Source organism: Ideonella sp. FW305-24, from assembly GCF_058788035.1.
Map to the genome: position 1 here is coordinate 1 of NZ_JBYTAI010000009.1, position 56313 is coordinate 56313.

The following is a 56313-nucleotide window of genomic DNA, read 5'->3' on the forward strand; positions in this document are numbered from 1 at the left end:
TGATCTGGGCCGAGTTCACGCGGCTGCGCTCGCCGGTTTCCTTGTCGGTGACGTCGAACGAGCGGCGATAGCCGGTGATCTGGACCTTGGCCCGCACGATCTCGCCGGCCGCGCCGGCCAGCTTGTTCTCGCTGCGGAGTTCGATCACGCCGCCTGGCGTGAACTCGTCCACCTGCGGCAGTGCGACCACTGTCAGCCAGCGCCGGCCCTGCTGGGTGCTGATGCTTCGTTGGGAAACTGCCTTGCCGGCTATCAAGGCCTGGCCTGTGGAAAGGCCGCCTGGTGCGGCTTGTTGCGTCACGCTCATAATTCGGTTCACCTCATTTGAGAACGTTCACAAGAGTTATGAACAGACCGAATTGGATGAAGAAAGGCGCATCCCATGCAGGACTGGAAAGACCTTATAGACAGAGCGTCTGATTTATGCGGGGGTCAAAACAAACTCGCCGCGAGGCTGGGCACTTCGCCAGGCGCGTTATCGAGTTGCAAGTCCGGAAAACGCTCGATGCCGGAAGATCAAATCGAGATCCTCGCGAGCCTCTTGGAGGCAAATCCGGCAGAGCTTTGGATGTCACAGATGCAGCGCCGAAACCCGTTTCTAAACCAGGCGGCGGCCACCCTAGGCACCCTCTTCCTGGGGGCGTTTTTATCCGCCTCGCTTCCCAGCGATGCGCACGCTTCTGCTGCGAAGCAGGGGGCTTCAGCGTGTAACAGTCTGTATATTATGTCAAATTATGCAGAACCTGCAATCCATCGGATGTCGCGCGGCCCATGAGGAAAATTTCCACCCGCGGAAGGCATCTGACCTTGCGACCTGCTCAGCGCACCACGCCAAAGTACTGAATCAACGCACGCGCTTGATCGGCCTCTGTGGCCAGGCGCTGGGTGCGGCGCCGTGAGCCTTCGGTGGTGATCAGGATGTGGTCGCTCAGGCTGATGCGCCCACCAGGAATGGCCTTGGAGCAGATGATCTTGCGGCTGAAGTGCGACGCGGGCGAGCTCTGGTGGAAGCGGCACATGGCTTCGAAGGCCGCCAGTGGCTGCGGCTGCAAAGACAGCAGGAACACCGGCCTGGGCTTGGGCGCTGCGACTTCGCTCGAATCGGTGGCGCGCATCAGCAGCAGGTTTTCGCCCTCCGGCTGTAGGTGGTAGACGTCCTTGCCCTGCCGGTGCGTGTCGGTGCTGCCAATGCGCAGCGGCTGCATGTACGAGTCGCCAAAGCCGACATCAACCAGGTAGCGCGAACCGTCCAGCGTCACCTGCAGCGCCATGTGGTCGAAAGCCGGCCCGGGTTTGCCGTCTGCGCCATGCACCTGGGCAGACAGGAACACCACCTCGAAGCCCAGTGCCTGCAGCAGCCAGCCGAACAAGCCGTTCAGCTCGTAGCAGATGCCGCCGCGCCGGCGCTCGACAATCTTGTTGTACTGGCCTTCCGGGTCCAGGTGCAGCGGCGGTCCGCCGTGGATGTCCAGGTTCTCGAAAGGCACGGCCAACAGATGGGCGAGCTGCAGGCCGGCAAGCGTGTCCAGGTTCAACTCAAGCGGACCGGTGTAACCGAACCGCGCCAAGTACTTCTCTTTGTTCATTCACCCTGTTTCCTTGAGCAGGCCGGCAAGCGCCAGCCTCGGAAAAAATCATAAGGCGCGGCCTGCCGCGCCAGGGTGAATGCCTGCCGGTTTGCAGACTAGCCGCAACAGTCGTTCTAGGGTGTTGAAAACCGTAGAGCGCTCAAAGCTGGCTCATGCCGCCGTCCACGATGATTTCGGTGCCGACGATGAAGGCCGATTCCTTGGCCGCCAGGTGCAGCACGGTCGAGGCAATCTCGGCTGGCAGGCCGAAGCGGCCCAGCGGCACCTGGCCCTGGATTTGCGCGGCAACGGTGTCCAGCGTGGCGGCGTCCATGCCCAGCTTGCCGTACAGCGGCGTGCTCACCGGGCCAGGGCTGACCACGTTGACCCGCACGCCAAGCGGCAGCAGTTCGGCTGACAGCGTCTTGGCCAATGAGATCAGCGCGGCCTTGCTGGCGGCATAGATCGACGAGTTCGGCATGCCGATGTGGGCGTTGATCGAACCGTTCAGCACGATGGACGCGCCCGGGTTCAGCAGCGGCACCAGGGCCTGGATCTGGAAGAAGGCGCCCTTCACGTTGGCGTTGAAGATGCGGTCCCAGAGGCCTTCGTCAGCGTCTGCCAGGCTGGCGAACTGGGCGGTGCCGGCATTGATGAAGATGGCATCCAGTCGAACATGTTGTTCGGCCAAGGTGCGCGCCAGCGCCTTCGCGTCCGCAAGGTCGGCAGCATCGCTGCGCAGGCCTTGGGCGGTCGCGCCGAGTTGCGCAAGGGCCTGGTCGATCAGCGCCTGGTCTCGGCCGGTGACGATGACGCGGGCGCCTTCGTTGGCAAATGCCTGGGCGGTGGCCAGGCCGATGCCGCTGGTGCCGCCGGTGACGAGGACGGTGCTGTTGGTGAAACGGGTCATGGTGAAGCTCCTGTTGGGGTTTGCGCGGCGGGATGCCGTGCCGTCATGGTCTGTTTTTCAGGGGCCGCTGCCGTACCATCGCTTCGACGCAAACGTTCGACGGAGTTGCACATGTTGTCGGAGGACGAACTGGCGCTGCTGGAAGCCATCAAGGCCACCGGCAGCCTGACGCGCGCCGCCGCCAAGCTGGGCAAGGCACCGTCGACCCTCTCGCACGCGGCCCGGCAGCTGGAAAACCGCTTCGACGCGCTGCTGTTCGACCGGCGCCGCTACCGGCTGCAGCTCACGCAGGCCGGCCAGCTGCTGGTCCAGGAGGCCGGGCGCATCCGAGAAGACGTTTCCAGGCTGACACGTCGCGTCAAGCAGGTGGCCGGCGGCTGGGAAGATCGGCTTTGGATCGTCACCGACGAGCTGCTGGAATTCGAAACGCTGCTTCCGGTCATCCGCGATTTCGACGCGCTGGCTTCGGGTGTGTCGCTGCGCATCACGCACGAGGTGCTGGGCGGCACCTGGGAGGCGCTGCGCGAGGGCCGGGCCGACCTGGTGATTGGCGCGACCAATGAGCCACCCGTCATTGCCGGCCTGCAATGGGCGGAGCTGGGCAGCATGGCCTGGGTGTTCGCAGTCTCGCCGCGCCATGCGCTGGCTCAGGCAGCAGAGCCGCTGGACCCGGCGGCGGTGGCGGCACACCGCTCAGTCGTCGTCGGCGACAGCTCGCGCCAGTCGGTCGGCCGCAGCTATGGCGTGCTGGGCGGCCAGCCAACGCTGGCGGTACCGTCGATGCGGGCCAAGATCCGCGCGCAGTGCGAAAGTCTGGGCGTGGGCTGGCTGCCTCGGCAACGCGTGGCTTCCTTGCTGGCGCGGGGCTTGCTCGTTGAGAAGCAGGTGGCGCAGCCGCGTGACCCGAACCTGCTGTACCTTGGCTGGCGCGGCGAGGCGCAGGGCCGGGCGCTGAACTGGTGGCTGGAAAAGCTGCGCGAACCGCGGCTGGCGCAGCGCCTGGTCGATGGCCTTGATGCCGCTGCGGCTTGAGGCTTGCTGTTCCAATCGAGGCTGTCGCTTCCCTTCCCCGCTGTTCCTGTGTGAGTCCCCCCGTGAAAGACCTGATCGCCCTGCTGTTGCAACACGGCGTGTTGCTGGTGTTCCTGGTCACGCTGGCCGCGCGTGCCGGTGCGCCTTTTCCGGCGGCGCCTCTGCTGGTGGTGGCGGGCGGCCTGTCGGCGGGCGGGCTCCTCTCCAGCAGCGGCACGGTGATGGCCTCGCTGCTGGCCAACCTGGCGGGCGACGCGCTGTGGTTCTGGGGCGGCCAGCGTTTTGGCCACCGCGTGATGCGGCTGCTGTGCCGCATTTCGCTGTCGCCTGACTCCTGCGTGCGCCAGAGCGAATCGCTGATCACGCGTTGGGGCGGCGCTTCGCTGGTGGCCGCCAAATTCGTGCCGGGCATCTCGGTGGTGGCCGCACCCATGGCTGGCGCGCTGCACATGTCCTGGCGCCGCTTCCTGGCTTACGACGCGCTGGCCGGGCTGTTGTGGACGGGGCTGTTCTTCGGCATTGGTCGGGTCTTCAGCAGCCAGATCGAGCAGATCCTCGGTGTGCTGGCCAACACCGGCATGTACGCGCTGGGCTTGCTGGCTGTGCTGCTGGCCGCCGCGGTGGCGCTGCGCTACTGGCGCCGCCGCCGCTTCCTGCTGAACCTGGACATGCCGCGCATCAGCGTCGAAGAGTTGCTGGAACTGATGGCGCAGGAGCAGCCACCGCTGATCGTGGACGTGCGCTCGGCCGGCAGCCAGGCGGCAGACCGCCGACGCATCCCGGGTGCCATGCGCATTGCGCTGCCGGACCTGGCCGAACACGCACCGCGCCTGCCGCGCGACCGCGACATCGTGCTGTATTGCAACTGCCCGAACGACGTGTCCGCCGCGCTCGGCGCACGCACGCTGAGCAGCCATGGCCACACCCGCGCCCGGCCGCTGATCGGCGGCATCAACGCCTGGGAAGCCGCCGGTGCAGACCTGGCCGCACATGACGATGGGGATCAGGCCATGGTGATGGCACCGTCCTGAAGACAACCAGGCTCAGGTGAACGCCGACGAGCCCGCGCGCGTTAGCATCGTTTGTTCCGCACCAAGGTCCGCCATGCAGTCGATGCTTCCCCTCTCGTCGCCCTGCTCCCGCCGCAGTCTCCTCGCCGGTTTCGCCGCCTCGGCACTGGCCGCGGCAACACTGCTGAGCGGCTGCGCCGGCATGGGCAAGCTGGAGAAGATCAAGGTGACGGTGGCCAGCGTAGAGAGCCTGGGCGTGCATGGGTTGGAAGCGCGCTTCGTGGTGAAGCTGCGGGTGCAGAACCCGAACGACATCTCGCTGGACTACGACGGCCTGGCCGTGGACATGGAACTGAACGGCAAGCCGCTGGCCAGTGGCGTGAGCAACGACAAGGGTACGCTGCCGCGCTTTGGTGAAACCGTCGTCACACTGCCGCTCACAGTCTCCACCGTGGCGCTGCTGCGCCAGGCCAGCGAACTCGTCCGCGACAAGGGCGGCCAGAAGGAAGTGCCGTACCTGATCAAGGGCAAGATCGGCGGTGGTCTGTTCGGCACGGTGGAGTTCCACCAGGCGGGCGTGCTGGCCATTCCGCGGCTGTAGGCCCGCAAAGCTGTCCTGCCCCTTCCGGGAGATGGTGTTTCGGGCCGCGGCGCAGCAGAATCGCGCGATGCAAAGCCCTGCCTCGCCCCAAGACACCCCCCTGCTGCTCACCGGCCACACCAAGGACCTGGGTGGCGGTTTCACCGTCAGCCGCCTGCTGCCTTCGGCCAAGCGCCAAGCCGTCGGCCCGTTCCTGTTTTTTGACCACTTCGGTCCGGTGCAGGTGGTGCCCGAGAGCCGGCATGACGTGGGGCCGCATCCGCACATCGGCCTGGCCACGGTGACCTACCTGTTCGAGGGGGCGATGATGCATCGCGACAGCATTGGCTCGGTGCAGCGCATCGAGCCGGGCGCGATCAACTGGATGAGCGCCGGCCGCGGCATCGTGCATTCCGAGCGCCGACCCGAAGACCTGGCGCAGGCGACCTACATGAACCACGGCCTGCAGTTGTGGGCCGCGCTGCCGGCGGCGCATGAAGAAAGCGAGCCGGCGTTTTCGCACACCGCGGCTTCAGAACTGCCAGAGCACACGCTGCCCGGCGGGCACAAGCTGCGCGTGTTGATCGGTGAGGCGCTGGGCTTCAAGTCACCCGTGCAGACCTTCAGCGAAACGCTGTACCTGGACCTGCAACTTGTGCCGGGAGAGACCTTCACACTGCCTGCGCTGGCCGAGGAAATGGCCGTCTACCCGGTCTCCGAGCCGCTGTTGCTGGATGGCCAAGTCGTCGAACCGCGCACGCTGGCCGTTTTGCCCGCCAGCCAGACGGCGACGCTGGCCGGCACGACCGGCCAGGCGCAGCGCGTCATGGTGATTGGCGGCGCGCCGTTGGACGGCCACCGGCTGATCTGGTGGAACTTCGTGTCCACTCAGCGCGAGCGCATCGTCAAGGCGGGCGAGGTATGGGCCGCTGGCGGCATTGGCCATGTGCCGGGCGACGACGAAGGCCGCCTGGTGCTGCCGACGAACCGGCCGCTGCCAGCCTGAATGTGATGCAGGGACGACCGACGCCGATGAGGCGCCGGTCGTTTGGCCTCAGGCCTTGATGAGCTGGCGCAGCACGTAGGGCAGGATGCCGCCGTGGCGGTAGTAATCGACCTCGATCGGTGTGTCGATGCGCAGCGTCAGCAGCAGGTCCTCGACGCTGCCGTCGGCCTTGGTGATGCGCAGGATCACGTCGCGCTGCGGCGAGAGTTCACCGTCGATCACGATGTCAATGGTCTCGTCGCCGACCAGGCCCAGGTTGCCCCAGCTGTCGGTGCCCTTGAACTGCAGCGGCAGCACACCCATGCCGACCAGGTTGGAGCGGTGGATGCGCTCGAAGCTGCGCGCGATCACGGCCTTGATGCCCAGCAACTGCGTGCCCTTGGCCGCCCAGTCGCGGCTGGAGCCGGTGCCGTATTCCTCGCCAGCGAAGATCACTGTGGGCACCTTCGCGGCGATGTACTGCATCGCGGCATCGTAGATGAAGACCTTCGAGCCTTGCGCTGCGCCTGGTAGCTGCAGCAGCGTCCAGCCACCCTCTTCGCGACTGCCGTCCGGCTTGGCCGGGATCATCAGGTTCTTGATGCGCACGTTGGCGAAGGTGCCGCGCATCATCACTTCATGGTGGCCGCGGCGCGAGCCGTAGCTGTTGAAGTCCACCGGCTGGATGCCGCGGCCCTGCAGATACTGGCCCGCCGGTGACGAGGGCTTGATCGAGCCTGCCGGCGAGATGTGGTCGGTGGTGATCGAGTCGCCGAACAAGGCCATGATCTTCGCGCCTTGCACGCCGGCCGCGGTGAACGCCGGCTTGGGCTCGAAATGCTCGAAGAACGGCGGCTGCGCGATGTAGCTGCTCTCGGGCCACTGGTAGACCTGGCCCGAGACGCCCTGGATGCGCTCCCAAAGCTTGCCTGGCTTGTCGGCGATCTGCGCATAGTTGTCGCGGAAGGCCGAAGGGTCCATCGCGTAATTCATCAGCGCCTGCACTTCGCTGCTGCTGGGCCACACGTCGCCCAGGTACACCGGCCTGCCCTTCTTGCCCATGCCCAGCGGCTGGGTCATCAGGTCCACCGTGACGTTGCCGGCAATCGCGTAGGCGACGACCAGCGGCGGCGAGGCCAGGAAGTTGGCCTTGATGTTGGGGTGGATGCGGGCTTCGAAGTTGCGGTTGCCCGAGAGCACGGCCGCGCACACCAGCTCGTTGGTCATGATGACCTCGTTGAGCTGCGGCGTGAGGTCGCCGGCGTTGCCGATGCAGGTGGTGCAGCCGTAGGCAGCCAGGTTGAAGCCCAGCTTTTCCAGGTAGGGCAGCAGGCCGGCGCGGGTGAGGTATTCGGTGACGATGCGCGAGCCGGGTGCCAGCGAGGTCTTGATGTGCGGCGCCACCTTCAACCCGGCCTCCACCGCCTTCTTGGCCAGCAGGCCTGCCGCCAGCATCACGCTGGGGTTGGAGGTGTTGGTGCAGGAGGTGATGGCGGCGATCAGCACGTCGCCGTTGTGGATCTGCAGCTGTTCGTCCGAAGTGGTGAAGGCCTTGGCCAGCTTCTCCGCCGGCTGGTTGAAACCCACCGCAGGGTTCGGGTCGCTGAACAGCTCGGTGAACTTGCTCGAGAGGTTCGTGATCTCGATGCGGTCCTGTGGCCGCTTCGGGCCGGCCAGCGATGGCACGACGCTGCCGAGGTCGAGCTTCACGACGGCCGAGTAGTCGATGTCGCCTGCGCGCGAAACGCCGAACAGCTCCTGCGCCTTGAAGTAGGCCTCCAATGCCTCGATCTCGCTCTTCTTGCGGCCGGTACCGCGGAAGTAGTCCAGCGTGCGCTCGTCGACCGGGAAGAAGCCCATGGTGGCGCCGTATTCGGGCGCCATGTTGCCGATGGTGGCGCGGTCCGGCACGCTGAGGCTGGCCGTGCCTTCACCGAAAAACTCGACGAACTTGCCGACCACCTTCTGCTTGCGCAGGATCTCGGTGATGGTCAGTACCAGGTCGGTGGCCGTCACGCCTTCGCGCAACTCGCCGCTGAGCTCGAAGCCGACCACGTCCGGCGTCAGGAAATACACCGGCTGGCCCAGCATGCCGGCCTCGGCCTCGATGCCGCCCACGCCCCAGCCGACCACGCCGATGCCGTTGATCATCGTGGTGTGGCTGTCGGTACCGACCAGGGTGTCGGGGTAGTAGACCTGCGCGCCCTTCTTGCCGGTCTTGTGCACGCCGCGCGCCAGGTATTCCAGGTTCACCTGATGCACGATGCCAAAGCCAGGCGGCACGACGCCGAAGGTGTCGAAGGCCTGCATGCCCCACTTCATGAACTCGTAGCGTTCGCGGTTGCGCTGGAACTCCAGCTGCATGTTCAGGTCCAGCGATTTCTTGCTGCCGAAGTAGTCGATCATCACCGAGTGATCGACCACCAGGTCCACCGGCACCAGCGGCTCGATCAGCTTCGGGTCGCGGCCGAGCTTGGCCGCGGCGTTGCGCATCGCGCCCAGGTCGGCCAGCAGCGGCACGCCGGTGAAGTCCTGCAGCACCACGCGGGCGACGACAAACGGGATCTCTTCATTGCGCGGCGCATGCGGCTGCCAGGTGGCCAACTGCTTCACATGCTCAGGGGCGACACGCTTGTTGTCGCAGTGGCGCAGCACCGCTTCGAGCACGATGCGCAGCGACACCGGCAGGCGCTTCACGCCGGGAAACTTTTCGGTCAGTTTCGGCAGCGAATAGAACAGGCCTTTGCGGCCCGATGCGGTTTCAAACTCGTCCAGGGTCTCGGCAAACGGGTGCGCGGTCTCTACAGGCATGGGCTCTCTCCGGGCTGCGGACAGCGGCAGCCATCCGTTCAACGGCCTAGCTTACCGAGAAACTCGGCCTTGCGTCATGCCCGGCCTGGTACCACCCCGAAAGAGACAGGCCGGGCTGTGCCCATTGGCCTGTGACGCATGTGGCGCCACAAAAGCAAAGGGCCACCCAAAGGTGACCCCAGACTTCCGTTCACACCAATTTCGGTGGTGCAACGGGTACTTCGACGCCGGTAACGGGTTCCGGTCTCTGCCCAGTGCTGCAGTCGGTTTGTCGTCTCAGTGGTGCCCATTGTGCGGCGAAGTCGATGACCGGATCGTGACATGAAGCAAGGAAACACAAACCAGTTCCTGCTCATGCCGGCCGACAGCTGCCGACAAGGTTCTGGAGCGGTGATTGCCGAACCGCAGGAGACTGCCTCTGCGAGCTTGTTGGGGAGGTAGGCCGGCGTGCCGAGGTGGGTCAGGCGTTGAGGGCCTGCGCCCGCTCCTGGTGGCGAAGCAGCACCATGGTGCGGCCCTGCAGCGGGTAGCTGCCGCCGCCGTTGCGCGGCACCGCATCGGCGGGCAATCCATCTGCTTCGAAGGTGTCGATCAGCACCTCCCAGCCGGGCGGGTCGCATGGCGGCAGCTGAAAGTCGATGCGTTCGTGGTGGGCGTTGAACAGCAGCACCAGGTCGTCGTCGTTGATGGGCCGGCCCTTTTCGTCGGATTCTGCCAACCCGCGGCCGGAGAGGCGCACGCCCAGGCAACGTGCATGCGATTCGGCCCATTGTGCGTGGGTCATTTCCAGCCCGTCCGGCCGCAGCCACTGCATGTCCTTGGCCCCGTCTTCCTCCAGCTCGATGCCGCGGAAGAAAGTGCGTCGGCGAAACAACGGATGCGCGCTGCGCAATGCCGCCAGACGTTGGGTGAAGGCCAGCAGGGCCTCTCCTGGGCCGTCCAGTTCCCAGTCCAGCCAGGAGACTTCGTTGTCCTGGCAGTAGGCGTTGTTGTTGCCATGCTGGGTGCGGCCCATTTCGTCGCCTGCGCACAGCATGGGCACGCCTTGCGAAAAGAACAGCGTGGCCAGCAGGTTGCGCTTCTGCTGCTCGCGCAGCTGCAGCACGGCAGGGTCGTCGGTCGGGCCCTCGGCGCCGCAGTTCCAGCTGTGGTTGTTGGAGTCGCCGTCGCGGTTGTCCTCGCCGTTGGCCTCGTTGTGCTTGTCGTTGTAGCTGACCAGGTCGTGCAGTGTGAAGCCGTCGTGTGCGGTCACGAAGTTGACGCTGGCGCTGGGGCCACGGCCGCCGGCGGCATACAGGTCGCTGGAGCCGCTGAGCCGGTAGGCCAGCTCACCAATCACACCGCCCTCGCCTTTCCAGTATGCGCGGATCACGTCGCGGTACTTGCCGTTCCATTCGGTCCAGCCAGTGGGGAAACCGCCGACCTGGTAGCCCCCGTCGCCCACGTCCCAGGGCTCGGCAATGAGCTTCACGCCAGAGATCACCGGGTCCTGGCGGATGACGGCGAAGAAGCTGCTGCGGGTGTCGAAGCCATGCGGTTCACGACCCAGCGCGCTGGCCAGGTCGAAGCGGAAGCCGTCCACGTGCATCTCGGTGATCCAGTAGCGCAGGCTGTCCATGATGAGGCGCAGCGCGGCGGTGCTGCCACTGTCCAGCGTATTGCCGCAGCCAGTGGTGTCCATGTAGTGCCGCTCGTCGCCCTGCATCAGCCGGTAGTAGCTGGCGTTGTCGATGCCCTTGAAGCTGAACATCGGGCCCTGGTGGTTGCCTTCGGCGGTGTGGTTGAAGACCACGTCCAGGATGACCTCGATGCCTGCATCGTGCAGCGTGCGCACCATCGACTTGAACTCGCCGATTTCGCCGCTGGCGCTGTAGCGCGAGTCTGGCGCGAAGAAGCCGATCGAGTTGTAGCCCCAGTAGTTGCGCAAGCCCCGCTCGACCAGGTGCCTGTCGTCGACGAAGGTGTGCACCGGCATCAGCTCCAAACTGGTCACGCCCAGGGCCTTCAGGTGTTCGACCACCGCCGGGCAGGCCAGTCCGGCGTAGGTGCCGCGCAGCTGTTCCGGCACGCCAGGATGGCGCATGGTCAAGCCCTTCACATGGGCCTCGTAGATCACCGTGTCGCTCCACGGCACGCGTGGCGGTTTGTCATGGCCCCAGGTGAAGGCATCGTCGATGACCATGCTCTTGGGCATGCCGCCGGCGCTGTCGCGGGTGTCCATGGCCATGTCTTCGCGGCGGCTGCCCAGGCGGTAGCCGAACTGTGCGTCCGACCAGGCGAGTTCGCCGGCAATGCGCTTGGCATACGGGTCCAGCAGCAGCTTGTTCGGGTTGAAGCGGTGGCCCCTGGCCGGTGCATAGCTGCCGTGCACCCGGTAGCCGTAGAGCAGGCCTGGGCGCGCTGCCGGCAGGTAGCCATGCCAGACATGGTCGGTGCGTTCGGTGAGTTCCACCCTGCCAATCTCGCGCCGCCCCTTGGGATCGAACAGGCACAACTCGACCCGCGAGGCATGCTGTGAGTAGAGCGCGAAATTGACACCCGCGCCGTCCCAGCTTGCGCCCAGGGGCGATGGCCGGCCGCGCCAGACGGCCAGCGAGCCGCCCAGCAAACGTGGAGCCGCGCGTTGTTGCGCGCTGCGTGTTTCGAGACCCATGAACGCTCCTCCCTTTGAGCTGTGTCCGCAAATGCTGTGATGCAGCAAACACGCTAAGGGTGGCGGCGATCAATGGCCGCGGGGCAAACGCGCAAAGTGCTGTCGGTCTTCGCCTACTTGCAGCGCGCCAGGGTGCGGCTACGCTGAGGGCTGCCGCCATGCGCAGAGAGCGGCCCAAGCAGTCGGGGTCCGGCGTTTTCCGGCATGCCGATTGCCGTTTCTGCAATGCTTTGAAACTTTGCACGCCAGCAGTTTCGGCGCCACACAAGCCACCCTTTGTTGGGACAGGACAGGAGACTGCAATGCCCGTCGCCTTTTACGAGCAAGACCTGAAGAACCCGGTGCACCTGAGTGCGCACGATCCGGCCCAAGCCGACTACTGGGCGAGCCGTCTCGGCGTTTCGGTGCCTGAGCTGCGCCAGGCGGTCGATGCGGTCGGCACGGCACTGCACGCCGTGCAGCAATACCTGGGTTGTGCCGACAGCCCATCGCTGGGCTGGGCACCACCCGGCACCACGCTGACGCTGGGCCCGCCGATCAATCGGCGACGCTGAAGCGATGTGGGCCGCTCAGGCCAGCACTTTCAGCAGCCAGCGGTTCAGGTCTTCGATCTCCGGGCCGCAGACCGAGTGTTCCATCGGGTAGGTGTGCCACTCGACCGGGTAGCCCAGCGACTGCAGCGTGTCGTGCGCCGCCTGTCCGCGAGCGAGCGGCACGACCGGGTCGTACCGGCCGTGCGCAAGGAACAGCGGCACGTCCGCATTGGCGCTGCTTCGCTCGGCGGCGGTGGTTTCCGACAGTGGCAGGTAGCCCGACAGGCCGACGATGCCGGCCAGCCGCTGCGGCGCGCGCAGGCCGGTCAGCAGGCTCATCGCGCAACCTTGCGAAAAGCCCATCAGCACGATGCGGTTCGCAGGAATGCCGCGCTCGACTTCGCGGTCCACCAAGGCCTGGACCGACAGCAGGGAGCCGCGCAGCCCGGCCTCGTCTTCGCGCCGCACCAGGTCGCTGCCGCGTATGTCGTACCAGGCTCGCATGCGCATGCCGTTGTTCCAGGTGACAGGGATCACCGGCGCATGCGGGAACACGAAGCGGACCGGGCCGACCGCGGACAGGTCGAGTTCCTGCGCGATCGGGACGAAGTCGTTGCCATCGGCACCGAGGCCGTGCAGCACGATGATGCTGGCAACGGGGAAGTCGCCAGATTGCATTTCAAGGGTTTCAAGCGCCATGGCGCCAGCATAGCGCGCAGCGGCCTGAAACCCGGCGGAGCGTTGGGCTCAGGCCGCCAGTGCGGCGTCGATCGCGGCGATCAGCGCCGGATGGTCCGGCGCCACGTCCGGTGCAAAGCGGGCCAGGACCTGGCCGTCGCGGCCGATCAGGAACTTCTCGAAGTTCCACAGCACATCGGTCGGCGCCTTGGGCAGCATGTTGTACTTGGTCAGCGCGGTCGTCAGCTTGTCGTCGCCCGAGGGCTGGGCCGTTGGCTGTGCTTCGATGAGCGCGGCATACAGCGGGTGGCGCGGCGCGCTGTTGACCTGCAGCTTGCTGAACAGCGGAAAGCTCACGCCATAGTTCAGGTCGCAGAAGGCGGCGATCTCGGCTTCGGTGCCCGGCTCCTGGGCGCCGAAATCGTTGGACGGGAAACCCAGTACCTGCAGGCCCTGCGCCTTGTGCTGCTCGAACAGCGCTTCCAGCCCCTTGTACTGCGGCGTGAGGCCGCATTGGGAAGCCACGTTGACGATCAGCAGCACCTGGCCGGCATATTCGCCCAGCGTGGTGGGTGTGCCGTCGATGCGTTGCAGGGGAATGCTTTGAAGCTTGCTGCTCATGGGGCTTGTCCTGTCCTTGAAGTGGGGCGGCGCAGGTTAGCCTGAAGGCAGCGTGTGGTGTTGTCGGCGGACTGAACGTCCCTGCCGGCAGCCGGTGCAAACCGTGAGCGGTACTCGAAAAGGTACTTCAATGCGCCGGCCGAAGAAACTCGACGCGGAAATGAAAAACGGGTCCCGAAGGACCCGTTTTTACTCTCGTAGGTTGGCGGAGACGAAGGGATTCGAACCCTTGATGGAGTTTTAAGCCCCATACTCCCTTAGCAGGGGAGCACCTTCGGCCACTCGGTCACGTCTCCAACCTAAGCTCGCATTCTAGCCACAAAAACAGTGGTTTCTAAAGAAAACGCCGGGCCGCTCCCAAGTTTTCTTTACCCCCTCGGGGGGCCTGCCGCAGAGCGGCAGGTTCGGGGGCACCAGTTCAGCTCATGTTCTCGGCGACCGGAGAATTGTCTGCGTCGAGATCGAAGGCCTTGTGCAGCGCGCGCACCGCCAGCTCCATGTACTTCTCGTCGATCACGACGGAAGTCTTGATTTCGCTGGTCGTGATCATCTGGATGTTGATGCCCTCTTCGCTCAGCGTGCGGAACATCTTGCTGGCCACGCCCACGTGGCTGCGCATGCCGATGCCGACGATGGAGACCTTGCAGATCTTCGGGTCGCCCAGCACGGTGGCGGCACCGGTGGCCGGTGCGACCTTGTTCTTCAACAAGTCCATCGTGCGCTGGAAATCATTGCGGTGCACGGTGAACGAGAAGTCGGTCTTGCCGTCGTGCGAGACGTTCTGGATGATCACGTCCACATCGATGTTGGCCTCGGCGACGTCGCCGAGGATCTGGTACGCGATGCCAGGCTTGTCAGGCACGCCCATCACGGTGACCTTGGCTTCATCGCGGTTGAAGGCGATGCCCGAGACAACGGCTTGTTCCATCTTTTCGTCTTCCTCGAAAGTGATCAGGGTGCCCGACTTGGCTTCTTCGTCAATGTTGATGTCCCAGGGCGTGAAGCTGGACAGCACGCGCAGCGGCACGCGGTACTTGCCGGCGAATTCCACCGAGCGGATCTGCAGCACCTTGGAGCCCAGGCTCGCCATTTCCAGCATTTCCTCGAAGCTCACGGTGTGCAGCCGGCGCGCTTCGGGCACCACACGGGGGTCGGTGGTGTAGACACCATCGACGTCGGTGTAGATCAGGCATTCGGCCGCCTTCAGCGCGGCGGCGATGGCGACGGCGGAAGTGTCAGAGCCGCCGCGGCCCAGCGTCGTGACGTTCTGGTCTTCGTCGATGCCCTGGAAGCCAGTGATGACGACCACCTTGCCGGCGGCCAGGTCGGCACGCACGCGTGCATCGTCGATGCTCTGGATGCGGGCCTTGGTGTAGGACGAATCGGTCTTCACCGGCACCTGCCAGCCGTTGTAGCTGATCGCGTCCATGCCTTCGGCTTGCAGTGCCAGCGACAGCAGGCCCACCGAGACCTGTTCACCGGTGCAGGCAATCATGTCCAGCTCGCGCAGCATGGCGGGCGTTTGCTGGGCGGGCGACAACTCCTTGGCCAGTCCCAGCAGGCGGTTGGTTTCGCCGCTCATGGCCGAGGGCACGACCACCATCTGGTGCCCGGCGCGGGCCCATTTGGCAACGCGTTTGGCGACGTTGCGAATGCGCTCCGTCGAGCCCATTGATGTGCCACCGTACTTGTGAACGATCAAAGCCATGTGAGGATGCCAAAGTAGCTGAACAAGCCGCCGCGAAGGCTTGGCTGCGCATGCGGTGGGCGGTGACCGGCATGGCCACGCGAAACCCTACATTCTAGCGGTTGCCATCTGTCGAATTCCCGGGCAGAGGCTTGCTTGGCAAATGGCGAAGCCTTGCTTGCCGCGCCGTCGTTTACGCGGGCTCTGCCGGCTCAGCCAGCCATTCAGGCCGCAGCTGCGGCTCACCCGGCGCAGCCAACGCCCTGGCGTCCACACCCAATCCCGGCACGAACAAAAGCTGACCGCCCGCGCCGTACAGCAGCGGCGCCTGCCGCGCCCAGGCCGGCACCGCCGCAGCCTGGAACTGTTTTTTCAGTGCACGCAGCGTGCTGCGCGGTGCCCGCTGGAATTGCTCGCCGCCGGTTCGCGCCGCGAGGCATGCGCCGGCCAGCAAGGCGAGCGGAACGCCGCCTTCGCTGGCGGCGCTGAGCCTGAGGCGGCCTTGCCAAGCCGGGGCACGCCATTCGCCCGGCTCGACCACCTGGGGCAATCGCAGCGATGCGGCCTCGACGACCCTGTTGAGCGGCAAGCTGAGCGGCTGCAGCATGCCGCGGTAAAGCCTCAATTCCGAATCGGGTCCCAGCGGCCACCTGCCCTGCCTGGCGCGCGGCAGTTCCGCCAGCAGGCGCGCCACCAGGCTGTCCGGCACATCGGCCTGACGATGCTGCAACCAGGCCTGCAATGAAAATCGCCGGCGGGCCGGTGAGAGACACAGCCAAGCCTGCATCGGCAGCCCGGCCTGGCTCGCGCCCATTGCCGCCAGGTCTTGCGCAGCCACCTCGTGGATCAGCGCTGCGGCGGCCTGGGCTTGCTCGGCCAAGCGCTGCAGCTGCTGCTCGGCCTGCGGAAATGCCTGGTTCAGCGCCGGCAACACCTGATGCCGCAAGCGATTGCGGTCGAAGCGGGTGTCGTGGTTGCTGCTGTCCTCGATGTGCCGCAGCCGGTGGCGCCGCACATAGTCTTCGATGGCCTGCGCCGGCTGTTGCAGCCACGGGCGAGCCCAGACGATGCCTTCGCGCTCAATCAGGCCGGGCATGGCCGACAGGCCAGCAGGCCCCGCCCCGCGCATGGCTTGCAGCAACACGGTTTCTGCCTGGTCGCGCTGGTGATGGGCCAGCAGTACCAGGCCTGCGCCATGCGCCTTGGCCATGCGGGCCAGCGCCTCATAGCGCTCGCGCCGGGCCCAGGCTTCGATGCTTTGCCCGGGCGAAGGCGAGCCACTCAGCCGGGCGGCGTCAAAACGAAGATGGGGATGGCGGCTGCGCCAGCGCCGGCATTGCGCCGCGAGATGGGCGAGCCATGCGTCCGCCTGAGGCATCAGCCCATGATGCACATGCAGGGCCAGCACCTGCAGGCCGCTGCCGGCTGCCTGCCGCAAGGTCGCGTGCAGCAAGGCGGTAGAGTCGCGCCCGCCACTGGTGGCGACCGCCACCACGGGCAGCGTCGAAATTGAAGCCGGCCCCGGCGGCCGCGCCGCCATGCCGGCCAGCCTTTCCGTCAGCGCGCTCAGCGCGCGGTGGTATCGGTGAAGCGACCGTAGGACTTCAGGCGCTGGTAGCGGCGCTCCAGCAGTGCTTCGGTCGACAGGTCGGCCACCTGACGCAGCGAGTCGACCAGGCCGCGCTTGAGCTGCGAGGCCATTTGCTTGAGGTCGCGGTGGGCGCCGCCTACCGGCTCGCTGATGATCTTGTCGACCAGGCCCAGGGCCTTCAAGCGGTGTGCAGTGATGCCCAGCGCTTCGGCAGCGTCAGACGCGCGCTCGGAGGTCTTCCACAGGATGGACGCGCAGCCTTCCGGCGAGATCACCGAGTAGACCGAGAACTGCAGCATCATGACCTGGTCGCCCACGCTGATCGCCAGCGCGCCGCCGGAGCCGCCTTCGCCGATGATGGTGGTGATGATGGGCACTTCCAACTGCGCCATCTCGAAGATGTTGCGGCCGATGGCTTCGGACTGGCCACGCTCCTCGGCGCCAATGCCGGGATAGGCACCAGGGGTGTCGACAAAGGTGAACACCGGCAGCCCGAACTTCTCGGCCAGCTTCATCAGCCGCAGCGCCTTGCGGTAGCCCTCGGGGCGCGGCATGCCGAAGTTGCGCGCGGCGCGCTCCTTGGTGTCGCGGCCCTTCTGCTGGCCCACGACCATGCAAGCCTGGCCGTTGAAGCGGGCCAGGCCGCCGACGATGGACAGGTCGTCCGCGAATGCACGGTCGCCGTGCATTTCCTGGAAGTCGGTGAAGATTTCGTTGACGTAGTCCAGCGTGTAAGGGCGCTGGGGGTGACGCGCGATCTGCGTGACCTGCCAGGGCGACAGCTGGGTGTAGATGTCCTTGGTCAGCTGCAGGCTCTTCTTGTCCAGCCGATCGATCTCCTCGGAGATGTCCACCGCGGATTCGTTCTGAACGTAGCGCAGCTCTTCGATCTTGGCGTCGAGTTCGGCGATCGGTTGCTCGAACTCCAGAAAGTGTCGCTTGCTCATGCTCGGGTTCCTTCTTAGCGGGGAAAAAGAGATCGGGGGGAACGATGCGTGTCGGTGGCGGTCAGTAGTCGACCGGCAGCGGATCCAGGCTTCGCCACAGGTACCAGGTCGCCACCGACCGGTAGGGGGCCCAGCCCTCGCCCAGTTCGCGTGCTTCAGCTCGCGAAACCGGCTCACCGCTGAAATAGCAGGAACTGATGCCTTTCATCAGGCCCTCGTCGTCCAGCGGCAGCACATTGGGTCGCATCAGGTAAAAGATCAGGAACATTTCGGCCGTCCAGCGGCCAATGCCACGAATGGCGACCAATTCCTCGATGATGGCCTCGTCGTCCATCTGCCGCCAGAGCGGCACATGCACGCTGCCCTCTTCGAAATGGCGCGCCAAATCCCTCAGGTATTCTGCCTTGCGCGCCGACAGACCGACAGCCCGCAATTGCGGGACTTCCAGCGACAGCACATCCGCGGGAACCAAAGCATGAGACGGGCCACCCACGGCACCGGCGAACTTTTCCCACACCGACTGCGCGGCCTTGACCGAGATCTGCTGGCCAACGATGGAGCGCGCCAGCGTGGTGAAGGCATCTCCGCGGCTCTCAAGGCGGGCCTCGCCAAACTGCGGGATAAGCTTCTTCATCACGCGGTCACGCTTGGCCAGGTGGCGGCAGGCTTCGTCCCAGTACTCGGGCGTCACGCCCGGGTTCGATGCATGCGGCACGTCAGGCCTTCACCCAAGTGGTGCCTTGCGGCGAGTCCTTCAGCAGGATGCCGGCGGCCAGCAGTTCCTGGCGGATCTGGTCGGCACGGGCGAAGTCCTTGGCCTGCTTGGCGGTCTGGCGTTCTTCGATGCGCAACTGGATCGTCGCGTCGTCCAGCAGGCTGCCGGCTTGCAGGAAGGTGGCGGGCGATTGCTGCAGGATGCCCAGCGTGGCGGCGAGCGCCTTCAGCTGGCCGGCGACTTCGGTCGACTTGTTGCGGTTCAGCTCGGCCGCGAGCTCGAACAGCACCGCCAGCGCGCCCGGCGTGTTGAAGTCGTCGTCCATCGCCGCATGAAAGGCCTGCACGGATGGATTGGCCAGGTCCATCGCCACCTCAGGCACGTCGGCCACACTGGCCAGTGCTGTGTAGAGTCGGCGCAGCGCGCTGCGGGCGTCGTCCAGGTGGGCGTCGCTGTAGTTGAACGGGCTGCGGTAGTGGGTGCGCAGCATGAAGAAGCGCAGCGTCTCGCCGTCGTAGTGCTTCAGCACATCGCGGATGGTGAAGAAGTTGCCGAGCGACTTCGACATCTTGACGTTGTCGACGTTCAGGAAGCCGTTGTGCATCCAGACATTGACAAACGGATGGCCCAGCGCGCCTTCGCTCTGCGCGATCTCGTTTTCGTGGTGCGGGAACTGCAGGTCCATGCCGCCACCGTGAATGTCGAAGCGCTCACCAAGCAGCGCGCAGCTCATGGCGGAGCACTCGATGTGCCAGCCGGGCCGGCCGGGACCGAACGGCGAGTCGTACTTGGCATCGGCCGGCTCTTCCGGCTTGGCGGATTTCCACAGCACGAAGTCCAGCGGGTCCTGCTTGCCGTCGTCCACCGCCACGCGCTCGCCGGCACGCAGGTCGTCCAGCGACTTGCCGCTGAGCTTGCCGTAGCCGGGGAACTTGCGCACCGAGTAGTTCACGTCGCCGGTGCTGGCGCGGTAGGCCAGGCCCTTTTGCTCCAGCGTACCGATCATGTCGACCATGCCTCGCACATGATCGGTGGCGCGCGGCTCGTGCGTAGGCGAGGCGACGCCAATGGCACCGATGTCGGCCCGCATCGCGGCAATCATCTCGTCGGTCAGCTGGCGGATGCTGATGTCGCGCTCCACCGCCCGCTTGATGATCTTGTCTTCGATGTCGGTGATGTTGCGCACGTAGGTGACGCGGTAGCCGCGGGCAATCAGCCAGCGGTAGACCACGTCGAAAGCCATCATCATCCGCGCATGGCCAACATGGCACAGGTCGTAGATCGTCATGCCGCACACGTACATGCGCACATGGCCTGGCTCGATGGGGGAGAAGTCTTCGACCCGGCGGGTCAGGGTGTTATAGATGCGCAGCGTCATCGACGAAGAAAAAGGCAAGGCTTCGTGAGCAGGTTCGGCCGCGAGGCCCGGGCAAGGTCATCGCCGCGAGCGGACCACGCCGGCCGCGAGGACAAACGGCACTCCACGAACGGCGCTTCAAAAAGGGGGTCGGTACAATCGGGCGAGTATAGCGAAGGAGCTTTTACGTGACCTTAACAAGCACCCGGCCCGGCCTCGCAGCGCGCCGGCCAGCCGCCTGGACCCGCTCGCTGACGCTGGCCGCCGCGCTGGCCGTGGCAGGCATTGCGCCGGCCCTGGCAGAGACCGTCCGCCTCAGCACCAGTGCTGGCGACATCGTCGTCGAACTCGACAAGGAAAAGGCGCCCAAGAGCGTGGACAACTTCATCCAATACGTGAAGGCGGGCCACTACAACGGCACCATCTTTCACCGTGTGATCGAAAGCTTCATGATCCAGGGTGGCGGCATGACGCCGGACATGAAGGAAAAGCCGACGCGCGCGCCGATCAAGTTGGAAAGCCAGAATGGCCTGTCCAACCTGCGCGGCACGATTGCAATGGCGCGCACCAGTGCGCCGAACTCGGCCACCTCGCAATTTTTCATCAACGTTGTCGACAACCAGCGCCTGGACTACCAGCCCGGGCGTGACGGTTATGCGGTGTTCGGCAAGGTTGTCAGCGGCATGGACGTGGTCGACAAGATCAGGGCCGTGCCAGTCGGTGACAAGGGGGGACACGAGAACGTGCCGAACGAACCCATCCTGATCAAAAAAGCCACGTTGGAGAACTGAAACCATGACCAAGACTGTTGAACTCACCACCTCCGCCGGCGTGCTGCGCATCGAACTTGACGACGCCAAGGCGCCTGCCACCGTTGCCAATTTTCTGGCCTACGTGAACAAGGGCCACTACGACGGCACCGTGTTCCACCGCGTGATCAAGAGCTTCATGATCCAGGGCGGTGGCATGCTGGCCGACATGAGCCAGAAGCCCACCGATGCAACGATCCAGAACGAGGCCAACAACGGCCTGAAGAACCTGAAGTACACGCTGGCCATGGCGCGCACCAACGCGCCGCACTCGGCCTCGGCCCAGTTCTTCATCAACACCAAGGACAACGACTTCCTGAACTTCAGCAGCGAGTCGCCCAGCGGTTGGGGCTATGCGGTGTTCGGGAAGGTGGTTGCTGGCACCGAGGTGGTGGACGCGATCGAGAAAGTTCGCACAGGTCGCAAAGGCATGCACGACGACGTGCCGCTCGAGGCGGTGACGATCGAAAAGGCCGTCGAGATTGTCTGACGCAGCCTTGGCCCCCAGCGCCCTGGTGGCGCCGGGCGCCTTGCGCCAGCTGCCGCCCGCCTGCCAGCGGGCGGTTTTCATCTCGGACCTGCACCTGAGCGAGTCGCTGCCGCGCACCACCGGAGCCTTCCTGCGCCTGCTGGCGCAGCCGCAGGGGGACGCCTTGTTCATCCTCGGCGACCTGTTCGAAGCCTGGGTGGGCGACGACATGCTGGACCAGCCGTACGAGGCTGGTGTTGCTGCGGCCATCGCCGCCCTCGCCCGCCGGCAGCCGGTCCATGTGATGCGCGGCAACCGCGACTTCCTGCTGGGGGAGCGCTTCTTCCGCGACACCGGCTGCGTCGAACTGCCAGACCCGGTTGCTTTCCACGGCTTTGGCCAGACGGTGTTGCTGAGCCATGGCGACGCGCTGTGTCTGGACGACAAGGCCTACCAGCAATTCCGCGCCCAGGTGCGGCAGCCCGCGTGGCAAAGCGCCTTGCTCGCCCGACCGTTCGCCGAGCGCATGGCGATCGCGCAGCAGATGCGAGGCGCCAGTCGTGCGCAAGCGCGCGAGCCCGAAACCTACGCGGACATAGACCCGGCCATGGCGCAGGGCTGGCTGGCAGAGGCCGGCTCGCAGTTGCTGGTGCATGGCCACACGCACCGCCCTGGCAGCGACGCGTTCGTTGGCTGGCAGCGCCATGTGCTGTGCGACTGGGAGCTGGACCATGGCGACGCCGACCGCGGCGAGCTGATGCTGTGGGACGCGCAAGGCTGGCACCGCCGGCCCCTGCCCGCCTGAATCGCTTCGATCTGTCGATGGCCTTCCTGCAGAAGCTGCGCGACTGGCGCGAGCAGCGCGCCCTGCGGCGTTACGCGATTCCCGATGCCTTGTGGCAGGCGGTGCTGGCGCACTACCCGTTCCTGAGCCATCGCCCGGCGGACGACCTGATCGAACTGCGCCGGCTCGCCAGCCTGTTCCTGTCCCAAAAGGAATTCACCGGCGCCCAAGGGCTGGTGGTGGACGATGCGATGGCAGTTGCGATTGCCGCCCAGGCCTGCCTGCCGGTGCTGAAGCTGGGCCTGGCGATGTACGACGGTTTTGTCGGCATCGTCGTGCACCCGGATGAAGTGATGGCCCAGCGCGAGTTCATGGACGACGACGGCGTGGTGCATGAATACGAGGAATGGCTCAGCGGCGAAGCGATGGCGGGCGGGCCACTGATGCTGTCATGGCCGGACGTCGAAGCGGCCGGCGAGTCCGCCGAAGAGGCCTATAACGTCGTGATTCACGAGTTCGCCCACGTGCTGGACATGCGCGAGGGTAAGCCCGATGGCGTGCCTTTGCCACCAAGCGCCCAAGCCGCGCGCGAACGCTGGCTCGCAGTGTTCGATCCTGAGATGGCGAGCTTCGTCGAACGCGTTGACGCGGGCGAAACCACGCTGCTGGACCCTTATGGCGCGGAAGCGCCGGAAGAATTTTTCGCCGTGGCTGCCGAGGCTTTTTTCGTCTGCCCGCAAGCCTTCCGTGAGGAGCACCCGGCGCTGCACGAACTGTTCGTCGGGTACTTCAAGCAGGACCCGGCAGCCGCTGTGCGCTGAGCAGTGCCGCATCAACGACAAAGGCGCCCGAGGGCGCCTTTGATTTTGTGCCAGCCGGTCTCAACCGGCCGGTATGCGCGGCCGTCAGACCGCAGCAGCTTCCGCACGCGGCTTGTCGCCACTCTTGCCAAGTGGCTGGATGTCCAGCTGCACCTCGCCAGCCTCGTCCACGTCCACCGCCAGGCGACCACCATCGACCAGGCGACCGAACAGCAGTTCGTCGGCCAGCGCGCGGCGGATGGTGTCCTGGATCAGGCGCTGCATCGGGCGCGCGCCCATCAGCGGATCAAAGCCCTTCTTGGCCAGGTGCTTGCGCAAGCCATCGGAGAAAGTCACTTCGACCTTCTTTTCGGCCAACTGTTGCTCCAGTTGCAGCAGGAACTTGTCGACCACACGCATCACGATCTCTTCGTCCAGCGAGCGGAAGTTGACGATCGAGTCCAAGCGGTTGCGGAACTCTGGCGTGAACAGGCGTTTGATGTCGCCCATCTCATCACCTTGCTGGCGCTGGGTCGTGAAGCCGATGGTCGCCTTGTTCATGGTCTCGGCGCCCGCGTTCGTGGTCATGATGATGATCACGTTGCGGAAGTCGGCCTTGCGCCCGTTGTTGTCGGTCAGCGTGCCGTGGTCCATGACCTGCAGCAGCACGTTGAAGACGTCCGGGTGGGCTTTCTCGATTTCATCGAGCAGCAGCACGGAATGCGGCTTCTTGGTGACGGCCTCGGTCAGCAGGCCACCCTGGTCGAAACCGACATAGCCCGGAGGCGCACCGATCAGCCGGCTCACCGCATGGCGCTCCATGTACTCGGACATGTCAAAGCGGATCAGCTCGATGCCCAGGATGTAGGCCAGTTGCTTCGCCACTTCGGTCTTGCCCACGCCCGTGGGGCCGCTGAACAGGAAGGAGCCAATCGGCTTGTCGGACTTGCCGAGGCCGGAGCGGGCCATCTTGATGGCAGCCGCCAGCACGTCCACCGCAGGGTCCTGGCCGAAAACCACGCTCTTCAGGTCGCGCTCCAGGCTCTTGAGCTTGCCGCGGTCATCGCTCGAAACGCTGGCCGGCGGAATGCGCGCGATCTTCGCGACGATTTCCTCGACCTCGTTGCGGGTGATGGTCTTCTTCTGCTTGCTCTTGGGCAGGATGCGTTGTGCCGCACCGGCTTCGTCGATCACGTCGATCGCCTTGTCCGGCAGGTGGCGGTCATTGATGAACTTGGCCGACAACTCGGCCGCGGCCTGCAGTGCACCGACCGCGTACTTCACGCTGTGGTGCTCCTCGAAGCGGGACTTCAGGCCCTTGAGGATCTCGACCGTCTGCTCCACCGTCGGCTCGACCACGTCGACCTTCTGGAAGCGACGGCTCAGCGCCGCGTCTTTCTCGAAGATGCCGCGGTATTCCTGGAAGGTGGTGGCGCCAATGCACTTCATCGCGCCGCTGGACAGCGCCGGTTTCAGCAGGTTGCTGGCGTCCAGCGTGCCGCCGGAGGCCGCACCCGCGCCGATCAGCGTGTGGATCTCGTCGATGAACAGGATGGACTTCGGGCTGTCCTTGAGCTGCTTGAGCACACCCTTCAAACGCTGCTCGAAGTCGCCGCGGTACTTGGTGCCGGCCAGCAGCGCGCCCATGTCCAGCGAATAGACGATGGCGTCCCCCAGCACCTCGGGCACCTCGCCTTGCGTGATGCGCCAGGCCAAACCCTCGGCGATGGCGGTCTTGCCCACGCCGGCTTCGCCAACCAGCAGCGGGTTGTTCTTGCGGCGGCGGCACAGCACCTGGATGACACGCTCGACCTCATGCTCGCGGCCGATCAGCGGATCGATCTTGCCGTCCTTGGCATGCTGGTTCAGGTTGGTGGTGAACTGATCCAGCGGCGAGCCTTTTCCTTCGCCACTTTCTTCCTTCTCGGCTTCGCCGCCGCTGCTGCCCTCGTTGCTGCCCTTGGCAGGTTCGGGCGGGTCGGACTTCTTGATGCCGTGGGCAATGAAGTTCACGACATCCAGGCGGGTCACGCCCTGTTGATGCAGGTAGTAGACCGCGTGCGAGTCCTTCTCGCCGAAGATGGCCACCAGCACGTTCGCGCCAGTGACTTCCTTCTTGCCGCCGCCCGTGGACTGCACATGCATGATGGCGCGCTGGATCACACGCTGGAAGCCCAGCGTGGGTTGCGTGTCCACTTCGTCGGTGCCGCCCACGGTGGGCGTGTTTTCGCGGATGAAAGCGACCAGGCTCTTGCGCAGGTCTTCGATGTTGGCTGCACAGGCTCGCAGCACTTCAGCAGCAGACGGGTTGTCCAACAAGGCCAGCAACAAGTGCTCTACCGTGATGAACTCGTGTCGCTGCTGGCGTGCCTCGACGAACGCCATGTGCAGGCTGACTTCCAGTTCTTGGGCAATCATGCGGCCTCCATAATGCATTGAAGCGGGTGTCCAGAGCGTCGTGCCGCAGCGAGCACCAGCTCGACCTTGGTTGCGGCGACGTCCTTGCTGAACACCCCGCACACTGCACGCCCTTCATGATGAATCTTCAACATGATGAGGGTGGCAGCCTCAAGATCAAGCCTGAAATATTCCTGCAGCACCATCACCACGAACTCCATGGGTGTGAAATCGTCGTTGAGCAAGACCACTTGGTACATGCGCGGCGGCTTGGTGCGGGCGGCCTTTCGTTCGGCCACCACGGCCCCCTGCCCGTCTTCCGGCTTGATCACCGAAGGCGTGGATGGCAGAGGGGCAACGGGTCGTTTCGCAGGCATGAATCGAGTATAGCGAGATGACCAACACCGCACAGCCGTTAGGCAATGGTCGTCGCATCAAGACGCTGACCATTCGGTGAAAAAGCGCCGTGCCGTGCCGCATTTCGCAGCATCGGCCGCCGTCAACGCCCCCGGCGGAGCTCGGCTCATCGCTCAGCCCATTTGACATCGACAAAGCCATGCCTCAAGAATAGCGACCACAAGCCTGCAAAAGGCGTCAGGAGGAATTGCAAATGGAAGCGGTTGGAACCGTGAAATGGTTCAACGATGCCAAGGGTTTTGGCTTCATAGAACCAGAGTTGGGTGGCGGTGATGTGTTCGCGCATTTTTCGGCCATTCAGATGGAAGGCTTTCGCACCCTGAAGCAAGGCGGACGTGTCCGTTTTGAATTGGTGCAAGGGCCCAAAGGCCAGTTGGCGCAGAACATACGGCCAGTGGACGAAGTCCCCGTGCCTCAAACTGTGGCCAGCTGAGCCCTCAAGCCGAGCGGCGGGCCTTCCGGCTCGCCGGCTTTCCCAGGTGTCCGGTGACGGGCGCCTGCCCTGTCCCATACCGGCTTGCCGGTATGGGCGTGGCGCAGCTTTACCCTGGCGCAGTTCACCAGCGGACAGCAGGCAAACGCATACCCAGGTTTGATTTTGGGTATGGACAACACAGGCCCTGGTATTTAACGGGATGTGTCGCCTCATCGACACATTCAAAGGGCGGCGTCTTAGTTGCCACTTTCTGAGGCAGGCACACGCGTTGCCCGGTCCTTGGCGTCGTGCAAACCACCTTCACAAGGTGGCCAGTCGCCGTAACAGCACATTGCCCGGCTAACTGATGCCCGCCCGGTTTTTACCCCGCAAAGCTTTGCGTTACACACGTTGCTGAACCGCACATTCACGCGTATGCAAATTCGATTTCATGTCTTGACGCACTCGTTTTGTGCGCCTAAGGTGGAGTTCATCTGACTTTTTTTGCACTGCAACATGCCCGGACCCACTGAACGGCTCTCCCCGCGGCGGCTGGCCCTCGCAGAGCAAGGGCCAGACACCAGCCCCGTGCGCGCCAAGGCGCTGCTCTTCCACGACCCTGCGTCTTGCGCGCTGCTTGAGCAGATCGAACGCATCGGGCGCAGCGATGCGTCGGTGCTGCTGATCGGCGAGACAGGCACCGGCAAGGAACTCGTCGCCCGTCACCTGCATGCCATGAGTGCTCGCAGCGGGCCTTTTCTTGCGGTCAACTGCGGCGCGTTCAGCGAATCGCTGATCGACGCCGAGCTCTTCGGCCACGAAACCGGTGCTTTCACCGGCGCTTCGCAGGCACGTGCTGGCTGGTTCGAGGCCGCCCATGGCGGCACCCTGTTCCTGGACGAAATTGGCGACCTGCCCCTGTCGCTGCAAGTGAAGCTGCTGCGCGTGCTGCAGGAGCGCCAGGTCGTGCGCCTGGGCTCGCGAAAGACGCTTGCAGTAGACGTGCGGCTGGTGGCCGCCACCAACATCGACCTGCGCGGCGCGGTGGCGGCGCAGCGCTTCCGGGCCGACCTTTATTACCGACTCAGCGTCGCGACCGTGCAATTGCCGCCATTGCGGGATCGTCCGGGGGATCTGCTGCCGCTGGCACGCCATTTCGTTAGCCAGTATGGCCCTCGCCTGAAGCTGGCGGATGCGGTGCTGAGCGCAGAGGCCGAAGCTGCGCTGCTGGACTACAGCTGGCCCGGCAACATTCGCGAGCTGGAAAACGTCATCCACTTTGCGCTGATCGTCTGCCGGCATGGCGTGATCGAGGTCAGCGACCTGAAGCTGGTGGCGGCCGTGACGGCAACGCTGGAAGAACCTGCGATCCGGGCACTGGCGCCTGTGGACCGGCTGGCGCCGAACGCAACGATGGCGCCTGCGCAGGCTGAGGCGCCGCTGGCCGACATCCGCCAGCAGCAACTGGAAGCCGCCCTGGAGGCCTTGCTGAATGCCGGGCTGTCGGACGTGTTCCAGCGCGTCGAAGCCACGCTGGTGAAGACGGCGTTCGCGCGCACCGACGCCAACCAGGTACGCACCGCGCGCGCACTGGGCATCACCCGCAACACGCTGCGCACGCTGCTGCGCCGGCATGGCCTGCTTGCACCGGCCAAGCCAGGCGAAGACTCTCAGTTCTCCCAGTTGGACGACGACTGAGCCTGCTGGGCGACTGCTCGGAAAGAACGCCCCGCCTCCGATGAGGCGCGGGCGGGACTCACATGTTGGCGATCATGACCTGCCCAAAGCCTGAGCAGGACACTTGTGTCGCACCGTCCATCAGGCGCGCGAAATCGTAGGTCACCTTCTTGCTCAGGATCGACTTTTCCAGCGAGTGGATGATCAGATCCGCAGCCTGAGTCCAGCCCATGTGGCGCAACATCATCTCCGCCGAGAGGATTTCGGAGCCAGGGTTGACGTAGTCCTTGCCTGCGTACTTTGGCGCGGTGCCGTGCGTGGCCTCGAAGCAGGCCACCGAATCCGACATGTTGGCGCCAGGTGCGATCCCGATGCCACCCACCTGCGCCGCCAGCGCGTCGGAGATGTAGTCGCCATTCAGGTTCAGCGTGGCGACGACCGAATACTCCGCAGGGCGCAACAGGATCTGCTGCAGGAAGGCATCGGCAATCGAGTCCTTGACGACGATTTCCTTGCCGTTCTTCGGGTTCTTCAGCCGGCACCACGGGCCACCGTCGATCAGCTCTGCGCCGAATTCCTTCTGTGCCAGCGCGTAGGCCCAGTCACGGAAGCCACCTTCGGTGTACTTCATGATGTTGCCCTTGTGAACAATGGTCACGCTGGGCTTGTCGTTGTCGATCGCGTACTGGATCGCCTTGCGAACCAGGCGCTCGGTGCCTTCGATGGAAACCGGCTTCACGCCGATGCCCGAAGTCTCGGGGAAGCGGATCTTCTTGACGCCCAGTTCGTCCTGCAGGAACTTGATCAGCTTGACGGCCTTGTCGCTCCTGGCTTCGTACTCGATGCCGGCATAAATGTCTTCCGAGTTCTCGCGGAAGATCACCATGTTGGTCTTTTCCGGCTCCTTCAGCGGCGAGGGCACGCCCTTGAAATACTGCACCGGCCGCAGGCAGACATAGAGATCCAGTTCCTGGCGCAGTGCCACGTTCAGTGAACGGATGCCGCCGCCCACTGGCGTGGTCAGCGGGCCCTTGATCGACACCACGTACTCGCGAAGAATGTCCAGCGTCTCTGCCGGCAGCCACACGTCGGGGCCGTAGACCTTGGTCGACTTCTCGCCCGCAAAGATCTCCATCCAGTGGATTTTCTTTTCGCCTCCGTAGGCTTTCTCGACCGCGGCGTCGACCACCTTGATCATCACTGGCGTGATGTCCAGGCCGGTGCCGTCGCCCTCGATGTAGGGAATGATCGGGTGGTTCGGGACGTTGAGCGAGAAGTCCGCGTTGATGCTGATCTTCTGCCCATCCTCGGGCACCTTGACGTGCTGGTACATGCGCTTGCTCCGCGAGTCGTGATGGATCATTCCCAGCCAGAAAACGCGAGGCTTGGCCCTGGTTTTCGTCGAGGAATTTGGATGCCTGAAATTCTATGCGAGCCCTTCTTGCCTGCCGGTAGGCAGGGCCGGGCCGTGCTCGAACGGGGCGCTCGCACGCGCGCGCTCTGGCGAAGCGGTGAAGCTCGATTCTGCGTCGGCCATTCCGGGCGCTCCGACGTTCGATAATCCAGACTTACCCCCGGTTGGAAAACATGACCCTGATCCACACAAGCTTGCGTGCCTGGTGCCTGGCGATCACTTCGCTGACGGCGTTGGCTTCCATCAGTCCGTCTACGCTGGCGCAGTCGACTGGACAGGCACAACACTTGTCCACTGTCACGCTGGGCGCCGGCATGTACAACATCGTCGCGCAAGTGGCGCGCACGCCGCAGGAGCGCCAGATCGGGCTGATGTTCCGCGAGAACATGCCGGTGCACGAAGGCATGCTGTTCATCTTCGAAGAAGCAGCCACGCAGTGCTTCTGGATGAAGAACACACTGCTGCCACTGTCCGCCGCCTTCGTGGCCGAAGATGGCCGCATCGTCAACATCGAAGACATGGCGCCCCAGACCGAGACCTCGCACTGCTCGAAGCAGCCGGTGCGCATGGTGCTGGAGATGAACCAGGGCTGGTTTTCCAAGCGTGGGCTGAAAGCCGGCAGCAAGCTGACCGGCGCGCCATTCTCGGGCTGATCACGCCCGCCGCCAGTCGCCGGCCATGGCGTCGGCAGTTGTGAAAAAGCCGTCGCAGGGACGGCCTTTGTGGTGCATCGGGCAGCTGCCGTACGGCAGCAGCCGCCGAGCACTCAGCTCGCGAAGTTGGCCTCCGCGAAGCCCCAGTTGGCGAGCGACGTGAGGAAGGTCTCGACGAACTTCGGGCGCAGGTTGCGGTAGTCGATGTAGTAGGCATGTTCCCACACGTCGATCGTCAGCAGCGCGGTGTCGCCCGTCGTCAGCGGGGTGCCGGCGGCACCCATGTTGACGATGTCGACCGAGCCGTCGGCCTTCTTCACCAGCCAGGTCCAGCCGGAGCCGAAGTTACCCACGGCGCTCTTGGTGAAGGCTTCCTTGAAGGCTGCGAACGAGCCCCACTTGGCATTGATGGCGTCAGCCAGCGCGCCTTTGGGTTCGCCGCCGCCGGCCGGCTTCAGGCAGTTCCAGAAGAAGGTGTGGTTCCAGATCTGGGCCGAGTTGTTGTAGATCGGGCCAGAGGACTTCTTGATCACCTCTTCCAGCGGCACGCCGGCGAACTCGGTGCCGGCCACCAGGTTGTTCAGGTTCACGACGTAGGCGTTGTGATGCTTGCCGTGGTGGTATTCGAGCGTCTCGCGGCTCATCGCGGGGGCCAGGTCGTCCAGACCGAACGGCAGCGGCGGCAGGGTATGTTCCATGCAAGTTCCTTTCGAGGTATGCCGGCGCGGCGGTGCGCGCCGGGTGTTGTGCAAGAGTTGGCAGTACCTTGTCGATTGTAGGCAAGGGATGCGACAACCGTGGGGGGTCTTGCAAGGGCTTGCCGCCGGGGCGGGTTTGCCCGGCGCGTCACGCCGCCGACTCGTCCGGCGGCGAGGCAACAATGCCGCCGGCGCTGTGCTTGGGCGTGACCGCCCTGCGCTTTTTCTTGACCGGCAATGCCGCTGGCAGGCCGGTGGGCAACACAGGCTGAACCGAGGTGATCAAGGCTTCGGCCTGCCCATCAGCCCAGACTGCACTGACGGCCTGGCCGGCCACCAGCGCGCCGGCGGACGTGACCGGCTTGCCGTCTTGGGTCTGCACCCAGGCATAGCCGCGGGTCAGGACCAGCCGCGGGTCCAGCGCCTGCAGCCTGGCGGCCCTGGCTTCCAGGGCCTGATGCTGGCGCGACCACTGGGCCGGCAGCGCACGCAGCAGCCTGGCAGCCAATTGATCGGTGCGCACCTGCGCCTGTCGCAGTGCATGCCGCACTGCCTGCGCCTGGCGCTGCGCCAGGTGCTGCAGCCGCTGGGTCTGCACCCCCAGCAATCGTGCAGGCTGCTGCAGGCGCAGGGTGAACTGGTCCAGCCGCTGCGCATGGTTGTCCAGGCGCTGATGTACCCGCCTGGCCATGCGCTGCTGCCGTGTCTGCAGTGCGGACAGCAAGTCGTCTCGGGCCGGTGACGCCAGTTCGGCCGCGGCCGTTGGCGTGGGCGCGCGCAGGTCGGCAGCGAGATCGGCAAGCGTCACATCGGTCTCGTGGCCCACGCCGCAGACCACGGGCAAAGCAGAGTCCGCCACCGCTCGCACCACACGTTCGTCGTTGAACGCCCACAGGTCTTCCAGCGAACCACCGCCGCGGCACAACAGCAGCACCTGCACCTCTGCACGACGGTTGGCCAGCGCCAGGGCAGCAGCCACCGCAGCGGGAGCTTCCGTGCCCTGCACCAGGGTCGGGTAGACGATGACCGCGACGTGCGCGGCGCGGCGGTGCAGCGTAGTCAACACGTCATGCAGGGCCGCGCCCGCGAGCGAGGTGACGATGCCCAGCCGGCTCGGATGGCCAGGCAGGACACGCTTGCGTTCGGCGGCAAACAGCCCGGCCGCTTCCAGCCTGGCCTTCAACCGCAGAAATTCTTCGTAAAGCGCGCCCGCACCAACGCGGCGCATGCTCTCGACCACCATTTGCAGTTCGCCCCGGGCCTCATACACCGCCAGGCGGCCGCGAAGTTCGACTTGCTGGCCGTCTTGCGGATTGAAATCCAGCATGCTTGCACTGCGGCGAAACATGGCACAGCGAATGCCGGCCGTGGCGCCATTGGCATCCTTCAGCGTGAAGTAGCAGTGGCCACTGCTGGCCCGCGTGTAGCCGGACAACTCACCCTGCACAGTCACCGCGCCGAAGCGTGCCGCCAAGGCGTCGCCAACGGCCAGCAACAGGCTGCCAACCGTCCACACCGGCCCGCCAATGCCGCGGTTTCGTGAGTCCGAGGCCGCAGCCGGGGCGCCCTGCCGGAAGTCTCCGTCACTCGCCACGGCGCGTCCCACGCTGGTGCATTCGCGGGCAGATATCCACGTCACCGCGCTTCCGCGCCTTGGTCGCCGCCGGGCCGTCATCAAACAGAAATATCGTCGCAAGCATATGATTTGACTGAATAAAACGCTGCCGTATTTTTCAGCACCGCAAGCCTCGGCCCGGAAAATGAGGCCTCCCGGGCCATTGAACCCCTGGTTACCCACAAAGTTGTCCACAGAAAATGTGGACGACTTTCGGCACGGAAGATGCCTGCCAATGGGCGGCCGTCACAGCTGGAAACGTCTTGCGCTGCGACCCCGCAACAGGCTGCGAAGGGCGGCCGGTCAGGCGGTGGCTTCAGTTCATAATGCCGCCAACTTTTTCCCCCAGGCCTTTGCGCCAGAGGACCTCTTGCTGTCGATCATACAAGCCGCTGGCTGGCCGATTTGGCCGCTGATCCTGTGCTCCGTTGCGGCCCTTGCGCTGGTGCTGGAGCGCCTCAGTTCCTTGCGACGCGCCCGCGTGGCGCCCGACGGCCTGATTGACGAAGTCATCACCGTGGCCCGCCAGGGCACGCCGTCGAGCGACATGCTGCAGAAGCTGGCCGACAACTCGCTGCTGGGCGCAGTGCTGGCCGCGGGCCTGAAGACTGCAGCGCTCGAGCCGCGCATCAGCGAGGCGCCGCTGCGCCAGGCGCTGGAGACCGCCGGCAGCACCGCGGCGCACCGCATGGAGCGCTACCTGAATGCCTTGTCGACCATCGCCTCGGTCGCACCGCTGCTGGGCCTGCTGGGCACCGTCATCGGCATGATCGAGATCTTCGGTGCGCAGGCTCCGGGCTCGGGTACCAACCCGGCCCAGCTGGCACATGGCATCTCGGTGGCGCTGTACAACACGGCCTTCGGCCTGATCGTTGCCATTCCTTCGCTGATGGCACACCGCTACTTTCGTACCCGGATTGCCGACTACCTGCACGACATGGAGCAAGCCTCTGAGCGGCTGCTGCAGCACCTGCTGCGCATGCCGCTGCGGGCGGCGCACTGAGGCCGGGCCGCAATGAAGTTCCGCCGTCCGCCCTCCGATGAGCCGGAGATCAACCTGATCCCGTTCATCGATGTCCTGCTGGTGGTGCTGATCTTTGTGATGCTGTCCACCACCTACTCGAAATTCACCGAGTTGCAGATCAACCTGCCCACGGCGAATGCCGACGCGGTGCGCGACCGGCCGGCCGAAATCCTGGTGGCCGTGTCGGCTGACGGGCGCTACAGCGTCGACGGTCAGGCGGTTGAAGGTCGGAGCATCGAGCTGCTGGCCGCTGCGCTGCGCGCCAGCGCCACGGAGCGCAAGGAGCCGTTCGTGATCATCTCGGCCGACGCCGCGACTGCGCATCAGTCGGTGATCAACGTGCTCGACGCCGCCCGTCGTGTTGGCTTGGTGCGGGTGACGTTTGCTGCGCAGCTGCCTGCAGGCAGCACCGCGCCTGCGGCAGCGCAGTGACAGTGCTGACCGGCAACCGGTCGGGCCGCTCGGCAGCGTTGGGATCAAACCGGCCAGGTCCGCAGAAGTGAACAAGCTTCTCCACCGGGCGGCTGCCACGCTGCAGCAGCACTGGTGGCACCCGCGGCCCAGCTGGCTGGCGCTGGCCTTGTTGCCGCTGGCGGGCTTGTACCTGTTGTTGGCCGGGCTGAACCGACTGAGCTGGCAACTGCGCAAGCGCCCTGCACTGCCGGTGCCGGTGGTCGTTGTGGGCAACCTGATCGTCGGCGGCGCCGGCAAGACGCCGACCACGATTGCGCTTGTGCAATGGCTGCAATCGCAGGGCTGGCAGCCTGGCATCGTCTCGCGCGGCTATGGCCGTGCGGATGCTGAGTTGCGGCTGGTCACAGCAGAAACACCGGCCCGTCTCGTGGGCGATGAGCCGCTGCTGATGCACCTGCGAACTGGGGCACCGGTGGCTGTGGCACGTGACCGTGTGGCCGCAGCACTGGCCTTGCTGGCGGCGCATCCTGCGGTCAACCTGATCGTCTCCGACGATGGGCTGCAGCACTGGCGTTTGCGGCATGACCTGAGCCTGATCGTCTTCGACGGGCGTGGCGCCGGCAACCGCCTGCCGCTGCCTGCCGGCCCCTTGCGTCAGCGTCTGCCGCGCTGTTTACCGGCGAGCAGTTGGGTGGTTTACAACGCAGACGCGCCAAGCACGCCGCTGCCGGGTGGATGCGCCCACAGAGGCTTGGGCGGCGCAGTGGCGCTGTCGGACTGGTGGCATGGCGCCAAGGGCTCGATGGCGACCTTGGCGCAGTTGCAGGCCAGGTCAGAGGAACACGCTGTGCTGGCCGCGGCCGGCATTGCCTCGCCATCCCGTTTTTTTGACATGCTGCGCGCAGCCGGCCTGCGGCTGCGCGAATTTCCGCTGCCCGACCACGCGGACTTCGCCTCCCTGCCCTGGCCTGCCGACGAGCCTGATGTGCTGTTGACTGAAAAGGATGCCGTGAAGCTGCCTCCGGGCAGCACCGGCGACACGCGCGTGTGGGTCGTCACGCTAGACTTTGAACTTCCTGCCATGCTGACCGACGCGCTGCGCTCGGCGCTGGCCTCTTTGATTGCTGCTGAACATGACCGCTGATCACCGCTTGCTCGACATGCTGGTTTGCCCTGTGTGCAAAGGGCCGTTGACACTGAACCGCGACGCGCAATTCCGCCCTCATGAATTGGTGTGCGCCGCCGACAGGTTGGCATTTCCTGTGCGCGATGGCATCCCGGTGATGCTGGAGAACGAGGCGCGGGCCTTGCCTGCCGAGGAGTGAAGCCGGTGGCCGCGTTTTCAGTGCTGATCCCGGCCCGGCTGGCTTCGACTCGCTTGCCCAACAAACCACTTGCCGACATTGGCGGCAAACCCATGGTCGTGCGGGTGGCCGAACGCGCCGCCCAGTCGGGCGCCAACCAGGTGGTCGTCGCGGCGGACGACGCCAGCATCGTGCAGGCCTGCGAAGCGCATGGCGTGCGCGCATTGCTCACGCGGGTCGACCACGCCAGTGGCAGTGATCGCCTCGCCGAGGCTTGCGAACTGCTCGGGCTGGACGGTGATGCACTGGTGGTCAATGTCCAGGGCGACGAACCCTTGATCGACCCGGCACTGGTCGCCGCTTGCGCCCAGTTGCTGGAGCAGCGCACCGAATGCACCGTCGCCACGGCGGCGCACGCGCTGTTGTCGGAGGAAGAGTTCCGCAATCCGAACGTGGTGAAGGTCGTGCTGGACCAGGCCGGCCGTGCACTGTATTTCAGTCGGGCCTGCGTGCCGTGGTGGCGCGATGGCGCTCGCGACGGCTTGGCTGGCTTGCCTGCGGCAGGCACGCCGGCGCTGAGGCACATCGGGCTGTATGCGTACCGCGCCGGCTACCTGCGGCGCTTCCCCGGGCTGGCCGCTTCTCCGCTGGAGCAACTGGAGTCGCTTGAGCAACTCCGCGTGCTGTGGCACGGCGACCGCATTGCGGTGTTCGAGGCCGCTTCGGCACCCGCACCCGGCGTGGACACGGCAGAGGACCTGGCGCGCGTTCGGGCACTTTTCGCCGCTTGATTTTCGGGGTAGCCCCCTAGGTCTTTGCCAGCCCCGTGTCAGGCTCCCGCAGGGGTGCCCATGCTATCCTGCGCCCAACCACGCCCCGTGCCCGCGCCCTTGCCGAGCACGGGAGGCCGCCTGCGGCGGCCAGCAAGAATCATGAAAAGAGGCAACTCAATGCGTATCATTCTTTTGGGGGCGCCGGGCGCCGGTAAGGGCACTCAAGCAAAGTTCATTTGCGACAAGTTCGGCATCCCGCAGATCTCGACCGGCGACATGCTTCGTGCGGCAGTCAAGGCAGGCAGCGAACTCGGCGTCGCAGCCAAGAAGGTCATGGACGCTGGCGGTCTGGTCAGCGACGAGATCATCATTGGCCTGGTCAAGGAGCGCATCACACAGCCCGACTGTGCCAACGGTTTCCTGTTCGACGGTTTCCCCCGCACCATTCCGCAGGCCGATGCGATGAAGGCCGCGGGCGTCAAGCTGGACCTGGTGCTGGAGATCGACGTGCCGGACGAAGCCATCATCGAGCGCATGAGTGGTCGCCGTGTGCATGTGGCCTCGGGCCGCACCTATCACCTGCGCTTCAACCCGCCGAAGGTCGATGGCAAGGACGACGTCACCGGTGAGGAGCTGGTGCAGCGCAAGGACGACGAAGAAGCCACCGTGCGCACTCGCCTGGAGGTCTACCAGGCTCAGACCCGTCCGTTGGTCGACTACTACAGCCAATGGGCGCAGACAGGCGACCCCCAAGCCCCCCGCTACGCCAAGATCGCTGGCGTCGGGACGGTGGACGAGATCACAGCGCGTGCGCTGGAAGCGCTGGGCTGACCGACCGCCCCCGCGCCAACCGGGCGCTCGTTGTTGCTGCATCGGCGGCAACCCAGCAAGCCGCCTTTGGGCGGCTTTTTGCTGCGCGCTCAATCCGTGGACACTTTGGCCGCTTGGCTCCCAGGAAAGCCAGCAATTTCCAAGCACCGCCGTTGACGCACAATTGACGTTTACGTCAACGTCAACCAACTCAGACCACAAGGGGACTCTTCATGGAGATTGCAGGCAAGGTATTCATCGTCACTGGCGGCGCTTCAGGCCTCGGCGAAGGCACCGCGCGCATGCTGACGCGCGAAGGCGCGAAGGTCGTGATCGCTGATTTGCAGGAAGACAAAGGCCGGACCGTGGCCGCCGAATTGGGCGGTGTTTTCGTGCGCTGCGATGTCAGCCAGGAGGCAGATGGCCAAGCGGTTGTCACTGCGGCGCAGCAACTTGGCAAGCTGATGGGCTTGATCAACTGCGCGGGCATCGCCCCTGCGGTAAAGACCGTAGGCAAGGACGGGGCTCATCCGCTGGCCGTCTTCAGCAAGACCGTCACCGTCAACCTGATCGGCAGCTTCAACATGATTCGCCTGGCCGCCGAAGCCATGTCCAAGAACGAACCCGAAGCCGCGACCGGCGAACGCGGTGTGCTAATCAGCACCGCCAGCGTCGCCGCTTACGACGGACAGATGGGCCAAGCGGCCTACTCAGCCAGCAAAGGCGGCATCGTCAGCATGACCCTGCCGATCGCCCGGGATCTGGCCCGCAATGGCATTCGCAACATGACCATTGCCCCAGGAATCTTCGGCACGCCAATGTTGTTTGGCATGCCAAAGGAAGTGCAGGATGCGCTGGCAGCCAATGTGCCCTTCCCTAGCCGCCTGGGAACGCCGGCTGACTATGCGAAGCTGGTTCAGCAAATCATCACGAATGAGATGTTGAATGGGGAGGTGATTCGATTGGATGGGGCGATTCGGTTGGCGCCGAAGTGACTTGAGTCATTGGCCCAATTGGCCAAATAAATTTCCACAAAAATAAGAAAAGGCCCGCAGGCGAAACCAGCGGGCCTTTTATTTGGTCTGATCAGGTGATCAGAACTTGATGTCGTAAGAAGCGGTCAGCTTCACCGAACGGGGCGCGGTGTAGGACAACACCCGACCGTAGGTAGCCGAAATGTTATCACCAACCATCTGCTGCTCGTCAATCGCCGCTGCAACCTGGTTATTCAACAGATTGAACACATCCACCCGCAAGGCCAGGCCCTTCACGAAGTCGGGCTTGTAAGTCAGGTTCATGTCCAGGCGGCGGTTCCAAGGCAGGTTGCCCTTGGTGCCTCGCGGCGACGATTCAAAGGTGGCGCCACCGTCGTTGCTGCAGGTGTGGAAAGCTGCACCGTAGCCGTAGAAGTCACCATCCGAGTAGCTCAGGCAACTCTTCGGGCGACCTGCGGCCATCAGCAAGTTGGCGCCAAGAGCAAGCTCGGGCGTTACATCATAGAAACCATAAGCCTTGATCTGGTGGCGACGATCATTCGGAAGGTAGCCATAAGCGCCCGACATGATTTCCGGGAAGTCCCAAGTTTGGGTCGCGGCAACGTCGGTCTGACCAACGTCAGACAAGGTCTGACCTTCCGTGTTGCCCTTGTTCTTTGCGTAGGTGTAGGTCACCTTGCCATACCAACCATCCTTGTACGGATGTTCAGCGAACAGGTCCACAGCGAAATAGGACCGCTTTGCGGACTCAAATCCCAAATCTGCCTTGCTCAGCTTGACCTTGGTGTAGTTGCCATCACCCTTGTAATCGACCAAGAAGGTATTTGCCTTACCGGGGTTGAACGAAGCACAACCAAACGGGGCCGGATTGACGCCCACCTCGAACGGATCGCCATTGGCATCAGTAATGCCATTTTTAATCGCATATTCCGTGAACGGACGATAGTCGCATAGGTCATCGATGGTGGCAGCCAAGCGACGATACGTCACGCGAGCACCAACCGTCAGCGATTCAGAGAGCGACTTCTCGATGCCAATGGTCATTTCGTCCTGACTATTCGGAGTCAGGTCCTTCGCAGCAACCGTCTTGTAATCCTTGGCTTGGCCATACTCGTTGTTCGACGAATAGGGATCGCCCAGATCCACCCGGCCTGTTGGCGCGCCATTTGCGTCAACTCCCGTATACGTGAAGAATTGACGGGTAAACGTCGAGCGACTCGCACCGCGAACGGCCAAATGGGTAGGAATCTGCACGCCATAGCGGCCAGCAGAGCCGAAGATCTTGGTCGTCGAATCGCCAAAGGTGTCCCAAGTGAACGACAAGCGGGGATGGAAGGCATCCTTGACCTTCAGGAAAGTCTGACCATCGCCATTCTTATTTTCATACTGCTCATGCCGGATACCACCGGTGACTTGGAAGTCCTTGGTGATTTGCCACTTGTCTTCAAGGTACTGGGCACTTTGGTCCGACTGCGCGTCAGTCGTTGTCGTGAAGATCTGTTCACGACCGTAAAAGTACTTGGTGCCATCGGTCAGCCCGCCACCCGATCCCACTGAGGCATCCATGCCCGTGGGCACGAAGGCAGCATTGCTTGTTTGATAGTACGTGTAGATACCACCGCCAGCGTACGTCACGCCCGCGCCCTTTGACTTCAGGCGCACCTTGTCCAAGCCACCGCGCAACGAATGGTCGCCGAGGCGATATTCAACGTCCAAACGCAACGACTTCACCGTGTCTTCCGCGCCTGGCGCAACAAGCTGCGTGCCAAAAGCGAACGGGTAGATGTTGTTGTACGTCAGGCCTGGGGCCTCGGCGCCTTGATTCACAAATACCTGGTGAACGTTGCTGCCAACATCAACACCCGCGTATTGGTTGATATGCTGGGTTTTGCTCTGGCCGTACAGGGCCGTAAAGGTCAAATCATCGGTCCAGTAACCGGTGTACTTTAGGATTTGTGAGGCAGCACCGATGCCGTCATTGTCGGTATCGGTATTCGTGAAATTACCGGACGACACCACAGTACCGTTATGGTCGCCCGTGGCATAGTCGTAGCCCGACAGCTTGTCATTGCGGAAGTAACGATCACCAATCAGCGACAGTTCCAGGCGGTGATCGCTGGTCAGGTTCCAGTCGAATTTAGCCAGGTAGCGATCATTGACGTTATGCTTCTTTGACCAACCAGAGGTCGCAGCATTGCCGTCGTCAGCCGTCAGGTCTACGCTACCGGTATCGGAGATCAGCTTTTCGGCGGCAATGAACATGAACAACTGATCTTGGATCAGCGGGCCACCCAAGTACGCACCGAGCGAATAATCGGTCTGAGTGTTGTCGCGACGACGGCGATACAGGGTTCCGTCGGTAGGCGCATCAGGATCGGTGTCAACAGTGTGATAACCGGTTTTCGGGTAATAAATGTCACGTGCTGTGCCGCGCAGCGCATCCGGGCTCCAGCTAGCACTTACGCCACCTTCCCAGTTGTTCGTGCCGCTCTTGGTGGTGATGTTGACCACACCACCAATGGAGCGGCCGAATTCAGCGCCGAAGCCACCGGTGAGCACCGAAGCCTGGCCGATGGCGCCAAACGGCAGCTCGGAAGCGCCCAGTTGGGTCAGAGGATTGGTAACCGGAAAACCATTGATGTAATACGCGTTTTCAGAAGGGGCGCCACCGCCAAAACTGGCGCCACCTGCGTAGCGCGGGTCAGCCGTCGTGGTATTCGGTGCCAATTGAACGATGGCGTTGACGTCATGGGCAATCGGCAGCGCAGCCAGTTGCCTGGCTGTGAAGGTTGCGCCGTTCGTGCTGGAGGACACGTCAATTTGCGCGACCTTCCCAACCACTTGCACGGTTTGCGTGGCGGAGCCCTCGGCAAACAATACTTCCTTGCCTTGACCGATGGTCACTTCAACGTTGTTGCTGACGCTGACAACCTTGCCGTCGCGGTACAAGGTGACCTTGTAGACGCCGGTCGCCAGCGAGTTGGCAACGAAACGGCCAGAAGCATCAGGCGTGAATGTACGCTTGGCGCCAGTTTCGGTATTTTCCACGACCACGCTGGAGCCGGTAGCCACCGACACCTGGCCATAGATGTTGCCGGTAGCATTCGACTGAGCGAATGCCATTTCCGACATCGACATCACGCTAAGGCCGACCGCCACAGCGACAGCTGACCGCCGCCACAGGGTGGAAGAATTTTTCATTTGAGCCACTGACTTCTCTCCAGAAAGGTTGATCGATAGACCCATTTCAGAAGCAAGGCACATGCCGGTCTTGTGAAGCCATGATGTCCTCGCTCCAGGAACGTGTAAATTGATTGTCACTGAAGGTCTTTTTGGTCCCCACCCCCACAAACCCTCTTTGCAATTTTCGGTGGATTTTTGTTGCTATTTCGCTGCAACTGCCGCCTTAGCAGCGGCGTTCAGGCGGGGTACGGCGTCGATCAGACGCCTTGTATAGACATGTGCGGGGTGCTGCAGAACGGCCTCGCATGAGCCCTGCTCAACGATCCGCCCGGCCTGCATCACGGCGACCTCGTCGGCGATGTACTCGACCACGCCGATGTTGTGCGTGATGAAGAGGAATGCGACGCCGGTGTCTCGCTGCAGGTCGCGCAGCAGGTTCAGGATCTGGGCCTGCACCGAGACGTCCAGCGCAGAGGTGGGCTCGTCGCAAACGATGAGGCGCGGCTGCACCGCGAGTGCTCGGGCGATGGCTATGCGCTGGCGTTGGCCGCCCGAGAATTCGTGCGGATGGCGCGCCAGCGCTTCGGCGCGCAGGCCGACCTGGTCGGTGAGATTTAGCAGACGGGCGCGCCGCTGAGCGGCGTCCAGATCGGGCCGCAGGGCCAGCAGGCCTTCTTCGAGGATGTCGAACACCCGCATGCGCGGGTTCAGCGAGGCAAATGGGTCCTGGAAGATGATCTGGACTTCGCGGCGCGCGCGCTGCAGCGCCTGCGGGTTCATGGAGAACAGGTCCTGGCCGTCCAGCAGCGCGCGGCCCTGGGTCGTGGCCACGCGCCGCAGCAGTTGCACGACGGCCTTGCCGGTGGTCGTCTTGCCGCAGCCGCTTTCGCCCACCAAGGCCAGCGTCTGCCCTGCCCTGACCTGGAACGAGACGCCGGCGACCGCATCGAAGTGCCCGCGCACGCGTTGCAGCAGCCCGCCGCGAATGGGGTAGCGCACATGCAGTGACTGCACGTCAAGCACCACGTTGGTAGCTCCAGGGGCTTTCGTCGACGCCGAGGGGGCCACTTCGACAGCCGCCGCTGCAGGTTTAAGCTCATGGACGGCTTGTTCACGCCCCGGCGCGTACAGGATGCAACGCACCGAACGGGTGCCTGGCTGGGCCCACAGTTCGGGCCGCGTCTGGGCGCAGGCGGCTTCTGCGAGGGCGCAGCGTGGCTCGAAGCGGCAACCGTGAAAGCTTTGTGTCAGTGCGGGCACCGTTCCGGGGATTGCGGCCAAGGCCTGACCCCGGCGATGCGCATCGGGTAGTGCCCGCAACAGGGCTTGGGCATACGGGTGCTTGGGCGCGGAGAAGAAGCTTTGCGCGTCGGCGGTTTCAATGATCTGGCCGGCGTACATCAGCGCAACACGGTGAGCCATGCCGGCAACCACCGCGAGGTCGTGCGTGATCAGCAGCATGCCCAGGCCGGTCTCGGCCTGAAGTTGGCGCAGCAGGTCCAGCACCTGCGCCTGGATTGTCACGTCGAGTGCGGTGGTGGGTTCGTCGGCGACCAGGAAATCGGGCTCGGCGGCCAGCGTCATCGCAATCATCACGCGCTGCTTCTGCCCGCCGCTCATGCGGAACGGGTAGTCGTCCATGCGGCGTTCGGGCTCGGGGATGCCGACACGGCGCAGCCAGTCCAGTGCCCGTGCGCGTGCCGCGGCACCGCGCAGCGAGGTGTGCGCCTCGATGGACTCGACGATCTGGTCGCCCACGCGCATGACGGGGTTCAGGCTGGTGGACGGCTCCTGGAAGATCATGCCGATGCGGCCGCCACGCACCGCGCGCATCTGCAGTTCCGGCAGGGCCAGCGTGTCGGCCCCGTCCAGCGCCACGCTGCCGGCCACCACGCGGCCGTTGTCCGGCAGCAGCCGCATCAGTGCCAGCGCGGTCATGCTCTTGCCGCAGCCGGACTCGCCGACCAGCGCCAGCGTTTCGCCGCGCTCTATGCACAGCGTGAGTTGGTCGATGGCCTGCACCAGGCCGGCTTCCGCATCCAGCTGAACGTTCAGTTCGTCAATCTTCAACATCGATGCGCGCCTCAGGCAACGGTGGGCTTCTTGGGGACAAGCCGCACGCGGAACGCACGGGCCCGCGGGTCGAACGCATCGCGCACGCCGTCGGCAAACAGGTTGGCCGCCAGCACCAGCGTCACCATGAAGAAGAAGGCTGCGCTGAAAGACCACCAGACGACAGGGTCGCGGCTCATCTCGTTGCGGGCCAGGTTGATCATGCCGCCGAAGCTGCTGGTCGACGGGTCCACGCCCACGCCGACGTAGGTCAGCACTGCCTCGTAGAGGATCAGGTCCGAGAAGCTCAGCACGGTGGTGATCAACACCAGGTGCATCACGTTGGGCACGATGTGGCGCGCCATGATGCGCCAGTGGCTCACGCCAAAGGCGGTTGCCGCCTGAACGAAGTCCAGTTCGCGCAGTTTCAGCGTCTCGGCGCGCACCAGGCGGCACAGCGTGGCCCAGCCTGTGAGGCCGAGGATCACGCAGAGCAGGAAGGTCTTCAGGTCGGCTCGTTCCAGGCCGGTCTCGAACAGGTCGGGGTTCTTGTCCAGGAAGACCTGCACCATCAGCACGCAGGCGGCAATCAGCAACACGCTGGGCACCGAGCTGAGCGTCGTGTAGAGGTACTGGATCACCTCGTCCACCCAACCCTTGAAGTAACCTGCCAGCACGCCCAGCACGATGGCCAGCGGCAGCGTGGCCAGGGTCGACAAGGCGCCGATCACGAAGGCCGTGCGCACGCTTTTGAGCGCCAGCAGCAGCACGTCGTTGCCGGTGCGGTCGGTGCCCATCACGTGGTAACCACCGGCCAGTGCGATGACGGGCCCGATCACGGCGCAGAGCGCCATCAAGGTGGCCAGCAGCGGCCGCAGCGGCAGCGCCGTGTGACCGCGCCACAGGGCCTGCCAGGCCGGACCGAGGCCACCGTGCGCGCGGCGCAAGGTGGTAGCCAGCGCCACGGCCAGGCCCACGAATGCCAGCAGACCGATGCCAAGCCCGGCCAGCACCCGACGCGTCACGTCCCCTGCCCAGTCGCGCACCGGATCAGCCAGGTGCGCACCGCCGAACTGCAGCCGCGGATAGATGCGCTGGATCTCGCCGTTGACGGTCACCGCATCACGCGTGTGCGCGTGCGTGGCCAGCGGCGCGCTGTAGGTGGCTTCGCGGGTGGCGCGCAGGTGGCGCAAGGCCTCGTCCAGCAACGAGCTGGTGGTGGCGTCGTAGTAGACCGCCTGGCCCGTGCTCACTGTGGCCGGATTGGTTGGCAATGTCCGTCGGAAATGCGCGCTGTCCAGCAAGGTGACGAGGACAAACAGCAGCAGCACGAAGCCGGCCGACAGCGCGGCCGGATCGTGCAAAACACGCTGCCATTTGCTGCGGCTCTGCGGCAGACCGCGCAGGCGCACGGCGTAGACAGCGACCGACAGCGCCATCAGCCACAGCGCGATGTCAGTCCAGAGGATGACCAGCTTGAAACCCATGTTGCTCACTTCCTGAGGGCCCTCAAGCCAGCCGCACCCGGGGATCGACCCAGGTGTAGATCACGTCAATCAGCGCGTTCGACAGCACATACAGCAGCGCACCCAGGAAGACCATCACCCGCACAATGGCGAAGTCCTGTCCGGCGATGCCGTCGATCACGAAAGCGCCGAGTCCGGGGATGCCGAAGAAGCTCTCGAACACCAGGCTGCCGAGGAACACATACGGCAGGTATGAGCCGGCGCTGGTGATGATGGGAATCAGCGCATTGCGCAGCACATGGCGCCACAGCACCACCGCTTCCGACAGGCCCTTGGCGCGCGCGGTGCGCACGTAGTCGCGGCCCATTTCCTCCAGGAACATCACGCGGTACAGCCGGGCCTCGGTGCCCAGGCGCGACAGCAGCGACAGCAGCACCGGCAGCACCAGGAACTTGACCATGTCCAGCCCGCCCGCGTAGCCCGACAGCGGCACCAGCCGCAGCACGCGCGAGAACAGGAACTGGCCGACGATGATGTAGAACAGGCTGGAGATGGACAGCATCAGCACGCAGACCACCGTGCCCCAGAAGTCGATGCGCGAATGCCGGAAGAACACCAGCAGCAGCGCGAAGCCGGTGCTGGCGATGACCTGCAGCAGGAAGATCGGCACCGCCAGCGTCAGGCTCACGCCCATGCGGGTCTTGACCTCGTAGCCAATGTCCATGCTGCGCGCTGAATCGGAGCGGCCGAAGTCCAGCAGCATCAGCGAGATCGAGCGCTCCCACAGCACCGTGTGCGTGAGCTGCTCGGTGCCCTGTCCGGCGGCGTTCCAGTACAGCGGCTTGTCGTAGCCACGCTCGCCCTTCCACTTGTCGATCTGCACCTGCGTGACGCGCTTGCCGCCAATGTTCAAGCGCGCCATGTCGTCCGGCGTGTTGACGGTGAAGAACAGGAAGAAGGTCAGCAGATTCACACCGACCAGGATCAACACGCCATAGCTGAGCCGGCGCACCAGGTAGTTCCACATGCTGCGCTCAGCCCGGGTTGGAGGAAGTTGCCGGCGTGAGCGCACTGCCCTCGCCTGCCGTGCCACGTGCCGTGGCCAGTTCGCGCGCCTTGAAGCTGCGCCGCGCCACCCAGGCCAGCGCGACCGCCAGCAGCGCCAGCAAAGCCAGTGGCCAGTAGATCGGGTGGTTCCATTCGGCCTGCAGCTTTGCGCGCATGGCAGGGTCCACTCGGTAGTACCGCACCATGTCGCGCACCAGGATGCTGGGCTTGCCGTTGTGCACCCAGGGCTGGAAGGCCAACCCACCCCATGGGATGTAGCCGAAAGCCCAGGGGGCATCCTCTTGCGTGATCTTGTAGATCTCGTCAACCACCTGCTGCTTGCGCGGCCCGTCATCCAGTGACTGCAGCTCGCGGAACAGCTTGTCGAAGGCCGGGTTCTCGTAGTTCGCGGTGTTTTCGCCCTGGGTCTTGGACTTGGCGTTGGGCCCGTAGAGCAGGAACAGGAAGTTCTCGGCGTCCGGGTAGTCGGCCAGCCAGCCGGCCCAGAACAGCTGGTGCTTGCCCTTGAGGGTCTTGTCCTGAAACTGGTTGAAGTCGGTCGCGCGAATCTCCAGCTGAATGCCCAGCTTGGCGAACTGCCGCACCATCCAGTCGTTCTCGGCCTTGAACTCGGGCGTGACCACGCGCTGGAAGTCGTAGTTCAGCACCAGCGGCTTGCCGGTGATGGCGTCGCGACCGCCGGGGTAGCCGGCTTCGGCCAGCAACTGCTTCGCATCTTCGATTGAGCGCCGTACCGGCTTGCCGTCGACCAGCTTGTGCGTCACAGGGTTGTAGAAGCCGGGTTGGCCCTCGTGCGAGCCGAACACGCCTGGCGGGATCGGGCCCATCGCCGCCACGCCGCCCTTGTGCTTGAAGATGCGGCCATAGCCCTCTTCCCAGTCGATGGCAATGGAGACCGCCTGGCGCAGCTTGCGGTGCTTGATGACTTCTTCCGGCGTGCCGCCGGTGCCGACCACCGGGTCCAGCATATTGAAGCCCACATACCAGTTGGTGATGTCGGTGCTGAGCGGGAACTGGAAGCCGCGGGCCTCGTACTCCTGCTTCACCGCGTCGGACTCTTCCATGTCGTTGCGGAAGTCCACGCCCCATTCGGGCCGCTCGATCTCGGGCATGTCCAGGTAGCCCTGGCGGAACTTGCCCTTGCGCCCTTCCTTTTCCTTTTCCATCTGCACGTAAAGCGTGTCGATGAACGGCAGGCGCTTGCCGCAGTCGTCCAGCAGGCCAGCGGCCTTGTCTTCGGGTTGGCCTTCGCAGGGGTAGAAGTCGTCGGCCCGGTAGTTCGGGTTGCGCTTCATCACGTGCAGGCGATCACGCTCGAACGTGGTCATCATGAACGGGCCCGAGCCCACCGGCCACTGGTTCAGCGACAGGCCGTTTTCGGTCATGCCGGGCTGAGAGTAGAAGGCGTCTGCCTCCCACGGCAGCGGCGCGACGAAGGGCAGCGCCATCCAGTAGTTCCACTGCGGGTACTTGCCCTTCAGGCGAATCCGCAGTGTGTACTTGTCCAGCGCCTGAGCCCCCGCCAGTGGCCATTTGCGGAAGTCCAGGAAGGGCTTGTCCTGCAGGTCTTCCGGCAGTCCGGCCAGCAGCTTGGCGTCCTCCTTCTTGATCAGCTCGGCATAGTCCTTCAGGCCCAGCACATACTCGGCGAAGACCGCGAAAACCGGCGCTTCGATGCGTGTCGTTGCATGGCGCTTCAAGGTGTAGACGAAGTCCTCGGCTTCCACCTCGCGGGTGTCCAGGTGCTCGAATTCCCAGGGCGAATGCTTCTCGCCGACCTGGGCACGCGTCATGTGGTGGTACAGGTACTGCCCTTGCGCATCCTTGGCGAAGGCCGGATGCGGCGCGTAGCGCATGCCGTGGCGGATGGGAATGTCGTAGACGCTCTCAGCGATCTGCTCGGCGGCAGCGTCGGCCGGCAACTCGTGGCCGGCGGCGTCCAGGTAGCGCGGCTTGACGACCTTGGCGGCGGCCTTGCCCTCCAGCTCATACGGCCGCTTCAGATAGTGGTACCCGTAAAGCGGCTCGTAGATGGCCATCGTGAAGGCCGACTCCGGATTGGAGTACGAGGCGACCGGGTCCAGGTAGCGCGGGGAGCGCTCCTCAAAGGCATAAAACAGCGTGTTCTCTTTTTCCGCGCCCAGCGGAAAGGGGCTGTTGCCACAGGCGGTCAAACTGGCCAAAGCGGCGGCGGCCATCGTCGCCTGCACGCCCAGCACCACCCAGCGCCAAACTGCGGCGCCCAACACACCGCGCATGCGGTCACTCCTTCAAGCACGCACGGCAGCATCGATGACCACGCACGCACGCACAAAACACAAGCCTCCCGTCAGGCGCACTTTTGGTGCACCCAAACGCGAGGCGAAGCGAAAATTCTAGGCACCGTCGCGGTGCCTGCCGCTCAGGGTTTACCGAGGGGCAACGCGGCGGACCGGCTGACGCAACGCAGCGTCAGTGCCAACCGATGAGCACGTCCCGTGCCTGCACCAGCAGCTGGACTTTGCGGCCCATCGGCATCGTCACCTTGGTCGGCACATGCCCGAATGGCAGCCCGGTCAGGACCGGCGTCTTCGTGACCTCGCGCAGGTAGGCGACGACGGTCTTCAGGTTGTAGCCGCGGTCCATCGGCGACTTGCGCCAGTCGCTGAATGCCCCCAGTACCACCGCCTTCTGCGCGGCCAGCACGCCCGCCTGGTGCAGCTGCAGCAGCATGCGCTCGACCCGGTACGGATGTTCGGCCACGTCTTCCAGGAACAGGATGCCGCCCTTGACCTTGGGCCAGTGCCGGGTGCCCAGCAGCGAGCACAGCACCGTCAGGTTGCCACCCCACAGCACACCCTTCTCGGCCAAGCCATCGAAGCCGGCCTCGGTGCGAAAGCCGATGGCCTCCAGCTCTCCACTCATGGCTTCGTTGAAACAATCCGGCGTGACCTCGTCCAGTTCGTCGCGGCCAAAGTCATCGGTCGCCATCGGGCCGCACCAGCTGGCGGCGCCGGTGTGAGCCAGCAAGCCCATCTGCAGCGCGGTCAGGTCGCTGTAGCCGACCCAGCGCGTGCCCTGCTCGGCTGCCTTGGCCAGCAGCGCCCAGTCCAGCCGGTCCAGCAGCCGCGTCATGCCATAACCGCCGCGCGTGGCCATGGCGACCGACGGCGCTTCTTCGGCAATGCGGTGCAGCGTTGCTAGGCGGAAGTCGTCGTCGCCGGCAAAGCGCTGGTGCTTGGCCAGCGCGCTGGCGTCCACCGTCACCTGGTAGCCCATGCCCTTCAGCCGCCTGGCGGCCAGCTTCACCGCGGCGCTCTTCAGCACCACGCCGGCGGGCGAATAGATCGTCAGCGTGGAAGGTGAGGTGTGCACGTGGTGATGGTCGTGTCCATGTTCGTCGTGGTCGTGCCCGTGGTCGTGCGCCGCCTGGTCGGCATGCGGGGTCTTCTTCTTGGCGGCGCTCATGGGCGGTTCCTGTCGGGTTCGGTGAATTCGGGCATGTCGTCGGCGCCGGGCGGCGGCGTGAGCACCCATTCGGTGGCCTCGCCCGTCGGAATGACAGGCTCAGGCGCTGTTTCTGGTGCGGACCGAGGCGGGCTGAACAAAGCAGCGCGCGCTGCGGCGGCCGGTGACTGCGTGCTTTCGGCGTCGGCTTGGTCGGCTGCGCGCAAGGCCTTCTGTTGGGCGCGGCGTTCGGCAAAAAACTCGCGCAACACCTGGCCACAGGCCTCGCCCAACACACCGCCCTGCAGCGCCGTGTGGTGGTTCAGCTGCGGCTGAGCAAACAGGTCGACCACCGAGCCGGCGGCACCGGTCTTGGGATCCCGGGCACCAAACACCACGCGCTTGAAGCGGGCGTGCATCAGCGCCATCGCGCACATTGCGCAGGGCTCCAGGGTCACGTAGATCTCGCACTCGGGCAGCCGGTAGTTCTCCAGCAGCTGTGCGGCGTGGCGCAGCGCCACCAGCTCGGCATGCGCCGTCGGGTCGTGGGTGGTGATCGGCCGGTTGTAGCCGGTGGCAATCACCTGTCCATCGCGCAGGATGACGGCGCCCACTGGCACCTCGCCGACCAGCCAGGCGTTATGCGCCTGGTCCAGCGCCAGTCGCATCGCATTTTCGTCGGCCGGGGTGATCGCCGTGCCGGGGGATGCGGAAAACTCGCTCATGGGATCTTTGGGGGCTGCGTGGCCGGCTTTACAAACTCAAGCAACGGGTTTGAGGGGCCAGCGCCCCAGCACGAAGTACACGCTCTGGCCGATGAGGCTGTGCACTAGCACCAGTTCCTTCGCCTGCCAGCTCACAGGCTCGAAGGGCTGCTGCGGCACGGTCTTCAGGTCATAGGCCAACGTCATGTGCGGCGTGAAGCGCTTTTCAACCTCGCGCGCCAGCCCGGCATGTGCCATGCGCACGCCGACCTCACGTTGCAGCGAAATCACGCCAGACAGGTTCTCTTCGCTGCCCACCAGCACAAACGGCGGGTTGCTGCTGTACTTGCCGAAGCTCATCACGCTGTCGAAGCTCAGTGCAAAAGACGGGTGCACCAGCGTTTCGCCAGCCTGCCTGGCCCGGTTCACCATCAGTTCCGGTACTTCGGGAAAGTCACCCAGGTGATGCAGCGTGATGTGCAGCCGGTTCTCGCCGATGGGCCGGCCGCGTACGCCGTGCGCCATGCGCAGCTCAGCGCCGAACTGGAACAGGCGCGCGGCGTCCTGCTCGTCCGGCATCAGCGCGAAAAACAGCCGGTTCAGCGCGGGCTTGGCCACTGGCGCATCACCCAGCAAGGACATCTGCTCGAAACCGTCGTTGCCCATTTCCATGCCTCCCATGCATGCGTGGCTGGTGCGCGCGCGCCATCAAGCCATCAGGGCTTCTCGCCTTCGGCGTCGGCCCGTTCCAGGGCCTGCTGATGCAGAAGCGTCGCGGCGTCAATTTGCTTGCCGACCTCATTGGCCACCTGGCCAGGTGGCACCTGCCGCACGGCCTGGCCGTCGGTGACGGGCACCGTCACCGGCACGGCGACAGGCGTCTTCAGCCGCTCACGCACCAGCCAGCCGGCACCCAGCAGCGCGATCAACACCACGATCAGTCCCGCACCCCGCATCAGTTCACTCCCACTCGATGGTTGCCGGCGGCTTGCTCGACACGTCGTAGGTGACACGGTTGATGCCGCGCACTTCGTTGATGATGCGGCCTGAGACCTTCTTCAGCAGGCTGTACGGCAGCTCGGCCCAGTCGGCCGTCATGAAGTCGCTGGTCTGCACGGCACGCAACGCGACCACGTAGTCATAGGTGCGGCCGTCGCCCATCACGCCCACGCTCTTGACGGGCAGGAACACGGTGAAGGCCTGGCTGGTCAGCTCATACCAGTTCTTGCCGCTTGCCGGGTCCACCGCGGCGCGCAGTTCCTCGATGAAGATCGCATCGGCGCGTTGCAGCAGCGTGACGTACTCGGGCTTCACTTCGCCCAGCACCCGCACGCCCAGGCCTGGGCCGGGGAACGGGTGGCGGTAGACCATGTCGTGCGGCAGGCCAAGGGCCACGCCCAGCTCGCGCACTTCGTCCTTGAACAGCTCGCGCAGCGGCTCCAGCAGCTTCAGGCCCAGCTGTTCCGGCAAGCCGCCTACGTTGTGGTGGCTCTTGATCGTGACGGCCTTCTTGGTCTTGGTGCCGCCGCTCTCGACCACGTCCGGGTAGATCGTGCCCTGGGCCAGCCACTTGGCACCTTTGGCCGAGGCATCGGCGGCCTTCAGCTTGGCGGCTTCGGCCTTGAAAACCTCGACAAACTCGCGGCCGATGATCTTGCGTTTCTGCTCAGGGTCGGTCACGCCGGCCAGGTGGCCAAGGAACTGCGCGCTGGCGTCCACGTGCACCACCTTCGCATGCAGCCGGCCGGCGAACATCTCCATCACCATGCGGCCTTCGTTCAGGCGCAGCAGGCCGTGGTCGACAAACACGCAGGTCAGCTGGTCGCCGATGGCGCGGTGGATGAGCGCAGCAGCCACGGAGGAATCCACGCCGCCGGACAAGCCGAGGATGACTTCTTCGTCTCCGACCTGCTCGCGAATGCGCGCCACGGCTTCGTCGACGTAGCTGTCCATCACCCAGTCGGCCTTGGCCTTGGCGATTTCCAGCACGAATCGGTTCAGCAATTCGCGGCCCTTCACGGTGTGCGTCACTTCCGGGTGGAACTGCACGCCGTAATAGCCGCGGCTTTCGTCGGCCATGCCGGCGATCGGGCAGCTGGGCGTGCTGGCCATCAGCTTGAAGCCAGGCGGCAGCGCCGTGACCTTGTCGCCATGACTCATCCAGACCTTCAGCATGCCGTGGCCCTCAGCCGTGCTGAAGTCTTCGATGCCTTGCAGCAGCGCTGTGTGGCCATGCGCGCGAACCTCGGCATAGCCGAACTCGCGGTGATCGGCCGGCTCCACTTCACCGCCCTGCTGCACCGCCATCGCGAACATGCCGTAGCAGATGCCCAGCACCGGCACGCCCAGGTCCCACACGGCCTGCGGCGCCCGCAGTTCGTGGTCCTCGTAGGTGCTGGCGTGGCTGCCCGACAGGATGATGCCCTTGGGTGCGAACTCGCGGATGAAATCGTCCGACACGTCGTTCGGGTGGATCTCGCAGAACACGTTGGCTTCGCGCACACGGCGTGCGATCAGCTGGGTGACCTGGGAGCCGAAATCGAGGATCAGGATCTTGTCGTGCATGGCGTTCAAAGGACGGAAAAGATTCGGGGGAATGTGTGGGCTCTCAGGCCGAAGCAGGGGCTTCGCGGCTTGCAGCGCGGCGCACGCGCGAAAAGTGCACCACAGCCATCACGGTGGCCAGGGCCTGCAGCAGCGCGCAGAGGTAGTAAGGCGCGCCAATGCGCCAGTCGCCGCGCGGCAGGTGGGCGACCTCCTTCAACAGCAAGGGGCCGATGACCGGCGCGAGCACCATCATCAGGCTGGACAGGCCGGACACCGCGCCCATGGTCTGGCCCTGGGACTTGGGGTCGGCAGCGTTCGAGACCAGGCTTTGCAGCGTGGTGGCAGCCGCGAAGCCGAAGACGTTGGCGGCGATCACCGCATACATCATCCAGCCCTCGGTGGCCGCGCCCCAGCCGGCATAGCACAGCGATGAAGAGATCAGCCCGACGATGGCCAGCTTCTCCAGCGGCATCCACTTGGTGAAGCGGCCGATCAGCACGCCCTGCACCAGCACCGACATCACGCCCACCGCAAACAGCGAGGCGCCGATCTGCTCCGGGTCCCAGCCGAACTTCAGCTCGGTGTAGAGCGCCCAGGTGGTGTGCAGGATGAACTGGGCGAGCGAGGCAAAGGCAATGACGATCAGCAGCGCGCCAATGCCCTTCAGTTCCATCAGGTGCCTCAAGGAACCGACAGGGTTGACCTTCTTCCAGCTGAAGGGCTGGCGCCGTTCCGGCGGCAGCGATTCAGGCAGCACGAAAAAGCCGTACAGCCAGTTGCAGAGCGCCAGCGTGCCGGCCACAAAGAAGGGCAGCCGCAGGTTGATGCCGCCCAGCAGCCCACCAATCACCGGCCCGAGGATGAAGCCCAGGCCGAACATCGCGCCCAACATGCCGTAGCGCTTGGCTCGATCTTCGGGCGGCGTGATATCGGCCACGTAGGCGTTGGCGACGGCCGCATTGGCCTGCATCGCACCGCTGAACAGGCGCACCGCCACCAGCATCCAGTACTCGGTGGCCAGCGCCGTGCCGAAGAAGCTGACTGCCAGGCCGCTGAAGCCCATCAGCAGCACAGGCCTGCGGCCGAAGCGGTCCGAGAGTGCCCCCAGGATGGGCGAGCCAATGAAGTTGGCGAAGGCAAAGGCCATTGCCACGGTCGCGTAGGCGCCCACCTGTTCGGTCGGCGTGCGCGCAAAGGTGCCCACGAGCTTGGGCAGCACCGGAATGATCAGCCCGATCGAGATCATGTCGATCAGCACCGTCAGCATGATGAACGGCATGGCAGCCGCTCGCTGTGGCTTGCCGTCTGGGTTCATGGGGGCGGTGTGGCCGGAAGGCTCGCTAGCGGGCATCTTGAAACGGGAGCGGTTTCAGAAAACGCTACGCCCGGCCGAAGCCGGGCGCAGCAGCGGTCATCGCCGGGAATTTACTCGGCGCGGTAGTTCGGCGCTTCCTTGGTGATCTGCACGTCGTGCACATGGCTCTCGCGGATGCCGGCCGAGGTGATCTCGACGAACTCGGCACGCTCGCGCATGTCGTCAATGGTCGCGCAACCGCAGTAGCCCATCGAGGCGCGCAGGCCGCCGGCCATCTGGAAGATGATCGAGACCATCGAACCCTTGTAGGGCACGCGGCCTTCGATGCCTTCGGGCACCAGCTTGTCGGCGTTCGGGTTGCTGGTCTCGTCGGCTTCCTGGAAGTAGCGGTCGGCCGAACCAGCCTTCATCGCGCCGATCGAGCCCATGCCGCGATAGCTCTTGTAGCTGCGGCCCTGGTACAGGATCACCTCGCCCGGCGCTTCTTCGGTGCCGGCGAACATGCCGCCCATCATCACCGTGCTGGCGCCGGCCGCAATGGCCTTGGAGATGTCGCCCGAGTAGCGCACGCCACCATCCGCGATCAGCGGCACGCCGGTGCCACGCAGCGCAGTCGCCACGTTGTCGATCGCGGTGATCTGCGGCACGCCGACGCCGGCGACGATGCGGGTGGTGCAGATCGAACCCGGGCCGATGCCGACCTTCACGCCGTCGGCGCCGGCTTCGGCCAGTGCCAAGGCCGCGGAGCCGGTGGCAATGTTGCCGCCGATCACGTCGATGTGCGGATAGTTCTTCTTGACCCAGCGCACGCGCTCGATCACGCCGGCCGAGTGGCCGTGCGCGGTATCGACCACCAACGCGTCCACGCCGGCCTTGACCAGCAGTTCAACGCGTTCTTCGGTGCCGTCACCCACGCCAACCGCGGCGCCAACGCGCAGCTTGCCTTGGGCATCGCGCGCAGCGTTCGGGAAGCTGGTCTGCTTGGTGATGTCTTTCACCGTGAACAGGCCGCGCAACTCGGAGGCGTCGTTCAGCACCAAAACGCGTTCGAGCTTGTGCTGGTGCATCAGCGCCTTGGCTTCCGCCAGCGTGGCACCTTCGCGCACCGTGATCAGCCGCTCGCGCGGCGTCATGATCTCGCGCACCGGGGCTTCGAGCCGGGTTTCGAAACGCAGGTCACGGCCGGTGATGATGCCCACCACGCGACCGTCTTCAACGACCGGGAAACCCGAGATGCCGTGGGCGCGGGAGAGCTCGATCACGTCGCGCACACGGGCGCCAGGGGCGATGGTGATCGGGTCCTTCAGCAGGCCCGACTCATAGCGCTTGACCCGCGCCACCTCGGCGGCCTGTTGCTTGGGCGGCAGGTTCTTGTGCACGATACCGATGCCACCTTCTTGCGCGATGGCAATCGCCAGGCGGGCTTCGGTCACGGTGTCCATCGCCGCTGAAACCAGCGGCAGGTTCAGCACGATGTTGCGGGAAAAGTGGGTGGCCAGCGAAGTGTCTCGCGGCAGCACCTGAGAGAAGGCCGGGACCAACAACACATCGTCGAAGGTCAGCGCTTTGCCTAGAAGGCGCATGAGGAAAGCTCCAGACGCAAAAGCGGATTATACGGAAAGACCGGACACGCGTCACGGTGCGGCTTCGCGTGCCCGCACAAGCCGCCGCGGCCCCGCCCGCCTTTCAGCCGCGGGTGGCGACCGCCCGGCTGCGGTGCACGGCCAAAGCGGCAAGAAACCGCGGTAACAGGGCGCTCGCGTCACGAGACGCCCACTACACTAAGCCCTGGTTTGGACGTCCGCTTGCGCATCGACATGAAGCTTTCCCGCCCTGGTTTTTCTGGTCCTTTGTCAGCGGTCTTGTTGGCGCTCATGGCGCTGTCCGCCTCGAATGTTTCTGCGCAGGCCATCTGGAAATGGCGTGACCGCGATGGCCACCTCCAGGTCAGCGACCGCGCACCGCCGGTGGACGTGCCGGACAAGGACATCCTGCAGCGCCCAGGCGCTGCACGCGGCGTGACCGTCAGCGCCAGTGCCCCGCTGGACGCCGGCACCGACGCATTGATCCCCGCGCCCGGCGCCTCCGCCCCGTCGACCGACCGCGAACTGGAAGCCCGCAAGCGCAAGCTGTTGGCCGACCAGGCAGCCCAGAAGCAGGCCAAGGAATCGGCGGACAAGGAGCGCACCGCATCGGTCAAGGCTGAAAACTGCCGCCGCGCGCGCAACCAGCTGAAGACGCTGGAAAGCGGCGTGCGCATTTCGCGGCCCAATGAACAAGGCGAGCGCGAGGTGCTGGATGACCAGGGCCGCGAGCAGGAAACTCAGCGCGCCCGCGACTTGGTCAACTCCAACTGCAACTGAGCGACTGCGGGGCTTGTCGCTCCGTGCCAGCCACTCAAGCCCGGCGCGGTTTGGTGCCTGTTTGCCGGCGATAGCGCTGGCGGCGCGCTTCTTTCGGGTCGACCTGTAAGGGCCGGTAGACCTCCACCCGGTCCGCCTCGCGCAGCACAGTGCTCAGCGGCTGCTGCCTGGCCCAGATGCCCACGCTGAACTGCTCGTCCAGGTGCAGCCCATGGCGGGCCACGATGCCGCTGGCATGCAGCGCGTCGGCCACCGTAGAGCCCTGCGGCAAACTCAGCTGAACGTGGTCCACGCTGCGCGGGCCGTTGCCGTAAACCACCTCGACGTGCAACAGAGCCGCAGGGCCTGCCTCAGCGCTTGCCATACACCTGCTCGGCGCGGGTCACGAAGGCGTCGACGAAGGTGTTGGCCACGCGGTCGAACACGGGGCTCAGCACCAGTTCCAACGGCCGGCTGGAAAACGCATAACGCAGGTCGAACTCGATCTTGCAGGCCTGCTCCGCTGCACCCGGCTTGCCCAGCGGCAGGAACTGCCACAGGCCATCCAGCGTCGAGAACGGCCCGTCCACCAGTTCCATGCGGACCTCGCGGTCCGGCACGTTGGTGTTGCGGGTGGTGAAGGCGTGGCGCAGCCCGGCATAGGCCAGGTGCAGCTTGGCGGTCATGCTGTGCTCGTCCTGCGAGAGGATTTCAGCGCGATCGCACCACGGCAGGAACTGCGGATAGGCAGCCACATCGGTCACCAGCCGGAACATCTCGGCTGGCGAGTACCAGAGCAGGACGGACTTCTTGACGTGCTTCATACAATGCAGGCCATTCTAGGCGGCCCTGCCTTTCCTTTGGCTTCGCCGCCCTCACCTTCCACCTCATGTCCACCACCTCTGCCTACATTGCCGAAAACCGCCGCGCGCGCTTCGAATACCACATCGACGAACAGTTTGAAGCCGGCGTGGTGCTCGAAGGCTGGGAGGTCAAGGCCATCCGCGCTGGGCAGGTGCAGCTGACGGACGGCTACGTGCTGATCCGCGGCGGCGAGCTGTTCA

Annotated in this window: 52 protein-coding genes and 1 tRNA gene (1 of these 53 only partly in view); 21 read left to right on the top strand and 32 right to left on the bottom strand. The window is 64.8% G+C overall.

What is annotated here, in order from left to right:
• The 3 genes from AC3WR5_RS22185 to AC3WR5_RS22195 all read right to left on the bottom strand — a co-directional run.
• On the bottom strand, positions 1-301 hold a 301-nt coding region (locus AC3WR5_RS22185; RefSeq protein ID WP_492487217.1), incomplete at its 3' end, for a hypothetical protein.
• Between the two features lie 517 nt (positions 302-818).
• On the bottom strand, positions 819-1586 hold the full coding sequence (locus AC3WR5_RS22190) for an arylamine N-acetyltransferase family protein (RefSeq protein WP_492487219.1): 768 nt from the start codon (positions 1584-1586) through the stop codon (positions 819-821).
• Positions 1587-1728: 142 nt separating this feature from the next.
• The gene (locus AC3WR5_RS22195; protein WP_492487221.1) at positions 1729-2478 is read right to left on the bottom strand and encodes an SDR family oxidoreductase; all 750 of its coding nucleotides are present in this window, start codon (positions 2476-2478) and stop codon (positions 1729-1731) included.
• Between the two features lie 111 nt (positions 2479-2589).
• On the opposite strand from AC3WR5_RS22195, the gene AC3WR5_RS22200 reads away from it, so the two are divergent.
• The 4 genes from AC3WR5_RS22200 to AC3WR5_RS22215 all read left to right on the top strand — a co-directional run bounded on the left by AC3WR5_RS22200 (position 2590) and on the right by AC3WR5_RS22215 (position 6106).
• Positions 2590-3510 (top strand): LysR family transcriptional regulator, encoded by a 921-nt coding sequence (locus AC3WR5_RS22200; protein ID WP_492487223.1) that lies wholly within the window; start codon positions 2590-2592, stop codon positions 3508-3510.
• A gap of 62 nt (positions 3511-3572) precedes the next feature.
• On the top strand, positions 3573-4541 hold the full coding sequence (locus tag AC3WR5_RS22205) for a DedA family protein/thiosulfate sulfurtransferase GlpE (protein ID WP_492487224.1): 969 nt from the start codon (positions 3573-3575) through the stop codon (positions 4539-4541).
• Between the two features lie 73 nt (positions 4542-4614).
• Positions 4615-5121: an LEA/WHy family protein gene (locus AC3WR5_RS22210; protein WP_492487225.1), complete on the top strand. Its 507-nt coding sequence runs from the start codon at positions 4615-4617 to the stop codon at positions 5119-5121.
• 67 nt (positions 5122-5188) lie between these two features.
• On the top strand, positions 5189-6106 hold the full coding sequence (locus tag AC3WR5_RS22215; RefSeq protein ID WP_492487226.1) for a pirin family protein: 918 nt from the start codon (positions 5189-5191) through the stop codon (positions 6104-6106).
• 48 nt (positions 6107-6154) lie between these two features.
• Here AC3WR5_RS22215 and acnA read toward each other — a convergent pair whose 3' ends face one another.
• Together acnA and glgX are read right to left on the bottom strand one after the other, a co-directional pair.
• On the bottom strand, positions 6155-8896 hold the full coding sequence (gene acnA, locus AC3WR5_RS22220; protein WP_492487228.1) for an aconitate hydratase AcnA: 2742 nt from the start codon (positions 8894-8896) through the stop codon (positions 6155-6157).
• A 460-nt stretch (positions 8897-9356) separates the two neighbouring features.
• A complete protein-coding gene (glgX, locus tag AC3WR5_RS22225) occupies positions 9357-11549 on the bottom strand; it encodes a glycogen debranching protein GlgX (protein ID WP_492487230.1) in 2193 nt (730 codons plus the stop codon).
• 302 nt (positions 11550-11851) lie between these two features.
• Here glgX and AC3WR5_RS22230 point away from each other — a divergent pair, with 302 nt between their 5' ends.
• Positions 11852-12103 (top strand): DUF3606 domain-containing protein, encoded by a 252-nt coding sequence (locus AC3WR5_RS22230; protein WP_141284461.1) that lies wholly within the window; start codon positions 11852-11854, stop codon positions 12101-12103.
• Positions 12104-12118: 15 nt separating this feature from the next.
• On the opposite strand, the gene AC3WR5_RS22235 is transcribed toward AC3WR5_RS22230, so the two are convergent.
• From AC3WR5_RS22235 to cysS, 8 genes are all read right to left on the bottom strand, one after another.
• On the bottom strand, positions 12119-12781 hold the full coding sequence (locus tag AC3WR5_RS22235; RefSeq protein WP_492487232.1) for an alpha/beta hydrolase: 663 nt from the start codon (positions 12779-12781) through the stop codon (positions 12119-12121).
• A 48-nt stretch (positions 12782-12829) separates the two neighbouring features.
• Positions 12830-13381, bottom strand: coding sequence for a glutathione peroxidase (locus AC3WR5_RS22240; RefSeq protein WP_492487235.1), 552 nt, complete (start codon positions 13379-13381; stop codon positions 12830-12832).
• A 203-nt stretch (positions 13382-13584) separates the two neighbouring features.
• Positions 13585-13677: transfer RNA gene (locus tag AC3WR5_RS22245), tRNA-Ser, on the bottom strand.
• A gap of 122 nt (positions 13678-13799) precedes the next feature.
• Positions 13800-15089, bottom strand: coding sequence for an aspartate kinase (locus AC3WR5_RS22250; RefSeq protein WP_492487237.1), 1290 nt, complete (start codon positions 15087-15089; stop codon positions 13800-13802).
• 172 nt (positions 15090-15261) lie between these two features.
• Positions 15262-16560: a tRNA lysidine(34) synthetase TilS gene (tilS, locus tag AC3WR5_RS22255; RefSeq protein ID WP_492487239.1), complete on the bottom strand. Its 1299-nt coding sequence runs from the start codon at positions 16558-16560 to the stop codon at positions 15262-15264.
• Positions 16561-16634: 74 nt separating this feature from the next.
• Positions 16635-17606 carry an acetyl-CoA carboxylase carboxyltransferase subunit alpha gene (locus tag AC3WR5_RS22260; RefSeq protein ID WP_141284469.1) on the bottom strand — a complete coding sequence of 324 codons (972 nt, stop codon included), beginning with the start codon at positions 17604-17606 and terminating at the stop codon, positions 16635-16637.
• A 61-nt stretch (positions 17607-17667) separates the two neighbouring features.
• Positions 17668-18321 carry a DNA-3-methyladenine glycosylase family protein gene (locus AC3WR5_RS22265; protein WP_492487241.1) on the bottom strand — a complete coding sequence of 218 codons (654 nt, stop codon included), beginning with the start codon at positions 18319-18321 and terminating at the stop codon, positions 17668-17670.
• A gap of 1 nt (position 18322) precedes the next feature.
• Positions 18323-19699, bottom strand: a complete 1377-nt coding sequence (gene cysS / locus AC3WR5_RS22270; protein ID WP_492487487.1) for a cysteine--tRNA ligase — start codon at positions 19697-19699, stop codon at positions 18323-18325.
• A gap of 248 nt (positions 19700-19947) precedes the next feature.
• Between cysS and AC3WR5_RS22275 the strand changes: the two genes are divergently transcribed.
• The 4 genes from AC3WR5_RS22275 to AC3WR5_RS22290 are packed head-to-tail and all read left to right on the top strand — an operon-like array spanning position 19948 to position 22561.
• Positions 19948-20469 carry a peptidylprolyl isomerase gene (locus AC3WR5_RS22275; RefSeq protein ID WP_492487488.1) on the top strand — a complete coding sequence of 174 codons (522 nt, stop codon included), beginning with the start codon at positions 19948-19950 and terminating at the stop codon, positions 20467-20469.
• Positions 20470-20473: 4 nt separating this feature from the next.
• Positions 20474-20977 (top strand): peptidylprolyl isomerase, encoded by a 504-nt coding sequence (locus AC3WR5_RS22280; protein ID WP_141284471.1) that lies wholly within the window; start codon positions 20474-20476, stop codon positions 20975-20977.
• Between the two features lie 7 nt (positions 20978-20984).
• Positions 20985-21761, top strand: coding sequence for a UDP-2,3-diacylglucosamine diphosphatase (locus AC3WR5_RS22285; RefSeq protein WP_492487243.1), 777 nt, complete (start codon positions 20985-20987; stop codon positions 21759-21761).
• 17 nt (positions 21762-21778) lie between these two features.
• Positions 21779-22561: a M90 family metallopeptidase gene (locus tag AC3WR5_RS22290; RefSeq protein ID WP_492487245.1), complete on the top strand. Its 783-nt coding sequence runs from the start codon at positions 21779-21781 to the stop codon at positions 22559-22561.
• Between the two features lie 84 nt (positions 22562-22645).
• Here the strand turns inward: AC3WR5_RS22290 and clpA are convergent, their stop codons facing one another.
• Together clpA and clpS are read right to left on the bottom strand one after the other, a co-directional pair.
• Positions 22646-24958: an ATP-dependent Clp protease ATP-binding subunit ClpA gene (clpA, locus tag AC3WR5_RS22295; protein WP_492487247.1), complete on the bottom strand. Its 2313-nt coding sequence runs from the start codon at positions 24956-24958 to the stop codon at positions 22646-22648.
• Positions 24955-25314, bottom strand: a complete 360-nt coding sequence (clpS, locus tag AC3WR5_RS22300; protein WP_141284479.1) for an ATP-dependent Clp protease adapter ClpS — start codon at positions 25312-25314, stop codon at positions 24955-24957. The genes clpA and clpS overlap by 4 nt, the downstream gene beginning before the upstream one ends.
• Before the next feature lie 233 nt (positions 25315-25547).
• On the opposite strand from clpS, the gene AC3WR5_RS22305 reads away from it, so the two are divergent.
• Together AC3WR5_RS22305 and AC3WR5_RS22310 are read left to right on the top strand one after the other, a co-directional pair.
• On the top strand, positions 25548-25787 hold the full coding sequence (locus AC3WR5_RS22305) for a cold shock domain-containing protein (protein ID WP_141284481.1): 240 nt from the start codon (positions 25548-25550) through the stop codon (positions 25785-25787).
• A gap of 498 nt (positions 25788-26285) precedes the next feature.
• Entirely contained in the window at positions 26286-27467 is a 1182-nt protein-coding gene (locus AC3WR5_RS22310; RefSeq protein WP_141284483.1) for a sigma-54 interaction domain-containing protein, read from the top strand.
• Between the two features lie 58 nt (positions 27468-27525).
• Here the strand turns inward: AC3WR5_RS22310 and icd are convergent, their stop codons facing one another.
• Positions 27526-28779: an NADP-dependent isocitrate dehydrogenase gene (icd, locus tag AC3WR5_RS22315; protein ID WP_492487250.1), complete on the bottom strand. Its 1254-nt coding sequence runs from the start codon at positions 28777-28779 to the stop codon at positions 27526-27528.
• A 254-nt stretch (positions 28780-29033) separates the two neighbouring features.
• Between icd and AC3WR5_RS22320 the strand changes: the two genes are divergently transcribed.
• Positions 29034-29513 carry a DUF192 domain-containing protein gene (locus tag AC3WR5_RS22320; protein WP_492487252.1) on the top strand — a complete coding sequence of 160 codons (480 nt, stop codon included), beginning with the start codon at positions 29034-29036 and terminating at the stop codon, positions 29511-29513.
• Positions 29514-29626: 113 nt separating this feature from the next.
• Here the strand turns inward: AC3WR5_RS22320 and AC3WR5_RS22325 are convergent, their stop codons facing one another.
• The gene (locus AC3WR5_RS22325; RefSeq protein ID WP_492487254.1) at positions 29627-30211 is read right to left on the bottom strand and encodes a superoxide dismutase; all 585 of its coding nucleotides are present in this window, start codon (positions 30209-30211) and stop codon (positions 29627-29629) included.
• Between the two features lie 148 nt (positions 30212-30359).
• Complete coding sequence (gene xseA, locus AC3WR5_RS22330; protein WP_492487489.1) at positions 30360-31739, bottom strand: exodeoxyribonuclease VII large subunit; 1380 nt, start codon at positions 31737-31739, stop codon at positions 30360-30362.
• Positions 31740-32196: 457 nt separating this feature from the next.
• Here xseA and AC3WR5_RS22335 point away from each other — a divergent pair, with 457 nt between their 5' ends.
• From AC3WR5_RS22335 to AC3WR5_RS22365, 7 genes are all read left to right on the top strand, one after another.
• Positions 32197-32829, top strand: a complete 633-nt coding sequence (locus AC3WR5_RS22335; RefSeq protein ID WP_492487256.1) for a MotA/TolQ/ExbB proton channel family protein — start codon at positions 32197-32199, stop codon at positions 32827-32829.
• Between the two features lie 12 nt (positions 32830-32841).
• On the top strand, positions 32842-33282 hold the full coding sequence (locus tag AC3WR5_RS22340; protein ID WP_492487258.1) for an ExbD/TolR family protein: 441 nt from the start codon (positions 32842-32844) through the stop codon (positions 33280-33282).
• Positions 33283-33349: 67 nt separating this feature from the next.
• On the top strand, positions 33350-34408 hold the full coding sequence (gene lpxK, locus AC3WR5_RS22345; protein WP_492487260.1) for a tetraacyldisaccharide 4'-kinase: 1059 nt from the start codon (positions 33350-33352) through the stop codon (positions 34406-34408).
• Positions 34398-34589, top strand: a complete 192-nt coding sequence (locus AC3WR5_RS22350; RefSeq protein WP_141288659.1) for a Trm112 family protein — start codon at positions 34398-34400, stop codon at positions 34587-34589. The genes lpxK and AC3WR5_RS22350 overlap by 11 nt, the downstream gene beginning before the upstream one ends.
• Positions 34586-35359: a 3-deoxy-manno-octulosonate cytidylyltransferase gene (gene kdsB, locus AC3WR5_RS22355; RefSeq protein WP_492487262.1), complete on the top strand. Its 774-nt coding sequence runs from the start codon at positions 34586-34588 to the stop codon at positions 35357-35359. Before AC3WR5_RS22350 ends, kdsB begins: the two co-directional genes overlap by 4 nt.
• Before the next feature lie 159 nt (positions 35360-35518).
• The gene (adk, locus tag AC3WR5_RS22360; protein WP_141288663.1) at positions 35519-36172 is read left to right on the top strand and encodes an adenylate kinase; all 654 of its coding nucleotides are present in this window, start codon (positions 35519-35521) and stop codon (positions 36170-36172) included.
• A 212-nt stretch (positions 36173-36384) separates the two neighbouring features.
• Positions 36385-37146 carry a 3-hydroxyacyl-CoA dehydrogenase gene (locus tag AC3WR5_RS22365; protein ID WP_492487265.1) on the top strand — a complete coding sequence of 254 codons (762 nt, stop codon included), beginning with the start codon at positions 36385-36387 and terminating at the stop codon, positions 37144-37146.
• A 99-nt stretch (positions 37147-37245) separates the two neighbouring features.
• On the opposite strand, the gene AC3WR5_RS22370 is transcribed toward AC3WR5_RS22365, so the two are convergent.
• The 12 genes from AC3WR5_RS22370 to guaB all read right to left on the bottom strand — a co-directional run bounded on the left by AC3WR5_RS22370 (position 37246) and on the right by guaB (position 54490).
• On the bottom strand, positions 37246-40410 hold the full coding sequence (locus AC3WR5_RS22370; protein ID WP_492487267.1) for a TonB-dependent receptor: 3165 nt from the start codon (positions 40408-40410) through the stop codon (positions 37246-37248).
• Between the two features lie 120 nt (positions 40411-40530).
• Positions 40531-42402: an ABC transporter ATP-binding protein gene (locus tag AC3WR5_RS22375; RefSeq protein WP_492487269.1), complete on the bottom strand. Its 1872-nt coding sequence runs from the start codon at positions 42400-42402 to the stop codon at positions 40531-40533.
• A gap of 11 nt (positions 42403-42413) precedes the next feature.
• Positions 42414-43868, bottom strand: a complete 1455-nt coding sequence (locus AC3WR5_RS22380; protein ID WP_492487270.1) for an ABC transporter permease — start codon at positions 43866-43868, stop codon at positions 42414-42416.
• 22 nt (positions 43869-43890) lie between these two features.
• Positions 43891-44874 carry an ABC transporter permease gene (locus AC3WR5_RS22385; RefSeq protein ID WP_492487271.1) on the bottom strand — a complete coding sequence of 328 codons (984 nt, stop codon included), beginning with the start codon at positions 44872-44874 and terminating at the stop codon, positions 43891-43893.
• A gap of 7 nt (positions 44875-44881) precedes the next feature.
• Complete coding sequence (locus tag AC3WR5_RS22390) at positions 44882-47173, bottom strand: ABC transporter substrate-binding protein (RefSeq protein WP_492487273.1); 2292 nt, start codon at positions 47171-47173, stop codon at positions 44882-44884.
• 193 nt (positions 47174-47366) lie between these two features.
• Complete coding sequence (locus AC3WR5_RS22395; protein ID WP_492487274.1) at positions 47367-48362, bottom strand: LD-carboxypeptidase; 996 nt, start codon at positions 48360-48362, stop codon at positions 47367-47369.
• Positions 48359-49066, bottom strand: a complete 708-nt coding sequence (tadA, locus tag AC3WR5_RS22400) for a tRNA adenosine(34) deaminase TadA (RefSeq protein ID WP_492487275.1) — start codon at positions 49064-49066, stop codon at positions 48359-48361. The genes AC3WR5_RS22395 and tadA overlap by 4 nt, the downstream gene beginning before the upstream one ends.
• Positions 49067-49102: 36 nt before the next feature.
• Positions 49103-49717, bottom strand: a complete 615-nt coding sequence (locus tag AC3WR5_RS22405; protein ID WP_492487276.1) for a 2'-5' RNA ligase family protein — start codon at positions 49715-49717, stop codon at positions 49103-49105.
• Positions 49718-49761: 44 nt separating this feature from the next.
• Positions 49762-50001, bottom strand: coding sequence for a hypothetical protein (locus tag AC3WR5_RS22410; protein ID WP_492487278.1), 240 nt, complete (start codon positions 49999-50001; stop codon positions 49762-49764).
• Positions 50002-50005: 4 nt separating this feature from the next.
• Complete coding sequence (gene guaA, locus AC3WR5_RS22415) at positions 50006-51610, bottom strand: glutamine-hydrolyzing GMP synthase (protein ID WP_492487279.1); 1605 nt, start codon at positions 51608-51610, stop codon at positions 50006-50008.
• A gap of 43 nt (positions 51611-51653) precedes the next feature.
• The gene (locus AC3WR5_RS22420; RefSeq protein WP_492487280.1) at positions 51654-52907 is read right to left on the bottom strand and encodes an MFS transporter; all 1254 of its coding nucleotides are present in this window, start codon (positions 52905-52907) and stop codon (positions 51654-51656) included.
• Between the two features lie 110 nt (positions 52908-53017).
• Positions 53018-54490, bottom strand: a complete 1473-nt coding sequence (gene guaB, locus AC3WR5_RS22425) for an IMP dehydrogenase (protein WP_141285858.1) — start codon at positions 54488-54490, stop codon at positions 53018-53020.
• Positions 54491-54781: 291 nt separating this feature from the next.
• On the opposite strand from guaB, the gene AC3WR5_RS22430 reads away from it, so the two are divergent.
• Entirely contained in the window at positions 54782-55270 is a 489-nt protein-coding gene (locus AC3WR5_RS22430) for a DUF4124 domain-containing protein (protein WP_492487282.1), read from the top strand.
• Positions 55271-55304: 34 nt separating this feature from the next.
• On the opposite strand, the gene AC3WR5_RS22435 is transcribed toward AC3WR5_RS22430, so the two are convergent.
• Both AC3WR5_RS22435 and AC3WR5_RS22440 read right to left on the bottom strand, forming a co-directional pair.
• A complete protein-coding gene (locus tag AC3WR5_RS22435; RefSeq protein ID WP_492487284.1) occupies positions 55305-55634 on the bottom strand; it encodes an RnfH family protein in 330 nt (109 codons plus the stop codon).
• On the bottom strand, positions 55621-56073 hold the full coding sequence (locus AC3WR5_RS22440; protein ID WP_492487286.1) for a type II toxin-antitoxin system RatA family toxin: 453 nt from the start codon (positions 56071-56073) through the stop codon (positions 55621-55623). The genes AC3WR5_RS22435 and AC3WR5_RS22440 overlap by 14 nt, the downstream gene beginning before the upstream one ends.
• A 65-nt stretch (positions 56074-56138) precedes the next feature.
• Here AC3WR5_RS22440 and smpB point away from each other — a divergent pair, with 65 nt between their 5' ends.
• A protein-coding gene (gene smpB, locus AC3WR5_RS22445; protein WP_492487287.1) for an SsrA-binding protein SmpB crosses the window boundary here: on the top strand, positions 56139-56313 show its start. 305 nt of this gene lie beyond the right edge of the window; the window shows 175 of its 480 coding nt (coding positions 1-175); the start codon lies at positions 56139-56141; the stop codon falls past the right edge of the window.

Excerpts from the sequence above, each read along its gene's own strand:
- AC3WR5_RS22250 (WP_492487237.1), bottom strand. The coding sequence starts at position 15,089 with ATGGCTTTGATCGTTCACAAGTACGGTGGCACATCAATGGGCTCGACG.
- cysS (WP_492487487.1), bottom strand. The coding sequence starts at position 19,699 with ATGACGCTGCGCATCTATAACACCCTGACCCGCCGGGTCGAAGACTTC.
- AC3WR5_RS22235 (WP_492487232.1), bottom strand. The coding sequence starts at position 12,781 with ATGGCGCTTGAAACCCTTGAAATGCAATCTGGCGACTTCCCCGTTGCC.
- AC3WR5_RS22200 (WP_492487223.1), top strand. The coding sequence starts at position 2,590 with ATGTTGTCGGAGGACGAACTGGCGCTGCTGGAAGCCATCAAGGCCACC.
- AC3WR5_RS22310 (WP_141284483.1), top strand. The coding sequence starts at position 26,286 with ATGCCCGGACCCACTGAACGGCTCTCCCCGCGGCGGCTGGCCCTCGCA.
- AC3WR5_RS22240 (WP_492487235.1), bottom strand. The coding sequence starts at position 13,381 with ATGAGCAGCAAGCTTCAAAGCATTCCCCTGCAACGCATCGACGGCACA.
- AC3WR5_RS22410 (WP_492487278.1), bottom strand. The coding sequence starts at position 50,001 with ATGCGGGGTGCGGGACTGATCGTGGTGTTGATCGCGCTGCTGGGTGCC.
- AC3WR5_RS22340 (WP_492487258.1), top strand. The coding sequence starts at position 32,842 with ATGAAGTTCCGCCGTCCGCCCTCCGATGAGCCGGAGATCAACCTGATC.
- AC3WR5_RS22325 (WP_492487254.1), bottom strand. The coding sequence starts at position 30,211 with ATGGAACATACCCTGCCGCCGCTGCCGTTCGGTCTGGACGACCTGGCC.
- guaA (WP_492487279.1), bottom strand. The coding sequence starts at position 51,610 with ATGCACGACAAGATCCTGATCCTCGATTTCGGCTCCCAGGTCACCCAG.
- clpA (WP_492487247.1), bottom strand. The coding sequence starts at position 24,958 with ATGATTGCCCAAGAACTGGAAGTCAGCCTGCACATGGCGTTCGTCGAG.
- AC3WR5_RS22385 (WP_492487271.1), bottom strand. The coding sequence starts at position 44,874 with ATGTGGAACTACCTGGTGCGCCGGCTCAGCTATGGCGTGTTGATCCTG.
- clpS (WP_141284479.1), bottom strand. The coding sequence starts at position 25,314 with ATGCCTGCGAAACGACCCGTTGCCCCTCTGCCATCCACGCCTTCGGTG.
- AC3WR5_RS22190 (WP_492487219.1), bottom strand. The coding sequence starts at position 1,586 with ATGAACAAAGAGAAGTACTTGGCGCGGTTCGGTTACACCGGTCCGCTT.
- adk (WP_141288663.1), top strand. The coding sequence starts at position 35,519 with ATGCGTATCATTCTTTTGGGGGCGCCGGGCGCCGGTAAGGGCACTCAA.
- AC3WR5_RS22380 (WP_492487270.1), bottom strand. The coding sequence starts at position 43,868 with ATGGGTTTCAAGCTGGTCATCCTCTGGACTGACATCGCGCTGTGGCTG.
- AC3WR5_RS22195 (WP_492487221.1), bottom strand. The coding sequence starts at position 2,478 with ATGACCCGTTTCACCAACAGCACCGTCCTCGTCACCGGCGGCACCAGC.
- icd (WP_492487250.1), bottom strand. The coding sequence starts at position 28,779 with ATGTACCAGCACGTCAAGGTGCCCGAGGATGGGCAGAAGATCAGCATC.
- AC3WR5_RS22290 (WP_492487245.1), top strand. The coding sequence starts at position 21,779 with ATGGCCTTCCTGCAGAAGCTGCGCGACTGGCGCGAGCAGCGCGCCCTG.
- AC3WR5_RS22260 (WP_141284469.1), bottom strand. The coding sequence starts at position 17,606 with ATGAGCAAGCGACACTTTCTGGAGTTCGAGCAACCGATCGCCGAACTC.
- AC3WR5_RS22320 (WP_492487252.1), top strand. The coding sequence starts at position 29,034 with ATGACCCTGATCCACACAAGCTTGCGTGCCTGGTGCCTGGCGATCACT.
- AC3WR5_RS22395 (WP_492487274.1), bottom strand. The coding sequence starts at position 48,362 with ATGAGCGCCGCCAAGAAGAAGACCCCGCATGCCGACCAGGCGGCGCAC.
- AC3WR5_RS22440 (WP_492487286.1), bottom strand. The coding sequence starts at position 56,073 with ATGAAGCACGTCAAGAAGTCCGTCCTGCTCTGGTACTCGCCAGCCGAG.
- AC3WR5_RS22305 (WP_141284481.1), top strand. The coding sequence starts at position 25,548 with ATGGAAGCGGTTGGAACCGTGAAATGGTTCAACGATGCCAAGGGTTTT.
- AC3WR5_RS22370 (WP_492487267.1), bottom strand. The coding sequence starts at position 40,410 with ATGTGCCTTGCTTCTGAAATGGGTCTATCGATCAACCTTTCTGGAGAG.
- AC3WR5_RS22435 (WP_492487284.1), bottom strand. The coding sequence starts at position 55,634 with ATGGCAAGCGCTGAGGCAGGCCCTGCGGCTCTGTTGCACGTCGAGGTG.
- AC3WR5_RS22350 (WP_141288659.1), top strand. The coding sequence starts at position 34,398 with ATGACCGCTGATCACCGCTTGCTCGACATGCTGGTTTGCCCTGTGTGC.
- glgX (WP_492487230.1), bottom strand. The coding sequence starts at position 11,549 with ATGGGTCTCGAAACACGCAGCGCGCAACAACGCGCGGCTCCACGTTTG.
- AC3WR5_RS22210 (WP_492487225.1), top strand. The coding sequence starts at position 4,615 with ATGCAGTCGATGCTTCCCCTCTCGTCGCCCTGCTCCCGCCGCAGTCTC.
- AC3WR5_RS22230 (WP_141284461.1), top strand. The coding sequence starts at position 11,852 with ATGCCCGTCGCCTTTTACGAGCAAGACCTGAAGAACCCGGTGCACCTG.
- AC3WR5_RS22390 (WP_492487273.1), bottom strand. The coding sequence starts at position 47,173 with ATGCGCGGTGTGTTGGGCGCCGCAGTTTGGCGCTGGGTGGTGCTGGGC.
- AC3WR5_RS22430 (WP_492487282.1), top strand. The coding sequence starts at position 54,782 with ATGGCGCTGTCCGCCTCGAATGTTTCTGCGCAGGCCATCTGGAAATGG.
- tadA (WP_492487275.1), bottom strand. The coding sequence starts at position 49,066 with ATGAGCGAGTTTTCCGCATCCCCCGGCACGGCGATCACCCCGGCCGAC.
- AC3WR5_RS22365 (WP_492487265.1), top strand. The coding sequence starts at position 36,385 with ATGGAGATTGCAGGCAAGGTATTCATCGTCACTGGCGGCGCTTCAGGC.
- AC3WR5_RS22215 (WP_492487226.1), top strand. The coding sequence starts at position 5,189 with ATGCAAAGCCCTGCCTCGCCCCAAGACACCCCCCTGCTGCTCACCGGC.
- AC3WR5_RS22375 (WP_492487269.1), bottom strand. The coding sequence starts at position 42,402 with ATGTTGAAGATTGACGAACTGAACGTTCAGCTGGATGCGGAAGCCGGC.
- AC3WR5_RS22405 (WP_492487276.1), bottom strand. The coding sequence starts at position 49,717 with ATGGAAATGGGCAACGACGGTTTCGAGCAGATGTCCTTGCTGGGTGAT.
- acnA (WP_492487228.1), bottom strand. The coding sequence starts at position 8,896 with ATGCCTGTAGAGACCGCGCACCCGTTTGCCGAGACCCTGGACGAGTTT.
- AC3WR5_RS22280 (WP_141284471.1), top strand. The coding sequence starts at position 20,474 with ATGACCAAGACTGTTGAACTCACCACCTCCGCCGGCGTGCTGCGCATC.
- guaB (WP_141285858.1), bottom strand. The coding sequence starts at position 54,490 with ATGCGCCTTCTAGGCAAAGCGCTGACCTTCGACGATGTGTTGTTGGTC.
- AC3WR5_RS22420 (WP_492487280.1), bottom strand. The coding sequence starts at position 52,907 with ATGAACCCAGACGGCAAGCCACAGCGAGCGGCTGCCATGCCGTTCATC.